The sequence below is a fragment of the Aminobacter ciceronei genome (genome assembly GCF_014138625.1).
GTDB classification, from domain to species: domain Bacteria; phylum Pseudomonadota; class Alphaproteobacteria; order Rhizobiales; family Rhizobiaceae; genus Aminobacter; species Aminobacter ciceronei.
Genome location: NZ_JACJHY010000021.1, coordinates 55865 through 111481, shown reverse-complemented (window position 1 = coordinate 111481; position 55617 = coordinate 55865). Strand labels below are relative to the sequence as shown.

At 64.0% G+C, this 55617-nt stretch carries 56 protein-coding genes, 1 other RNA gene and 1 pseudogene (2 of these 58 only partly in view); 26 read left to right on the top strand and 32 right to left on the bottom strand.

All coding sequences use genetic code 11. The features are described from left to right. Both HNQ95_RS20920 and HNQ95_RS20915 read right to left on the bottom strand, forming a co-directional pair. Window positions 1-1368, bottom strand: partial view of an MFS transporter gene (locus HNQ95_RS20920; protein ID WP_246340906.1) — the 5' portion only. The gene continues 129 nt to the left of window position 1, outside the view; the window shows 1368 of its 1497 coding nt (coding positions 1-1368); its start codon is at window positions 1366-1368; its stop codon lies beyond the left edge, outside the window. A gap of 385 nt (window positions 1369-1753) precedes the next feature. Further along, window positions 1754-2515, bottom strand: coding sequence for a GGDEF domain-containing protein (locus tag HNQ95_RS20915; protein WP_067967133.1), 762 nt, complete (start codon window positions 2513-2515; stop codon window positions 1754-1756). 177 nt (window positions 2516-2692) lie between these two features. Here HNQ95_RS20915 and HNQ95_RS20910 point away from each other — a divergent pair, with 177 nt between their 5' ends. Together HNQ95_RS20910 and HNQ95_RS20905 are read left to right on the top strand one after the other, a co-directional pair. Beyond that, window positions 2693-3403, top strand: a complete 711-nt coding sequence (locus HNQ95_RS20910; RefSeq protein WP_067965631.1) for a pyrimidine 5'-nucleotidase — start codon at window positions 2693-2695, stop codon at window positions 3401-3403. Continuing rightward, window positions 3400-4248: pseudogene (locus tag HNQ95_RS20905) on the top strand (DUF817 domain-containing protein); the annotation flags it as partial. The gene HNQ95_RS20910 and the pseudogene HNQ95_RS20905, both read left to right, overlap by 4 nt. Window positions 4249-4251: 3 nt before the next feature. Here the strand turns inward: HNQ95_RS20905 and HNQ95_RS33995 are convergent. Next, entirely contained in the window at window positions 4252-5091 is an 840-nt protein-coding gene (locus HNQ95_RS33995) for an LOG family protein (protein WP_154385914.1), read from the bottom strand. Window positions 5092-5234: 143 nt separating this feature from the next. On the opposite strand from HNQ95_RS33995, the gene dapD reads away from it, so the two are divergent. From dapD to HNQ95_RS20880, 4 genes are all read left to right on the top strand, one after another. Beyond that, window positions 5235-6089, top strand: a complete 855-nt coding sequence (gene dapD / locus HNQ95_RS20895; RefSeq protein WP_067965635.1) for a 2,3,4,5-tetrahydropyridine-2,6-dicarboxylate N-succinyltransferase — start codon at window positions 5235-5237, stop codon at window positions 6087-6089. 72 nt (window positions 6090-6161) lie between these two features. Next, window positions 6162-6515 (top strand): DUF805 domain-containing protein, encoded by a 354-nt coding sequence (locus HNQ95_RS20890; protein ID WP_067965636.1) that lies wholly within the window; start codon window positions 6162-6164, stop codon window positions 6513-6515. Beyond that, a complete protein-coding gene (locus HNQ95_RS20885) occupies window positions 6508-6879 on the top strand; it encodes a DUF805 domain-containing protein (RefSeq protein ID WP_067965639.1) in 372 nt (123 codons plus the stop codon). The genes HNQ95_RS20890 and HNQ95_RS20885 overlap by 8 nt, the downstream gene beginning before the upstream one ends. A 23-nt stretch (window positions 6880-6902) precedes the next feature. Further along, window positions 6903-7601: a hypothetical protein gene (locus tag HNQ95_RS20880; RefSeq protein ID WP_154385915.1), complete on the top strand. Its 699-nt coding sequence runs from the start codon at window positions 6903-6905 to the stop codon at window positions 7599-7601. Here the strand turns inward: HNQ95_RS20880 and HNQ95_RS20875 are convergent. Continuing rightward, on the bottom strand, window positions 7598-8617 hold the full coding sequence (locus tag HNQ95_RS20875) for a 2-dehydropantoate 2-reductase (protein WP_067965643.1): 1020 nt from the start codon (window positions 8615-8617) through the stop codon (window positions 7598-7600). The genes HNQ95_RS20880 and HNQ95_RS20875 overlap by 4 nt on opposite strands. A gap of 109 nt (window positions 8618-8726) precedes the next feature. Beyond that, entirely contained in the window at window positions 8727-10514 is a 1788-nt protein-coding gene (locus tag HNQ95_RS20870; protein WP_182575139.1) for a diguanylate cyclase, read from the bottom strand. 234 nt (window positions 10515-10748) lie between these two features. Between HNQ95_RS20870 and dapE the strand changes: the two genes are divergently transcribed. Further along, window positions 10749-11936 carry a succinyl-diaminopimelate desuccinylase gene (gene dapE / locus HNQ95_RS20865; protein ID WP_154385960.1) on the top strand — a complete coding sequence of 396 codons (1188 nt, stop codon included), beginning with the start codon at window positions 10749-10751 and terminating at the stop codon, window positions 11934-11936. A 12-nt stretch (window positions 11937-11948) separates the two neighbouring features. Further along, window positions 11949-12545 (top strand): transporter, encoded by a 597-nt coding sequence (locus HNQ95_RS20860; RefSeq protein WP_067967141.1) that lies wholly within the window; start codon window positions 11949-11951, stop codon window positions 12543-12545. Between the two features lie 18 nt (window positions 12546-12563). Here HNQ95_RS20860 and HNQ95_RS20855 read toward each other — a convergent pair whose 3' ends face one another. Beyond that, window positions 12564-13730 carry an MFS transporter gene (locus HNQ95_RS20855; protein ID WP_067965647.1) on the bottom strand — a complete coding sequence of 389 codons (1167 nt, stop codon included), beginning with the start codon at window positions 13728-13730 and terminating at the stop codon, window positions 12564-12566. Window positions 13731-13778: 48 nt separating this feature from the next. On the opposite strand from HNQ95_RS20855, the gene HNQ95_RS20850 reads away from it, so the two are divergent. Beyond that, window positions 13779-14318: an Lrp/AsnC family transcriptional regulator gene (locus HNQ95_RS20850; RefSeq protein WP_067965650.1), complete on the top strand. Its 540-nt coding sequence runs from the start codon at window positions 13779-13781 to the stop codon at window positions 14316-14318. Window positions 14319-14376: 58 nt separating this feature from the next. Here the strand turns inward: HNQ95_RS20850 and truA are convergent, their stop codons facing one another. The 4 genes from truA to def all read right to left on the bottom strand — a co-directional run bounded on the left by truA (window position 14377) and on the right by def (window position 17234). Then, on the bottom strand, window positions 14377-15120 hold the full coding sequence (truA, locus tag HNQ95_RS20845) for a tRNA pseudouridine(38-40) synthase TruA (RefSeq protein ID WP_067965652.1): 744 nt from the start codon (window positions 15118-15120) through the stop codon (window positions 14377-14379). A 23-nt stretch (window positions 15121-15143) separates the two neighbouring features. Then, on the bottom strand, window positions 15144-15653 hold the full coding sequence (locus HNQ95_RS20840; RefSeq protein WP_067965654.1) for a GNAT family N-acetyltransferase: 510 nt from the start codon (window positions 15651-15653) through the stop codon (window positions 15144-15146). Further along, complete coding sequence (fmt, locus tag HNQ95_RS20835; RefSeq protein ID WP_154385917.1) at window positions 15650-16585, bottom strand: methionyl-tRNA formyltransferase; 936 nt, start codon at window positions 16583-16585, stop codon at window positions 15650-15652. Before fmt ends, HNQ95_RS20840 begins: the two co-directional genes overlap by 4 nt. A gap of 118 nt (window positions 16586-16703) precedes the next feature. After that, entirely contained in the window at window positions 16704-17234 is a 531-nt protein-coding gene (gene def / locus HNQ95_RS20830; protein WP_067967142.1) for a peptide deformylase, read from the bottom strand. Between the two features lie 103 nt (window positions 17235-17337). Between def and HNQ95_RS20825 the strand changes: the two genes are divergently transcribed. Next, complete coding sequence (locus HNQ95_RS20825) at window positions 17338-18603, top strand: DNA recombination protein RmuC (RefSeq protein WP_067967144.1); 1266 nt, start codon at window positions 17338-17340, stop codon at window positions 18601-18603. A gap of 18 nt (window positions 18604-18621) precedes the next feature. Here the strand turns inward: HNQ95_RS20825 and HNQ95_RS20820 are convergent, their stop codons facing one another. Both HNQ95_RS20820 and HNQ95_RS20815 read right to left on the bottom strand, forming a co-directional pair. Beyond that, a complete protein-coding gene (locus HNQ95_RS20820) occupies window positions 18622-19026 on the bottom strand; it encodes a GFA family protein (RefSeq protein ID WP_067965660.1) in 405 nt (134 codons plus the stop codon). 42 nt (window positions 19027-19068) lie between these two features. After that, entirely contained in the window at window positions 19069-20046 is a 978-nt protein-coding gene (locus HNQ95_RS20815; RefSeq protein ID WP_154385918.1) for a cation diffusion facilitator family transporter, read from the bottom strand. A gap of 154 nt (window positions 20047-20200) precedes the next feature. On the opposite strand from HNQ95_RS20815, the gene HNQ95_RS33990 reads away from it, so the two are divergent. Further along, window positions 20201-20326 (top strand): hypothetical protein, encoded by a 126-nt coding sequence (locus HNQ95_RS33990; protein WP_018426265.1) that lies wholly within the window; start codon window positions 20201-20203, stop codon window positions 20324-20326. A gap of 154 nt (window positions 20327-20480) precedes the next feature. Further along, on the top strand, window positions 20481-20795 hold the full coding sequence (gene sugE, locus HNQ95_RS20810; RefSeq protein ID WP_067965664.1) for a quaternary ammonium compound efflux SMR transporter SugE: 315 nt from the start codon (window positions 20481-20483) through the stop codon (window positions 20793-20795). Window positions 20796-21038: 243 nt separating this feature from the next. On the opposite strand, the gene HNQ95_RS20805 is transcribed toward sugE, so the two are convergent. Next, a complete protein-coding gene (locus HNQ95_RS20805; protein ID WP_067965665.1) occupies window positions 21039-21467 on the bottom strand; it encodes a DUF6481 family protein in 429 nt (142 codons plus the stop codon). Window positions 21468-21686: 219 nt separating this feature from the next. Between HNQ95_RS20805 and HNQ95_RS20800 the strand changes: the two genes are divergently transcribed. Further along, complete coding sequence (locus HNQ95_RS20800) at window positions 21687-22739, top strand: LLM class flavin-dependent oxidoreductase (protein ID WP_067965667.1); 1053 nt, start codon at window positions 21687-21689, stop codon at window positions 22737-22739. Window positions 22740-22866: 127 nt separating this feature from the next. Beyond that, entirely contained in the window at window positions 22867-23868 is a 1002-nt protein-coding gene (locus HNQ95_RS20795) for an LLM class flavin-dependent oxidoreductase (protein ID WP_067965669.1), read from the top strand. 148 nt (window positions 23869-24016) lie between these two features. Here HNQ95_RS20795 and HNQ95_RS20790 read toward each other — a convergent pair whose 3' ends face one another. The 3 genes from HNQ95_RS20790 to HNQ95_RS20780 all read right to left on the bottom strand — a co-directional run bounded on the left by HNQ95_RS20790 (window position 24017) and on the right by HNQ95_RS20780 (window position 26864). After that, a complete protein-coding gene (locus tag HNQ95_RS20790) occupies window positions 24017-25282 on the bottom strand; it encodes a lytic murein transglycosylase (protein ID WP_154385919.1) in 1266 nt (421 codons plus the stop codon). Window positions 25283-25466: 184 nt separating this feature from the next. Next, window positions 25467-26072 carry a recombination mediator RecR gene (gene recR, locus HNQ95_RS20785; protein ID WP_067965671.1) on the bottom strand — a complete coding sequence of 202 codons (606 nt, stop codon included), beginning with the start codon at window positions 26070-26072 and terminating at the stop codon, window positions 25467-25469. Between the two features lie 102 nt (window positions 26073-26174). After that, complete coding sequence (locus tag HNQ95_RS20780) at window positions 26175-26864, bottom strand: cell wall hydrolase (protein ID WP_246340908.1); 690 nt, start codon at window positions 26862-26864, stop codon at window positions 26175-26177. Between the two features lie 213 nt (window positions 26865-27077). Between HNQ95_RS20780 and HNQ95_RS20775 the strand changes: the two genes are divergently transcribed. Continuing rightward, window positions 27078-28118 (top strand): zinc-dependent alcohol dehydrogenase family protein, encoded by a 1041-nt coding sequence (locus HNQ95_RS20775; RefSeq protein WP_154385921.1) that lies wholly within the window; start codon window positions 27078-27080, stop codon window positions 28116-28118. A gap of 82 nt (window positions 28119-28200) precedes the next feature. On the opposite strand, the gene HNQ95_RS20770 is transcribed toward HNQ95_RS20775, so the two are convergent. The 4 genes from HNQ95_RS20770 to HNQ95_RS20755 form a co-directional block, all read right to left on the bottom strand. Next, window positions 28201-28524 carry a YbaB/EbfC family nucleoid-associated protein gene (locus tag HNQ95_RS20770; protein ID WP_067965675.1) on the bottom strand — a complete coding sequence of 108 codons (324 nt, stop codon included), beginning with the start codon at window positions 28522-28524 and terminating at the stop codon, window positions 28201-28203. A 33-nt stretch (window positions 28525-28557) separates the two neighbouring features. Continuing rightward, a complete protein-coding gene (locus HNQ95_RS20765) occupies window positions 28558-30402 on the bottom strand; it encodes a DNA polymerase III subunit gamma/tau (protein ID WP_154385922.1) in 1845 nt (614 codons plus the stop codon). 117 nt (window positions 30403-30519) lie between these two features. Next, window positions 30520-30616, bottom strand: an RNA gene (ffs, locus tag HNQ95_RS20760) — signal recognition particle sRNA small type. A 65-nt stretch (window positions 30617-30681) separates the two neighbouring features. Further along, entirely contained in the window at window positions 30682-31122 is a 441-nt protein-coding gene (locus HNQ95_RS20755) for an anthrone oxygenase family protein (protein ID WP_067965685.1), read from the bottom strand. A gap of 149 nt (window positions 31123-31271) precedes the next feature. On the opposite strand from HNQ95_RS20755, the gene HNQ95_RS20750 reads away from it, so the two are divergent. Together HNQ95_RS20750 and nudC are read left to right on the top strand one after the other, a co-directional pair. Further along, window positions 31272-31691, top strand: coding sequence for an HIT domain-containing protein (locus HNQ95_RS20750; protein WP_067965687.1), 420 nt, complete (start codon window positions 31272-31274; stop codon window positions 31689-31691). A gap of 29 nt (window positions 31692-31720) precedes the next feature. Continuing rightward, window positions 31721-32662 (top strand): NAD(+) diphosphatase, encoded by a 942-nt coding sequence (nudC, locus tag HNQ95_RS20745; RefSeq protein WP_154385923.1) that lies wholly within the window; start codon window positions 31721-31723, stop codon window positions 32660-32662. Here the strand turns inward: nudC and HNQ95_RS20740 are convergent. Further along, entirely contained in the window at window positions 32659-33345 is a 687-nt protein-coding gene (locus HNQ95_RS20740) for a class I SAM-dependent methyltransferase (protein ID WP_169808367.1), read from the bottom strand. The two genes, nudC and HNQ95_RS20740, sit on opposite strands and share 4 nt — an antisense overlap. 160 nt (window positions 33346-33505) lie before the next feature. Between HNQ95_RS20740 and HNQ95_RS33985 the strand changes: the two genes are divergently transcribed. Further along, window positions 33506-33637: a hypothetical protein gene (locus tag HNQ95_RS33985; protein ID WP_281411271.1), complete on the top strand. Its 132-nt coding sequence runs from the start codon at window positions 33506-33508 to the stop codon at window positions 33635-33637. Window positions 33638-33646: 9 nt separating this feature from the next. Here the strand turns inward: HNQ95_RS33985 and HNQ95_RS20735 are convergent, their stop codons facing one another. After that, a complete protein-coding gene (locus HNQ95_RS20735) occupies window positions 33647-34510 on the bottom strand; it encodes a prephenate dehydratase (RefSeq protein ID WP_067965694.1) in 864 nt (287 codons plus the stop codon). A 16-nt stretch (window positions 34511-34526) separates the two neighbouring features. Beyond that, window positions 34527-35255, bottom strand: a complete 729-nt coding sequence (locus tag HNQ95_RS20730) for a 3-deoxy-manno-octulosonate cytidylyltransferase (RefSeq protein WP_067965697.1) — start codon at window positions 35253-35255, stop codon at window positions 34527-34529. A gap of 197 nt (window positions 35256-35452) precedes the next feature. Between HNQ95_RS20730 and HNQ95_RS20725 the strand changes: the two genes are divergently transcribed. The 7 genes from HNQ95_RS20725 to HNQ95_RS20695 all read left to right on the top strand — a co-directional run bounded on the left by HNQ95_RS20725 (window position 35453) and on the right by HNQ95_RS20695 (window position 44890). Continuing rightward, the gene (locus HNQ95_RS20725) at window positions 35453-36103 is read left to right on the top strand and encodes a c-type cytochrome (protein ID WP_067965700.1); all 651 of its coding nucleotides are present in this window, start codon (window positions 35453-35455) and stop codon (window positions 36101-36103) included. 153 nt (window positions 36104-36256) lie between these two features. Further along, a complete protein-coding gene (locus HNQ95_RS20720) occupies window positions 36257-38131 on the top strand; it encodes an extracellular solute-binding protein (protein ID WP_083948710.1) in 1875 nt (624 codons plus the stop codon). Next, window positions 38128-39999, top strand: coding sequence for an extracellular solute-binding protein (locus tag HNQ95_RS20715; RefSeq protein WP_246340909.1), 1872 nt, complete (start codon window positions 38128-38130; stop codon window positions 39997-39999). Before HNQ95_RS20720 ends, HNQ95_RS20715 begins: the two co-directional genes overlap by 4 nt. Before the next feature lie 45 nt (window positions 40000-40044). Next, window positions 40045-41151 carry a microcin C ABC transporter permease YejB gene (locus HNQ95_RS20710; RefSeq protein WP_154385926.1) on the top strand — a complete coding sequence of 369 codons (1107 nt, stop codon included), beginning with the start codon at window positions 40045-40047 and terminating at the stop codon, window positions 41149-41151. Next, complete coding sequence (locus HNQ95_RS20705) at window positions 41151-42293, top strand: ABC transporter permease (RefSeq protein WP_067965707.1); 1143 nt, start codon at window positions 41151-41153, stop codon at window positions 42291-42293. Before HNQ95_RS20710 ends, HNQ95_RS20705 begins: the two co-directional genes overlap by 1 nt. Continuing rightward, window positions 42290-43921 (top strand): ABC transporter ATP-binding protein, encoded by a 1632-nt coding sequence (locus tag HNQ95_RS20700; protein WP_067965709.1) that lies wholly within the window; start codon window positions 42290-42292, stop codon window positions 43919-43921. Before HNQ95_RS20705 ends, HNQ95_RS20700 begins: the two co-directional genes overlap by 4 nt. An 18-nt stretch (window positions 43922-43939) precedes the next feature. Then, window positions 43940-44890: a 2-hydroxyacid dehydrogenase gene (locus tag HNQ95_RS20695; RefSeq protein ID WP_067965711.1), complete on the top strand. Its 951-nt coding sequence runs from the start codon at window positions 43940-43942 to the stop codon at window positions 44888-44890. A gap of 294 nt (window positions 44891-45184) precedes the next feature. On the opposite strand, the gene HNQ95_RS20690 is transcribed toward HNQ95_RS20695, so the two are convergent. From HNQ95_RS20690 to HNQ95_RS20680, 3 genes are all read right to left on the bottom strand, one after another. After that, window positions 45185-46045 (bottom strand): C40 family peptidase, encoded by an 861-nt coding sequence (locus tag HNQ95_RS20690; protein WP_154385927.1) that lies wholly within the window; start codon window positions 46043-46045, stop codon window positions 45185-45187. Continuing rightward, window positions 46042-46392, bottom strand: a complete 351-nt coding sequence (locus HNQ95_RS20685) for a MarR family winged helix-turn-helix transcriptional regulator (protein WP_067967155.1) — start codon at window positions 46390-46392, stop codon at window positions 46042-46044. Before HNQ95_RS20685 ends, HNQ95_RS20690 begins: the two co-directional genes overlap by 4 nt. A 194-nt stretch (window positions 46393-46586) precedes the next feature. After that, window positions 46587-47951: a leucyl aminopeptidase family protein gene (locus tag HNQ95_RS20680; RefSeq protein WP_154385928.1), complete on the bottom strand. Its 1365-nt coding sequence runs from the start codon at window positions 47949-47951 to the stop codon at window positions 46587-46589. Between the two features lie 133 nt (window positions 47952-48084). Here HNQ95_RS20680 and HNQ95_RS20675 point away from each other — a divergent pair, with 133 nt between their 5' ends. Next, window positions 48085-48894 (top strand): tetratricopeptide repeat protein, encoded by an 810-nt coding sequence (locus HNQ95_RS20675; protein WP_154385929.1) that lies wholly within the window; start codon window positions 48085-48087, stop codon window positions 48892-48894. A gap of 73 nt (window positions 48895-48967) precedes the next feature. On the opposite strand, the gene HNQ95_RS20670 is transcribed toward HNQ95_RS20675, so the two are convergent. The 6 genes in view from HNQ95_RS20670 to HNQ95_RS20645 are tightly spaced (at most 29 nt apart) and all read right to left on the bottom strand, a layout consistent with a single transcriptional unit that may run on beyond the window. Beyond that, window positions 48968-49984 carry a type II secretion system F family protein gene (locus HNQ95_RS20670; protein WP_067965719.1) on the bottom strand — a complete coding sequence of 339 codons (1017 nt, stop codon included), beginning with the start codon at window positions 49982-49984 and terminating at the stop codon, window positions 48968-48970. Window positions 49985-49988: 4 nt separating this feature from the next. Beyond that, window positions 49989-51002 (bottom strand): type II secretion system F family protein, encoded by a 1014-nt coding sequence (locus tag HNQ95_RS20665; RefSeq protein WP_154385930.1) that lies wholly within the window; start codon window positions 51000-51002, stop codon window positions 49989-49991. Window positions 51003-51028: 26 nt separating this feature from the next. Next, window positions 51029-52534, bottom strand: a complete 1506-nt coding sequence (locus tag HNQ95_RS20660) for a TadA family conjugal transfer-associated ATPase (protein WP_182575140.1) — start codon at window positions 52532-52534, stop codon at window positions 51029-51031. A 29-nt stretch (window positions 52535-52563) separates the two neighbouring features. Continuing rightward, on the bottom strand, window positions 52564-53847 hold the full coding sequence (locus tag HNQ95_RS20655; RefSeq protein WP_154385932.1) for a CpaE/TadZ family protein: 1284 nt from the start codon (window positions 53845-53847) through the stop codon (window positions 52564-52566). Between the two features lie 22 nt (window positions 53848-53869). Next, window positions 53870-54580 (bottom strand): CpaD family pilus assembly protein, encoded by a 711-nt coding sequence (locus tag HNQ95_RS20650; protein ID WP_246340910.1) that lies wholly within the window; start codon window positions 54578-54580, stop codon window positions 53870-53872. A gap of 14 nt (window positions 54581-54594) precedes the next feature. Continuing rightward, window positions 54595-55617: the 3' portion of a type II and III secretion system protein family protein gene (locus tag HNQ95_RS20645; RefSeq protein WP_067965729.1), read on the bottom strand. 498 nt of this gene lie beyond the right edge of the window; only the last 1023 of its 1521 coding nucleotides appear in the window; the start codon falls outside the window, past its right edge; it ends in the stop codon at window positions 54595-54597.

The following is a 55617-nucleotide window of genomic DNA, read 5'->3' as shown; positions in this document are numbered from 1 at the left end:
GTGCTCCATGGCGGAGACGAAGGCGATGTGCGGAAGCTCGCTCGCCTTGACGGCCAGGGTCGAGAAGAAGATCTGTCCGGTAACGGCAATGCCAAGGGCTGCGCCGATCTGCTGGAAGGCCTGCACGGCGCCCGAGCCCGAACCTGCATCGCGCGGCGGCACGGTAGACAGCACCGTCTGGAACAGCGACGAGATGGCGATGCCCATGCCGAAGCCGCACATCAAAAGCGGCAGGACGAAGTTCCAATGGTCGACAGCGTCGCCGACATTGGCGACGACAAAACGCAGCCAGCCCATGCCGATGCCCATGACCAGCGCGCCGGCAACGATGCGCCGCTGCGGCCAGCGGCTGCCCAGCCGCCCCGAGATCAGCGACGCGATCAGCACGCCGATCGGAAACGGCACCGTCGTCAGCCCTGACTGCAGCGGCGTCAGGCCGAAACCGGTCTGCAGGAAGACGGCAAGGACCAGGAAGAAGCCCGCCACGCCGGAGAAGAAGGTCATGGTCATCACCGAGCCGAGCATGAAGTTGCCGTTGGTCATCAGGGCTACCGGAAGCAACTGGCTTTTCTCCCCCTTCGCCCGCGACTTCTGGTGCAGGAAGAAGCTGACCATTGCGCCGATCGACAGTGCGATCATCACGAAGGTCCACTGCGGCCAGTCATAGGCATGACCCTCGATGAGCGGAAACACCAGCAGGAAGACCGCGGCACTGGCGATCAGAATGCCGACCGGATCCTGCGTCAGCTCCGGCCGTCCAGGCATGTCCGGGATGAGCGCCCGGCCGGCAATCACCGCCATGATGCCTATCGGGATGTTGACCAGGAAGATCGGCCGCCAGTCGAGGCCAAAAATGTTGGCACTGATCAGCATGCCTCCGGCGAGAGGACCGGCGACGGAAGCAAGGCCCGCCGACAGGCCGAAGAGCGAGAAGGCAAAGCCACGTTCCTGCGGCGGAAAGATCACCTGGGTGATCGCCAGCACCTGCGGCATCATCATGGCGCCGGCCAGGCCCTGCAGCACGCGCGCAAGGATCAAGGTCGTCATCGTCGGCGCCAGGCCGCACAGCGCCGAAAACACGGTGAAGCTCGCGACGCCGATCAGGAACAGACGCTTGCGACCGACAACGTCGCCAAGCCGGCCAAACGGCAGCAGGCCGAGCGCGAAGGCCAGCACATAGGCCGCCACCACCCATTCGATCTGGCTGCTTGTCGCGCCAAGCCCGGATTGCAGGCGTGGCAAGGCAACATTGACGATTGTCACGTCGATCAGATTCATGAAGCCGGCCAGGAGCAGGATCGCCATCGCAATCCATCGCCTTGGATAGGCGTCCTCGGGCGTTGCCGGCGAGCTATGGGAAAATGTCATTTCCGGTTCCTTTGACTTCGAAAGCCGACAGTTGGACTGCCACTGCCCGTGAGGCCACCGAACGATTCCATGCAGGCATCTGCTTCGAGGTCGCATCATGCATGCGGACGTATGTCGTTCTGAACCGCCTGGTTTCGACAGATTCAGAGAAAACGTTGCGCCAGCGATGACGGTTGCGTCAGAGACCTACGCGGTCGATGTAGGGCGAATCGACGGGCTGTCTAAGCCCATGTTCATTTCTTGGCCTTCGGTCGGCTGGAATGTACCGCGATCTTCGCGAAGGATCTTCGCCGCAGCGAGTGGTAACGGGCGAGCTCAAAAGCAAAATGGGCGACGGCAAACGCCACCGCCCCTGTCGCAAACCGTGTGACTGTTTTGCACGCCGTTACGCCGCTTCCGGAACGCCCATGTCGAAGATGGCCCGGTTGCGGCCACGGCGCTTGGCCTCATAGAGGCGCTTGTCGGCGTTGCGCATGAGTTCGGAAACATTTGCTTCCGCTTCGCAGTCGGTGCCGCCAATGCTTACCGTCAGCGGCACGGCACGCTCGTCGCTTGGCTGGAAGCGTAGTGCCTCGACCTCGCTGCGAATGCGTTCAGCCACCAGCTTGGCTTCGTCAACCGTCGCGCCGACGAGGAAGGCGCCAAACTCCTCGCCGCCGATGCGGCCAAGGATGTCGCCGCCGCGCACGCCACGGGTGATGGCGGCAGCGATCTGCAGCAACGCCTGGTCGCCAGTCAGGTGGCCGAAACTGTCATTGATCTGCTTGAAGTGGTCGGCGTCGATGATCAGCAGCGCGCCGCGATCGCTCTTGCGCCTGCTGCCGTCGAGCGCGGCAAAGAAGTTCTCGCGGTTGAGCATGCCTGTCATCTCGTCGCGGCTCGCCTTTTCCGACAGGCGGCGATGGGCGGCGGCGAGTTGAGCGTGGGCCCGTGTCAGGTCTTCATGGGCAAGCTTGAGCTTCCTCTCCTGCATGAAGGTGAAGAAACCCAGCGGAGGCGCAATGAACAGTGGGCACAGCAAGCACATCAGCCAGGCGATGGCGCCAACTGTTCCTCCCAGCGCCGGCACGATCGTCAAGACCAGTGCAAGCGAACCCAAGATTGAAATCAAGGTCACAGCGGCTGTTTTAAGAACGACGATTTTCATTTCGACTCCCTGCCGGCTTTGGAATGCCAGCATCAACTGAAGGTCATCTTTCATCGGTAGTTAAAATTTGACCCACCATGTTGAATCTGGTGTCCAACGAATTTTGGCCATTGTCGAGAGCCAGACTGGCCTTATGCAGGTGCTTCCAAAATTCTCGAACCGTGGCATAAGGGCGGCATGACCGACACACCCGATCCCGCTCGCTTCGACCACGTCACCGACTGGGTCTTCGACCTCGACAACACGCTGTATCCGCACCACTCGAATCTGTTTTCGCAGATCGACGTGAAGATGACCGGCTATGTCGCGGAGCTTCTGACCTTGTCGCGCGAGGATGCGCGCAAGCTCCAGAAGGAGCTCTATCTGGAGTACGGCACGACGCTGAACGGGCTGATGCAGCGTCACGGCATCGACCCCGACGCGTTCCTCGAACACGTCCACGACATCGACTATTCCTGGCTTGTGCCGGACCCGGTGCTGGGTGCCGCCATCCGCCAATTGCCGGGCCGCAAGTTCATCTTCACCAACGGCAACCGCAGCCATGCCGAGCGCACCGCGCGCCAGCTCGGCATCCTCGACCATTTCGACGACATCTTCGACATCGTCGCCGCAGGGCTTACGCCCAAGCCGGCGCGCCAGCCCTACGAGACCTTCGCCGCCTTGCACAAGGTGACAGGCGCCAACGCTGTCATGTTCGAGGACCTGGCGCGTAACCTGTCGGTGCCGAAGTCGCTCGGCATGACCACGGTCTTGATCGTGCCGCGCAATTTCGAGCCGACCTTCTCCGAGATCTGGGAAAGCGATCCGACCCATGAGGACGACGTCGACTACGTCACCGACGATCTCGCAAGCTTCCTGACCACCATCGTCGAGGCCAACGCCGCTTGAGCCGTTTTACCTCCGTCGAGGCGCGGATCGATGCAGCGGCCCATGCCGTTCTCGACCGCCTGCCCGCCGGAGGCCTCTCTGGCGCGGTCGTCGAATTCCTCGTCTTCGGGCTGAAACAGGCCTGGGCCTGTCTGTTCGGCGGTGCCATGCTGGGGCTGATCATGGCAACCAAGCTGTGGTGGCCGGACGGCGGCGCCCTTGCCCGCTACGACTTCCTGTTCCTCTCGGCCGTCGCCATCCAGCTGGCGATGCTGGCGCTCAAGCTGGAAAAGCCGTCGGAAGCCAAGGTTATCCTGATCTTCCACATCGTCGGCACGGCCATGGAGGTATTCAAGACACAGGCAGGTTCCTGGGCCTACCCGGAAGACAGCCTGTTCCGCATCGGCGCGGTCCCGTTGTTTTCGGGCTTCATGTATGCGGCCGTCGGCTCCTACCTCGCCCGCGTCAGCCGCATCTTCGACATGCGCTACACGCATTATCCTCCGTTATGGGCAACGATGCTTCTGTGCGCGGCGATCTACGTCAACTTCTTCGCCCACCACTTCGTCATCGATATCCGCTACGGACTGTTTGCCGTCACAGCACTGCTCTATTTCCGCACCGTCGTGCACTACCGCGTCTTCCGCTTCCGCCACCGCATGCCGCTTTTGCTCGGCTTCCTGCTGGTTTCGCTGTTCATCTGGTTTGCCGAGAACATCGGCACTTGGTCGCGCGCCTGGATCTATCCCGGCCAGCACGATGGCTGGACGCCGGTCTCGATCCAGAAGCTCGGCGCCTGGTATCTGCTGATGATCATCTCCTTCGTGCTGGTGACGCTCGTCCACCGGCCGCTGCCGGTGGACGCCGGCTCAAAGGCTGTAGAATCTGGCGATGATGTCCCAGGCCTCGTCGGCGGTGTCGACAAAGTCGATGATGTCCTGGTCGCCGGGCGTGATCGTGCCCTGATCGGCGAGGAAATCGAGGTCGATCGCCCGCTCCCAGAATGACTTGCCGAACAGGATGACTGGCACCCGCTCCATACGCCCCGTCTGGATCAGCGTCAGCGTTTCGAAGAACTCGTCCATCGTGCCGAAGCCGCCGGGGAACACGGCGACCGCCTTGGCGCGCATGACGAAGTGCATCTTGCGGATGGCGAAATAGTGGAAATTGAAGCACAGCTCCGGCGTCACATAGGGGTTGGGCGCCTGCTCGTGCGGCAAGACGATGTTGAGGCCGATCGAGGGGGCTCCGACGTCGTCGGCACCGCGGTTGCCGGCTTCCATAACGCCCGGCCCGCCGCCGGTGACGACGACGAACTCGCGATAGTAGGACGCGGCCGAATGCTGCGAGCACAGGCGGGCAAACTTGCGCGCCTCGTCATAATATCTGCTGTTGGCCTCGAGGTTCTTGCGCTGCGTCTCGTTCTTGGCAGCCCAGGCCTCGCCGCCCGGCTCCGGAATGCGCGCACCACCAAACAGGATGACCGTCGAACGTATGCCGCGCTCGGCGAGGATCATCTCGGTCTTGAGCAGTTCGAGCTGCAGCCGCACCGGGCGCAGGTCGCGCTGGGTCATGAAGTCTTCATCATTCCAGGCAAGCCTGTATGTCGAGGCGCGCGTCTGCGGCGTGTCGGGCACACTCTTGGAACGCTCGAGATCCTCGTCGGAGTGCGGCAGCGGCGTCCAGCCAGCCTTGTCCATTGGATTCATTATATGCTCGACCTCAAATTTCGTTGCCCGCGACATTCCGCGGCGTCACCGCGATTGACCCCCAGATAAGCCTGAAATAGGGTCCGCGCGATTTTATGCCAGCTTAGAAGCCTTAACCTTAACGGCCCGTAACGGAGATGTTTATGTCGAAGCCCGATCTCGCCAGCCTGGAAAAGACAATTGATCGGGCGTTCGAGGAACGCGACGGCATTTCGACGTCGACCCGCGGCGAAATCCGCGACGCCATCGAGACCGCACTCGACCTTTTGGACAAGGGTACGGCCCGTGTCGCCCAGCGCCAGGACGACGGCAAGTGGCAGGTCAACCAGTGGCTCAAGAAGGCGGTGCTGCTGTCCTTCCGCCTCAACCCGATGGAGCTGATCTCGGGCGCGCCCGGCGGCGGCTCGTGGTGGGACAAGGTGCCGTCCAAGTTTGACGGCTGGGGTGCTGTCGACTTCGAAAAGGCCGGCTTCCGCGCCGTGCCTTCAGCCGTCGTGCGCAAGTCGGCCTTCGTCGCTCCGGGAGCCGTTTTGATGCCGTCCTTCGTCAATGTCGGCGCCTATGTCGACACCGGCACCATGGTCGACACCTGGGCCTCGGTCGGCTCCTGCGCCCAGATCGGCAAGAACGTGCACCTGTCCGGCGGCGTCGGCATCGGTGGCGTGCTCGAGCCGATGCAGGCCGGCCCGACCATCATCGAGGACAACTGCTTCATCGGCGCGCGCTCGGAGGTCGTCGAGGGCTGCATCGTGCGCGAAGGCTCGGTGCTCGGCATGGGCGTGTTCATCGGCCAGTCGACCAAGATCGTCGACCGCGCCACCGGCGAAGTGTTCTACGGCGAAGTGCCGGCCAATTCGGTCGTCGTCGCCGGCTCGCTGCCGGGCAAGCCGTTGCCGAACGGCGATGCCGGCCCAAGCCTCTACTGCGCCGTCATCGTCAAGCGCGTCGACGCCAAGACCCGGTCCAAGACCTCGATCAACGAACTGCTGCGCGATTGATCTTTCACTGAAACCGAAGCAACTTCGACCGGCGCACGAGAAATGTGCGCCGGTTGGCTTCGGAGGGGTGAAATGGACTGGAAGTATCTTCTGACCAGCTTCGATGGTCGTATCAACCGGGCCAAGTTCTGGGCCGGCATCGGCGTGATGATCGTCGTCAGCATCGTCGCCAACCTGCTCGACATGATGCTCGGCCTCGACATCGGCAACTCAGGCGCCGGCGTCATCTCCATCATCGTCACCATCGGCATGATCTATTTCGCACTGGCAATCTATGCCAAACGCTGGCATGACCGCGACAAGTCGGGCTGGTGGAGCCTGATCGCACTCGTGCCCGTCATCGGCGCCATCTGGATCCTGGTCGAACTCGGCATCCTCGAAGGCACCAGGGGCGCCAACCAATTCGGACCGGATCCGCTTGCCTAACAACGTCGATTTCTTCTGGTTGTTCTTTCGCTTTTCGGGCCGCGTCAACCGCGCGGCCTACCTGCTCGGCTTCCTGTTCATGCTGGTGGTGATGTCGTTCCCGCTCTACCAGTTCATGCGTGTGCACCCCGAAAGCGGTGCGGCGCAGGTCTGGTCGATGCTGTTCGGCGCAACCTTCCTGACCTTCCTGTGGGCGCATATCGCCTTCAGCGTCAAACGCCTGCATGACTTCGACAAACCCGGCCTGTTTGCGGTCGCGCTGTTCATCCCGGTGGTGTCGATCTTTGCCTTCATCGCGCTGTGCTTCTTCCCCGGCACGCCGGGCCCGAACCAGTTCGGTAACACCACCAACGCGCCGAAGTAACCGCGCAAAAAGGCCCGGGTTCGATGTCTTACAGAACGCTCGACCCGGCCAAGATCATCGCAACAGCCGAGACGTTGAGCCAGCGCGTGAGCGAACGGTTCCCCGATGCCGGCCTGTCCCGCGTCAGCCAGGAGCTTGTCCGCCTGGCACGCGACCTCGCCGCTTCGGCCAAGGCGCTGGAGCAGCCGATCTGGTGGCTGCGCATCCTGATCGGGCTTGCCATCGCGTCGGGCGCCGGCATCTTCCTGTTCATCGGCACGATCCTGTCCTTCGACCGCATCTCGACCGGCGCGTTCGATTTCGTGCAAGGCATCGAGGCCTCGCTCAACACGCTGATCCTCGCTGGGCTCGGTTTCCTCGCGCTGATCCGCGTCGAGGAACACATCAAGCGCAAGCGCACGTTCAGGCAACTGCACGGGCTGCGCTCGCTGATCCACGTCATCGACATGCACCAGCTGACCAAGGATCCGGCAACGCTGTCTGAAAGCTTCAGCCCGACCCCGCATTCGCCGGCACGCATCACCAAGTCGGCGGACCTTGCGCGTTATCTCGACTATTGCTCCGAAATGCTGTCGCTGACCGGCAAGCTGGCCGCCCTTTTCGCGCAATCGGTCAATGACGACGTCGTGCTGAAGGCGGTCAACGACATCGAGGAGCTCGGCTCGAACCTGTCGCGCAAGATCTGGCAGAAGATCACGATGATCGAAACAGCCCGGCGCTAGCTGCCGGCAACCTGCTCCGGCTTCAGCCTGGGCGACCCCTTGCCCCTGGCTTCCGCGTCGCGCACCAGGGCGACGATGCGCTCGGTCAGCGTGGCCGGGGTGCCGGCTTTTCGCGCGAGCCCGAGGATGGTGCCCTGAAGCGCATCGATCTCGGTCCCGCGCCGCCGTTGCAGGTCCTCCCACATCGACGAGCGCGCCGTCGGGTCGATGGCCAGCATGCGCCTGGCCAGGCGCAGGAACAGCCAGTCGGGCAGGCGCAGTACCGTCGGCAACAATGCGGGCGGCACTGCCGCTGCCTTTGCGGGAACGATGCCATTCGCCTTCATCGCCGCCAGCGCCTCGTCGATCTGCCCGGCGAGGATGCGGCGCCAGCTGGCGTCCGCCAGTTGTGCCGCCAGCGGCAATCCGGACAGCGCGACAAGCGCATTGTTGAGGTTCATCAAAAGCTTACCCCACTGGACGGCCGGCATGTCGGTGTGGGTGGCGACCGCAAAGCCCTCGACGTCGAGCAGCTCGCGCAGACGCTCGTCTCCGGCCTCGATCAGCACAGTCCCGGCACTGGCGCGGTGGACACGGAGCGGCAGCTCGCCTTCGGCCGACTGGACGACGTTGAACGGTACCATTCCGGCCACCACCCGGCGCCGGCCGAGCGCTGCGCGCAGCTTGGCTGCGTTGTCGATGCCGTTCTGCAAACTGACGACGACGGCACTTTCCGGCGCATGCCGGGCGACAAGCTCGGCCATGGCGGCTGTGTCGCCGCTCTTGACGGCAACCAGCACGACATCGGCGTGGGACAGCACCGAGGGGTCGATCGTGACTGCGATGGCGCCGGCGGCAAGCAGGCGGTCGAAGCCGTCGATGTCGCTGACCCGCAGGCCGCCGGCCTTGATCGCGGCAGTGACGCGAGGCCGCGCCAACAGGCTCACGTCGCGCCCGGCCAGCGCCAGGCACGCCCCGGCGTGGCAGCCGATGCTGCCGGCACCAGCGACGACGATCATCCGATGATCCTTGGCCATGCGCCCTCCCGAAGTCCACTATAAGCGACAGCAGACCCGGCGTGGCAATGCCTGCCAGACCGGGGAGCATGGCATCATGGCGGTCGCCGGCAGGGAGCCGACCTGCGCCTCAGGCCGATTTTCTGATGTTGCTTGCAGCAATCGTCCGGTTGCGGCCGCCGGCTTTCGCCTCCAGCAGGGCCGCGTCGGCACGCGTCACAAGTGTCTCGACCGAACCGCCCGCCGGGGACACCGCCACGCCGACGGAGACGGAGACGGCGCCGAGACGCTGGCCGGCATAAGAGAGTGCGAAGCCGCCGATCTTGTCGCGCAGCATGTCGGCAAGCACCATCGCGTCCGCCTCGCCGAAGGACGGCAGAAGGGCGGTGAATTCCTCGCCGCCGAAGCGGAAAGCATCGCCGGACGACGCACAGGCTTCGCGCAGCGACTGCCTGACGAATTGCATGACGAGGTCGCCGGCGTCATGGCCGAACTGATCGTTGAAGCGCTTGAAATGGTCGATGTCGATCATCAGGCAGGCGAGCGGCTCGTCCCGGTGGTCCCGGGCGTGCCGCCGCAGCGTCTCGTCGAGGAACCGACGATTGAACAGGCCGGTGAGCGGATCGCTCACCGCAAGTGCCGTCAGCTTTGCCTGCAATTGCAGATTGGCAATGGCAAGGCCGACATTCTCGGCAATGAGTTCGAGGTAAAGCCGCGGCCCTGCCGGCTCGAGCGCGCCATCGACGCGCTCTTCGAGATAGAGCAGCCCGATCATGTCGCCCTGGGCCGTCAGGGGCACGCAGAGCGTCGCGACGCCAGGCGGATCCACGTGCTGGCAGGGAACGTCGGCGCCGCTGCCGCCGCTGTGATGAGTACGGCCGCGCCGCAGACCCCAGCAGGCCGTGGCCGGGAACTCCGCCGCGGAGTGATCCGGATCGAGCCAGAGGCCGACACGTGCCAGCGCTGTCTTGCCTTCGTTGAGGACATAGAGGCCGCCGGCAAGGTCGGGGAAAATCTGTGGCGCGAAGCGCACGACCACGTCCGTCAGCTCCAACTGGTCACGGCATGCCTGCACGCGGTGCATCATCTGGAGGATGAGGTCTTTCATATGCTGGTCGGCACGCCGTTCGGCGTCGAGTTTTTCACGCTCGATCAGGTTCGTGCGGAAGCCCTCGATGGCATCGCTCATCTCGCCGATTTCGTCGGCCCGACGATTGACCGGAACCTCGACGCTGTAGTCCTGCTTGGCCAGCCGGCTGACGATCCCGGTCATGTGGCGCAACGGCGTCGCTACCCGGCGGCTGAGAACGAAATAGAGCACGGCCACGAACAGCGCCCCCGTGGTCGCCAGCATGACCTTGGCGACAAGGCTCCACCAGTTGCTGCGGTCGCGAGCCGCATCGAGTGCCGCAGTCGTGCGCGCTGCGGTCAGGTCGCGGAAATGGGTGACCGTCTGAAGCAGCGCATTCTGGACCCGTTCGTGTTCGGCGCCGAAAAGAGCTTCCTGCGCGGTCGTCTTGTCGCCGTTCTGATAGGCCGTTATGGCGGCTGCCTCGAGCTTGTCCAGCTCGTCCGCGTGAGCATTGATCGCACGCAGCGCCGCAGCTTCTGCCGGCGCGGGATCGCGGGCCGCCAGGTCCGACGCAACGGTCTCCAGCCGCCGTTCCGCAGCCTCTTGCACGCGAAACGCCTGGAGATGGCGCACCTCACCGCGCATCACGTAAAGCCTCGCTTCGTCGCTGCGCATTTCCGCACCAAGGGCAAGATCTTCGGCCAGCGTGTCGAGCGTGAGATGCTCCTCGGCCGCAGCGCGCTCCTGGAGGGCGCTGTTGGACGACAGGATGAACGAAACGCCGGAAAGCGCCGTCAGGACGACAGTGATGCCGTAGGCCCAGTGGGTGATCGTGGCAATTCTCATGCCGCGACAATGCCAGCAGCTGATTGCAGGAGACTTAAGGACCGACTTAAAAATCGTAGGTGACGTCGTCTCACCCGTTGCCGCGTTCAATCTCGACATCGACGCTTGCCCGTTGCGGCGCTCGTGACCAGGGCCGCGCCTGATCGCCCCACGCTTTTGCGAAGCTGGAGGCCGATGTCGCTGGTACAAACGACCGTCGTGACAGGAACCGGCGATTCGATTATCGCTGTCGCCATGAAACTGCCGACAGATCCCGCCGAAAACCTCGCCGCCCTCATCCGCTGCCCGTCGGTTACGCCGACCGAAGGCGGTGCGCTGTCCGCACTTGAGACCATGCTGAAGCCGCTCGGCTTCGCCGTCGACCGCCCGACCTTTTCCGAGGACGGCACGCCTGACGTCGAGAACCTCTATGCCCGCCGCTCGGGCAACGGGCCGCATCTGATGTTTGCCGGCCATACCGACGTGGTGCCGATCGGCGACGAGGCGGCGTGGAAGCATCCGCCGTTTTCGGCAGCCATCGACAATGGCGAAATGTATGGCCGCGGCGCCGTCGACATGAAGGGCGGCATCGCTTGCTTCATCGCCGCCGTCGCCCGCCACGTCGAAGCCCATGGCGGCCCGAAAGGTTCGATTTCGCTGCTGATCACCGGCGACGAGGAAGGCCCGTCGATCAACGGCACGGTCAAGCTGCTCGAATGGGCGGCCTCGCGCGGCGAAAAGTGGGACGCATCGCTGGTCGGCGAGCCGACCAACCCCGATGCGCTCGGCGACATGATCAAGATCGGCCGCCGGGGTTCGATCTCGGCCACCATCACCGTCAACGGCAGGCAAGGCCACGCCGCCTATCCGCATCTCGCCGACAACCCGGTGCGCGGGCTGATGACCCTGGTCGATGCGCTGCTCAACCCGGTCTTCGACAAGGGCACCAAGGATTTCCAGCCATCGAACCTGGAGGTCACCACCTTCGACGTCGGCAATCCGGCGACGAACGTCATTCCGGCCAAGGCTACCGCCAGCTTCAACATCCGCTTCAACGACAGCTGGACGGCCGAGACGCTGCAGGCCGAGATCCATAACCGGTTGGACAAGGCGAGCGGGCGCAAGAAGTACCGCAAGGGCCGCAAGGAGCCGGTCGAGTTCGAGCTCGTCTGGCGCGACCGGCCGAGCCACGTCTTCCTGACCCGCAACGACAAGCTGATCGATGCGCTTGCCGGCTCCATCAAGCGCGTCACCGGACGCAAGCCCAAACTATCGACGACGGGCGGCACCTCCGATGCACGCTTCATCAAGGACTACTGCCCGGTCGTCGAGTTCGGGCTCGTCGGCAAGACCATGCACATGGTCGACGAGCGCGTGCCGCTTGCCGAGCTCAAACAGCTGACACAGGTCTACCAGCAGTTCCTCGCAGACTGGTTCGGATGACGAATGGCCCTGATGCTGGCAAGCGATGAAATCGAGCAGAATCTGGCGGGCGCCTGGCGGCTGATGCTGGGCAAGGCCGACGGCCTGCGCCAGCTCGATCTCAGCGCCGACGGCTTCTGGAATTCGTTCTTCGCAATCCTGGTTGCCGTTCCCGCCCTCGTTGTCGGCTGGGCCGGGGTGTCCAATGACGTCGCGCTGGAGACGGCGACGTTCGCCAGCCGCTTCGGGATCGTCGTCCGACTGGCGATGGTCGACATCGGCGCCTGGGTCTTGCCGCTCATCGTGCTGGCACTGGTGGCGCCACGCGTCGGCATCGGCGACCGTTTCGTCCATTACGTCGTCGCCAGCAACTGGACGTCCGCGATCATCGCCTGGCTGATGCTGCCGGCAGCGCTCGCCCGCATGCTGTTTCCGGCGGCTGACAACGTTGTTTCGCTGCTGTCGTTGGCGGTGTTCGCACTCGCGATGGTGTTCACCTGGCGCATGACCAACGCCACCATCGGCAAGGGTGCGGCGATCGGGTCGGCCGTCTTCGCCGGCATGTTCTTCGTGTCGCTGCTGGTGCTGTTTGCGCTGCAGGCCCTGTTCGGCATCCAGTTGCCGGCCTGAACGCCCCGCGCCCGCAGCTCAACGCCAGGCAGCAGCGGCAGCACCTAGCATCAGTACGGCCGCAACGACTGCCGAAGCGGCAAAGCCGTAATTGGCGTAGAGCGGACCGAAGGCGGTGGTGCCGACCGACACGGCAAGATAGGTCACCGCGCTGTTCAGCCCCATGATGGTTCCACGCCTGCTAGGGTCGAGCGCGGACAGGCGCATGACCAGCACGTTCAAGCCGAAATGGTTGCCCAAGCCCCACAAGGCCATGGTGGCGATCAGGATGGTGAAAGTGCCGGCGACTGCCGCGATGAGCACATAGATTGCTGCCACGCCGAGATAGGCTATCGGCATGACGCGCCGGGCGCCGAGGCGGTCGACAATGCCGTCCAGCAGTGCGGCGGCACCGAAACCGATGCCGTAGGAAATGGCGGCGAGGCCATTGGCGCTGACCGGCCGGCCGAGCGCCTGATGCAGATGATCGCCGAGATAGCCATAGACGCCGTAAAACGCCGTCATGAAGGCGCCACAGGCGATCAACAACGGGACGATGCCGGGCGTCGCCAGCGCTCCCAGCGGCGCTGGAGCGACACCGCCGGCCGGCTTGTCGTCGGCCGACATCGCCGAAATCGCTGCCAGCGCAATGGCAGAAAGCAGCGCCACCGCGCCGAATACCGCGCGCCAGTGAACGAGGTCGGCGAGCACGGCAGACATCGACACGCCGGCGACCATCGACAGCGTCCAGCCGGTCAGCACGACGCCGATGGTTCCGCTTTCGCGGCCGGGTGGAGCAACGGCCGCGGCGCTGGCATAGATCGCCGGTAGGGCTATTCCGGCCGCGATGCCGGCCAGCAATTGCGCTGCGACCAGCACAATGACCTGGGGTGCCGCGGCACTGGCCAAAAGGGCTACGGCCAGCAACGCCAGCGCCCGCTGCAACATGCGCTTGGCGCCGAAGCGGTCGATGTAGCGGGCAAGGAAGAGGGCACTTGCCGCGGTGCCCAACCCGAAGGCTGAGGCCGCCGTCATGACCACCGGCACGGAACTGCCGAAGCCTGCCGCAACCTCGGGCGCGATCGGGCCGAGGACCAGCGAATTGGAACCGATGACGGCAATGCAGCCGGTCAATAGATAGGCAGCCCGGGGAATGCGGGCCACGGGTTCGGCAGCAGCGGGAAGTGTTTGATCAACGTTCGACATTGGCGCATATTCTCCGAATGATGTTCGGCTTCAACGGAGAATTTCCGGATGGATGAAGAAACAGACGGCATTCGGCAGAACCGCCTGCCGGAGCGCTCGATCGATACCGCCGACCGAAGGCTGTTAGGCGTGCTGGTCGAGGACGCGACGGTCTCCTACGCCGAACTGGGCGAAAAGGCAGGCCTGTCGGCGCCGGCGGCGCATGAGCGGGTCAAGCGCATGCGCCGGTCCGGTGCCATCCGCCAGACCGTGGCCATGGCCGATCCGAGGTCTGTCGGCAAGCCGCTGCTGGCCTTCGTCCATGTCGACACCAGGGGTTGGGGCAAGACGCCGGAACTGATGGCGGTCTCGTCGTTTCCGGAGGTCGAGGAAATCCACACGGTTGCCGGCGACGCCTGCATCCTGCTCAAGGTGCGGACCGAGGACACGCGCGCGCTGGAGGGGCTGCTCGCCCGCATCTACGACACGCCAGGCGTGACCTCGACGCGCAGCTATGTCGTGCTGTCGACCTATCTCGAACGGCCTGTACAGCCCGGGATCACCCAGGACTGGCCGGCGCCGAAGCTCGGAACCAATCCGATCTACTGAAGCAATTCAAGGACAAGTGCGCCGCGGCTTTCCGCCCCAAGCAGCGCAACTCTGGAGATCAATAATCGACGCCGCTGAGATAGAGCCCGTCGGGCGGCGCGACCTGGCCGCAGGCGGCGCGGTTGCGTGCGTCGAGGGCTGCCTTGAGGTCGTCGGCAGTCCAGCCGCCCTCGCCGACGCGTTTCAGGCTGCCGACCATCGAGCGGACCTGATTGTGAAGGAACGAGCGCGCCGACGTCCTGACTTCGATCATGTCGCCGCTGCGCGTCACGTCGAGTTGGGCAAGCGTCCTGAGCGGGCTGTTCGCCTGGCACTGCGTCGAGCGGAAGGTGGTGAAATCATGCCGGCCGAGCAGGAGCTTGGCGGCGTCCGCCATCGCCTCGTGGTCGAGGCGCTTGGGCACCCACCAGACCTTGCCACGCTCGAGCGCTGCCGGCGCGCGTCGGTTGAGAATACGGTAGATATAGTGCCGCCCGGTGGCGGAGAAGCGGGCATCGAACTCGTCAGGCACTTGCCGGGCGGCGATGATGGCGACGGTTTCGCCGGCCATCTGCAGATGCGCGTTGACGGCGTCGCGCACCTTGTCGTCGGCCCAGGCCTTGGTCAGGTCGGCATGAGCGACCTGAGCCGTGGCATGCACGCCCGCATCGGTGCGGCCGGCGCCGCGCAGCGAGATTTCGTCGCCCGAGAACTTCAGGATCGCCTGCTCGATCGCCGCCTGCACGGTGTGCAGGCCAGCCTGCCGCTGCCACCCGGCATAGGCGCGACCATCATATTCCAGATCAAGGCGATAGCGCGGCATGTGCAGTCAAAGCTCCGGCCGCTTTACGCGGCAAGAGCAGTACCGAAGGCCGAGGCATAGACCAGCTTGCCCGTCTCGGGCGCCTCGCCCCAGGCCAGGGCCTGCAGCGCGTCGCACTGGTAGTCGCTCTCGAACCCTGCTGCACGCTCGTGGCTGTAGCCGAAGCGGCCATAATAGGCCGGATCGCCAAGCACCACGGCGATCGTCTCGCCGGCATCCTTGAGCCGGATGTGGGCTTCGCGGACCAGCGCGCCACCGATGCCGGTGCCGTGGAAATCGGGCTCGACCGCCAGCGGGGCGAGCGCCACCGCCGGAACCGTCTTGCCGCCGTTCTGGATGTAAAGCCTGGAAAACAGGATGTGGCCAACCACATCGCCATCCTCTTCAGCCACCAGTTCGACGACCGCATCGCCTTCGGCAACCAGCGCATCGACGAGACCAGCCTCGGCCTGCTGCCCGAAGGCGTGTTCTTCTACGAGGCGGATCGCCTCGCGGTCGCGGGGCGTAGCTGCCCTAATCGACATCATGCTCATGACAACTTCATTCCTTTTTCGATCTTGGCACCGCGCAGGAATTCATCCGCGGTGACGGGTTTTCCTCCCGCCCTTTGTACCTCGACCAACCTCACGGCAGCGTCGCCGCAGGCAATCTCCAACCGGTCGTCGAGAACCGTTCCCGGCTCTCCTTGTCCAGCGGCGCGTTGCGAGCGCAGTATTTTCAAGCGCTCGGTTCGTCCGCCGATTTCGATTTCGCACCATGCGCCGGGGAATGGCGATAGGCCGCGGATATTGTTGTCGACCGCCGTCGCCGGCAAGGTCCAATCGATCCGCGTCTCCGCTTTATCGATTTTTTTGGCGTAGGTCACGCCTTCCGATGGCTGCGGCACCGTTTCCAGCTTGCCCGCTTCGAGCTCTGCGAGAGCGTCCACCATCAGCAAAGCGCCTGCCGCCATCAGGCGATCGTGCAGCTCACCGGCCGTCATGTCGGGTCCAATCGCGACTTTTTCAAGTCGAGCCACCGGTCCGGTGTCCAATCCCTCTTCCATCCGCATGACCATCATGCCGGTTTCCGCATCGCCCGCCATGATGGCGCGCTGGATCGGAGCCGCCCCGCGCCAGCGCGGCAGCAGCGAGGCATGGCCGTTGTAGCAGCCAAGCCGCGTGCCCTGAAGAATGGCCTTGGGTAGCAGCAAACCGTATGCAACGACCACTGCGACGTCGGCCTTAAGCTGGGCAAAGGCCGCCTGTTCGGCCTCCCCCTTCAGCGACAGCGGCGTGCGCACCTCGATGCCCAGCCGCTCGGCCTCGCGCTGCACCGGCGACGGCGTCAGCTCCAGCCCGCGGCGCCCTGCGGCGCGCGGCGGCTGCGAATAGACGGCAACGACCTCGTGGCCGGCTTCTGATATCGCACGCAGCGTCGGCACGGAAAAATCCGGCGTGCCCATGAAGATGACGCGAAGGCTCATTCTGTTCCGGCTATCCCGCACAGCCCCGGACGGCGCCGGCCGACCGTTCAGGCCATCGCTTCAAACGGGTTTACGAGCTTCAGGTCAAGCCCGTCGAAGTCTCCGGTCGGCCAGGCTCTCACCCCACCATGCGGCTCGGCGGACGGTCCTTGGCAAGCTTCTTGAACTTCTTCATCACCATGTCGCGCTTGAGCTTGGAGATGTAGTCGATGAACAGCACGCCATCGAGATGGTCGATCTCGTGCTGCAGGCAGGTGGCCAGCAGACCGTCGGCCTCGACTTCCTGCTCCTTGGCGTTCTCGTCGAGATATTTGACCCGCACCTTGGCCGGGCGCTCGACCTCGGCGTAATAGTCCGGGATCGAGAGGCAGCCTTCCTCATAGATCGAGCGATCGTCGCTACGCGAGACGATCTCGGGATTGATGACCGTCATCGGCGCCGGCTCTTCGCCTTCCTTGGCAAGGTCGATCACCAGCATGCGCAGCGGCTCGCCGACCTGGATGGCGGCAAGGCCGATGCCCGGCGCGTCATACATGGTGTCGAGCATGTCGCGCGCGAACTTGCGGGTGGCGTCGTCGATGCGCTCGACCGGCTTGGAAACCAGGCGCAGGAGCGGATCGGGCAGGATGATGAGCGGCTTGATGGTCATGCGCATCAACTAGGATGTCAGGCGAAAACCGTCAACAGGGCTCGATCCAGGATGTTCCCGTTTTGATCTGAACCTTTTGTGCGAATCGGCTATGGTGCGCGCCATGAACGAGCTTTCCAGCATCCTGTCCGCCCCCATCGCCCAGCTTGGCGCCTCCGTGCTCACGCTCGGGCAGGCGCTGCTGTTTGCAGCCGTGCTGTTCGTCGCACTTGTCGTCGTCCTGATGGTGGCGCTGTGGCGCTCGGCCAAGGCGCGCGCGGTTGCAGCCGCCGAGGCCGCCGACCACGCCCGCGATGCCGAGGCCCGCATGGCGGGTATCCTGCAGGCGCAGGCGGAGATGCAGGGCCGGCTCGGCACGGTGGCCGAAATCTTCGGCTCGCGCCAGGCGGAGCTGACCCAATCGCTGAGCCAACGTCTCGACGCCATGACCGGCCGCCTTGGCCAGACAATGACCGAGCAGACCAAATCGACGCATGAGAGCCTGGCCAAGCTGCAGGAGCGGCTGGCGGTCATCGATACCGCACAAGGCAACATCCAGTCGCTTGCCGGCCAGGTGGTGCAACTGCAGGCGATCCTCTCCAACAAGCAGACGCGCGGCGCCTTCGGCCAGTCGCGCATGGAGACGATCGTCGCCGACGGCCTGCCGCTCGGCGCCTACGAATTCCAGGCGACGCTGTCGAACAACAACCGGCCGGACTGTCTTGTCAGGATGCCGAACGGCGCGCCGTCACTTGTCATCGACGCCAAGTTTCCGCTCGAGGCGTGGAACGCCATTCGCGCGGCAGCCGATACCGAAGGCGCGGTTGAAGCGCAGAAATATGCCGCCCAGGCCTTCCGGCGCGATCTCGAAGTCCACATCAAGGCGATCGCCGACAAGTACCTGATCTCGGGCGAGACCCAGGACACCGCCTTCATGTTCGTGCCCTCGGAATCGATCTTCGCCGAAATCCACGAGAACTTCGAATCGCTGGTGCAGCGTGCCCACCGCGCCCGCGTCGTCATCGTGTCGCCGTCACTGCTGATGCTGTCGATCCAGGTCATCCAGGCGATCCTCAAGGACGCCCGCATGCGCGAACAAGCGCACCTGATCCAGGGCGAGGTCATCCGCCTGATGGAAGATGTCGGCCGCCTCGACGAACGCGTGCGTAAACTCAAGACGCATTTCGATCAGTCGAGCAAGGACATCGACGACATCCTCGTATCGTCGTCCAAGGTCACCAAACGCGGCGAAAAGATCGAGGCGCTGGAATTCGGCACGGGCCATGCCGGCGAGGCGGAAGTTACGGCCAAGCCCCAGCCTCCGGGCGCCCGGGCTGCCGATTCCAAGACTGGGCAGCTCAGGCTGCGCGTCGTCGAGGAAAGCGACTAGCGCAGCAAAGCACTGCCCTCAGGACTGTTTCTCCACCGTCTCCATGCCGTCGAACTCCGGCAGCCAGTGCAACGCCGATCGGTGCCAGACCTGTTTGCGGGGCACCAGTTGCTCGCGCTGGTCCGAAGTTCCGGTCCTCAACCCATAGACCTTGGGTCCGTCACCGACCGAAGTGGCGAACAGGTGCGAGCCACATTCGGGGCAGAAGCCCTGCGCGCGTTTGTTGCCGCTGTCGCCTGTCTTGACGTAAATCTTCGGCGCTCCCGAAAACGCGATCTTGTCCTCCGGCACCGGAACGGTGACGCGAAAGGCCGTTCCGGTCAGTTTCTGGCAATCGGTGCAATGGCAGATCGCCGTCTTCTCCGGGTCGACTTCGGCCTTGTAGGTAATGGCGCCACAATGGCACCCGCCTTCGATCTTCACTTCGAACTCCTCCTGTCCTGCAGTGCGTGATTCCCGGGCACACTAGCCGCCTTCGGGCATCGGCGTCCCTGCCTTCGGGTTCACGATCCGGTCATGACGCAGCTTCCATCGCTGCGACGTCTGCGGCTTGACGAACACCGACGTCACCTCGGGAACTTCGGCCTTGAGCTTCGCCTCCAGTCTTTCGACGCAGGCTTCGATCTTCGCCGCCGAGATGTGGTCGACGAAGTCGAGGCTGAGCCCGGCAACCACCTGCTCCGGCCCCAGATGCACTGTCAGCACGCCATTAGCTTGCTCGACAGCGGGATCGGCCTGGGCGATCGCCAGTATCGCCGCCTGCACGTCCGCCGAAGCCGGCTCGCCCATCAGCAAACCCTTGCTCTCACGCGCCAGGAACACCGCCGTGGCGCCAAGGATCAGGCTGATGCCGATCGAGGCGGCACCGTCGAGCCAGGGCTGCTCGAAATAATGCGCGGCAAAGATGCCGGCAAAGGCAATGACCAGGCCCAGCAAGGCGGCACTGTCTTCAAACAGCACCGTGTAGACGCTCGGGTCCTTGCTCCGTCGCACCGCCTGGATGTAGCCGAAACTGCCCTTGCTGCGGCGGAATTCTCTGAGCGCAACCAACCACGAGCCGCCCTCGAACACCATGCAGGCGCCAAGCACCACATAGTTGACGAGCGGATTCTCGATCGGCGCAGGGTGGAGAATGTGGACGATGCCTTCATAGAAGGCCACGCCGGCACCAAGCGCGAAGACCAGCAGGGCAACGATGAAGCTCCAGAAATAGAGCTCGCGGCCATGGCCGAGCGGGTGAGTGAGATCAGGCGGCCGGGCGGCGCGATGCAGCCCGTAGAGCAGCAAAAGTCCATTGCCGGTGTCGACGAGCGAATGCACGCCTTCCGACAGCATCGCCGAACTGCCGGTGAAGGCAGCGGCGACGAACTTGGTGACGGCAATCAGCAGATTGCCGGCAATAGCCGCAAAGATCACTAGCCTGGAGCCGGAGTGTCCTGCCATCGGTCCCTCACCGCAGCGACTTTAGCGAGCGTGAGGTCCCGCTCAAGTCATTTTCGCGGCCTTGGCGTCCGGCGCTCCCGGCGCTCAAGACCCCTCTTGCAAGCCGGACAACTTCGCGTTTCACTCCACTTCTCAGCAGCGGGAGAAACGAATCATGGCCAAGGGTGCGATGAAAGCCGGGAAAGAAGCCCGGAAACCCAAGAAAGACGCCAAGAAGCCAGCACCTGCGCCGGCTTTCAAGGCGCCTCCGGTGCAAGCGACCAAGCTTAAGGACAAGTAGTCCTCACGGGCACGACGCAGACCCCGCCCGGCTGTCGCGGCCGGGCGCGGGTTGAACTTCTCTCGCGAAAGTCCTATCTGAGCGGGCGCAGGGACGGCCCTGCGCTTCCCCTAAAAACCGGCCGGGACGACCCGCCATCCCATTGGAGCGTTCCATGGCTTGGACTTATCTGTTTTTCGCGGGAATTTTCGAAATCGGCTGGGCCATCGGCCTGAAATACACCGAAGGCTTTACCAAACCGATGCCGACGGTGCTCACTATCGCCTCGATGATCGTCAGTCTCGGCCTGCTCGGCCTGGCACTGAAGACGCTGCCGGTCGGCACGGCATACGCGATCTGGACCGGTATCGGCACAGTCGGCACCGCGATGCTTGGCATCTGGCTGCTCGGCGAGCCCGCCACAGCACTTCGCCTCGCCTGCATCGGCCTGATCGTCTCGGGCATCGTCGGCCTCAAGCTGGTCGCCTGATCCGCAGACTTGCGGCGGCCCGCCCGAAACGGGCGGGCTTCACCTTTCCCAATTTCTCATCTGGCACGCCCTGACATCCACAGGGGTCGACGCATTGTGCGTCGGACGCACAAAAGCGATCCGCGCCCGGGGCTTGGCAAGTCCCCGGTCGCGAATCGCTGACGATGTGAGTTTTGCGCTATCGAGCCCGACTAACGGGCCGATGCGTCATTCCGGCGAGTGCAGGCGAAGGTCGACCTGCGTTCAGCCGTAGTTGGCCGAAGGCGGCATGCGCTTGCCACGCGCCTTGCGCGCGGCGTAACGCGCGTCGCGCTTGGCCTTGCGCTCGGCTTCGTCGGCGAGCAGGCGGGCGATGCGATCGCCTTCCTCTGCCTCGCGCGCCTTTGCTTCAGCCTGTGCGGCCTCTTCGGCGGCGAGACGTTCTGCTTCAGCCTTGGCTTCGCGTTCGGCCTTTTCAACGGCTTCGCGGGCCAGGCGCTCTTGCCTTAGCTTTTCCTTCTCGGCTTCACGGATGGCGCGAGCCTCGAGGATTGCCTTGCGCTCGGCCTGACGGGCCAGAACGGCCGGATCGTCAGCTGCGGGGCGTGCCTTGTACTTTTCGAGGAGGGCTTTCTTTGCGTCATTGGCGGCGTTCCGCCGCTCAAAGGCGTCTTTTTCTCGGTAGATTGCCAATTTGATTTCCCTAGAGTCACTTCGCGCCGCTTACATACGCGCGCGAAGGCATAGTTCAAGCGCCAAAAAGGCATGTCTCCCATGAATTCGCGTGATGTTGCGGATAGGAAACGCTCTTTGACGCCAATCTCGATATGGATTGTTCACTAGATCGCGTCTGGCGACCTCGTGGAGCGATGGCTACCTCTAGCACAAACAATAGCGACAGGACCAGAGATCATGGAACTTGGCCTCTACACTTTTGCAGACGTTAGCCCAGAGCCGGGGCCTGGTGCCATCGGAGCCCACCAGCGGTTGCGCAATCTGATCGAGGAAATCGAGCTGGCCGACCAGGTCGGGCTCGACGTTTTCGGCCTGGGTGAGCACCACCGCCCCGACTATGCCGCCTCGGCACCCGTCATCGCACTTGCCGCCGCTGCCGAGCGCACCAAGCGCATCCGCTTGACCAGCGCCGTTACCGTGCTGTCTTCGGACGATCCGGTGCGTGTGTTCCAGCAGTTCGCCACCCTCGACCAGTTGTCGGGTGGCCGCGCCGAGATCATGGCCGGTCGCGGCTCGTTCATCGAATCGTTTCCGCTGTTCGGCTACAACCTCGAGGACTATGACGAGCTCTTCGCCGAGAAGCTCGATCTGCTCCTGGCATTGCGCGACAGCGAACGCGTGACCTGGCAAGGAACACACCGGGCGCCGATCAACGATCGCGGCGTCTATCCCCGCCCCTATCAGGAGCTTTTGCCGATCTGGATCGCCATTGGCGGCACGCCGCAGTCGGCGGCACGTGCCGGCGTGCTCGGCCTGCCGCTGGCGCTCGCCATCATCGGCGGCGAGCCGGCCCGTTTCGCGCCGCTCTTCGATCTCTACCGCGAGGCGGCGCGCCGCGCCGGCCAGGATCCGGCCAAGCTCGCCACCAGCATCAACGTGCATGGTTTCATCGGCGAGACCACCGAACATGCGGCCGACGACTTCTACCTGCCGCAGGCCGAGGTGATGAACCGCATCGGCCGCGAGCGTGGCTGGGGCCCAACGTCTCGGGCGCATTTCGACCAGTCGCGCGGCGCCAACGGCGCGCTGTTCGTCGGCAATCCGGAGCAGGTGGCAGAGAAGATCGTGGCCCAGCACAATGTCTTCAAGAATGACCGCTTCCTGCTGCAGATGGCGATCGGCATCATGCCGCACGACAAGATCATGAAGGCGATCGAGCTCTACGGCACCAAGGTGGCGCCGCTGGTGCGTAAGGAACTGGGCGTTTCCGCTATCGGCACGGCGGCGTGACGGAGCAGCCGAAGAGCACTCCAGAGCGCTTCAACCACTGGACCAAAACATACCTTCGGCGGGAAGGTTTGTTTGCGCAGGTGACGCTCCCTATATCCGGCGGGTCCTCACCCGCCGGAGCTGCCTCATGACCACCTTGTCCGTCCTCGACCTTTCGCCGGTCACCGAAGGCAGCACTGCCGCCCAATCGCTGAAGAACACGCTCGACCTCGCCCGCCACGCCGAGAAGCTCGGCTTCCACCGCTACTGGCTGGCCGAACACCACAACATGGCCGGCATCGCCAGTGCTGCGACCTCGGTCGTCATCGCCCATGTCGCGGCCGGCACCAGCACCATTCGCGTCGGCGCCGGCGGCATCATGCTGCCCAACCACGCGCCGCTGGTCATCGCTGAACAGTTCGGCACGCTTGCCGCCCTGCACCCCGGCCGCATCGACCTCGGCATCGGCCGGGCGCCCGGCACCGACATGCTGACCGCGCGCGCCCTGCGCCGCAATCTCGAGGCCGGCGTCGACAATTTCCCGCAGGATGTCGTCGAGCTGATGAGCTATTTCGATCCGGCAACGCCCGAACAGCGCATCCGCGCCGTGCCCGGCGAGGGCGAGCAGGTCGAAGTCTGGGTGCTGGGATCAAGTCTCTATGGCGCGCAGCTCGCCGCCATGCTTGGCCTGCCCTACGCCTTCGCTTCGCACTTCGCCCCTTCGGAGCTCGACCATGCGATCGAGATCTACCGCTCGCGCTTCCAGCCGTCGGAGCGATTGGCCAAACCCTATGTCATGGCCGGCATCAACATCGTCGCCGCCGACACCGACGCCGAGGCGAAGCTTCTGTTCAGTTCGGTACAGCAGGCCTTCGTCAACCTGCGCAGCGGCCGCCCCGGCCGCCTGCCCGCGCCGCTCGAGGGCTATGAGCGCGAGCTCGACCCCGTCGCGCGCCAGATGTTGTCCCAGACGCTTGCCTGCGCCGTCGTCGGCTCACGCGACACGGTCCGGCGCGGCGTCGAGGCATTCATCGCGCGTACCGGTGCCGACGAACTGATGGTCACCGCCCAGGTGTTCGACCATCAATCACGCAAGCGTTCGTATGAGATTCTTGCGGAAGTCGGTGCCAGATTGGCGAAGGCGGCGTAGCCGTTCCTTCGCCCCGTTTACGAGGAGAGGGAAGCCAAGCGAGCTTGCGAGCACAGCAGAGTGAGGGGCAGGGCTGAACTCGGAAGTTGGCACCGTCCCCTCATGCGGCCCTTCGGGCCACCTTCTCCCGTAAACGGTGCGAAGGAAATTACCGCATCGCCTCGAGGAGGCCCTTGTCGGGAAAACATGTCGCCGCACGGCCATTCTTCGCCTGCCAGTCGCCGATCGACCGGCGCGTCTTGAAGCCCGGCAGACCGTCGGCGCCGCCGACGTCGTAGCCGAGCTTTTCCAGGCCGCGCTGCATCGTGGCGACGTCAGAGCGGTAGAGCCCGTCGACCTTGCCCCAGTTGCCCACGAAACGTCGGTCGCCGGACGCGATCCGGTCGGCGCCGTGGCCGATGAACAGCGCGTAGACGTCGCTCTCGTTGTATTCCTTGAGCACATAAAAATTGGGCGTGACAATGAAGGCCGGGCCGTTGCGCCCCGCCGGCATCATCAGGAAACCCTCGGCCCGTGCCTCATTCTGAGGGAACGGCTTGCCGCCAACGCGGGTGATACCCATCGCGGCCCAGTCCGAGATCTTCTTGCCTTGGTCGGGGCCTTCCAGAGCACAGGTGACGCTCTCCGGCAGCGACACCTCGAAACCCCAGTCGCGGCCCTTTGCCCAGCCATAATGGACGAGATAGTTGGCGATGGAGGCCAGCGTGTCAGGCGTCGAGTTCCAGATGTCGGCGCGGCCGTCGCCGTCGAAATCCACGGCATGCTTCAGGAACGAGGTCGGCAGGAACTGCGGCTGGCCGAGTGCACCAGCCCAGGACGAGCGCATTGCCTTGCGACTGACCAGCCCGCGTTCGACCATCTCCAAACCGGCCAGCAACTCCTTGCGGAACATTTCCTTGCGGGTCGCCAGGAAGGCCTTGGTGCCGAGAACCTCGAAGGCATCGTACGGCATCTTGGCGGCACCGAAGCCCGACTCGCGCCCCCAGATCGCCAGCACCACGCCGCCTGGCACGCCGAAACGCTTTTCGATCGCAGCGAGTGTCTTCGCATTTGCGCCCGCCCGCGCGCGCCCGCCTGAGGTGACGGCACCGAGCGTCTTTTCGGAGAAGTAGTTGCCGGGCGAGCCGAACTCGGCCTGGTGCTGTTTCTTCGGTGTCTTCGGCTTTTCGCCGGGGAGCACGAGATCGGGCAGTTTGAGATTGGGCGACACGCCCTGGAACGCAGCGTCGAACGTCGCTTTGGAGATTCCCTTGGCCTTGGCTTCGGGCCAGAGGTCCTTGGCGAGCCAGGCCTGGAACTGGTCGTCGATCCTGGCGGCGGAAGCGGGGGCGGCGAAGGCGATTAGCGCGGCGGCAAGGGTAGCCAAGACGGAAACGGCGCGCCTCTTCGCACCCCCATCTGGCCTGCCGGCCATCTCCCCCGCAAGGGGGGAGATCGGCAGCTTCGGGCTCGCCGCTCTTTCTGCGATGTTGGTGAATGGCGGAGACGGTGGCGACAGCTGTTCTCCCACCTTGCGCGGGAGGCCGGCAGGCCAGAGGGTGCGAAGAGGCGAATACAATGCCGAAAGTCTCATCCAGCCTCCCTGCAAGCCAATTACGTCAAAACACAGTCCGCGACTTCAATGCGGCCGACAGCGTGCCCTCGTCGAGATAATCGAGCTCGCCGCCGACCGGCACACCATGCGCCAGCCTCGTCACCTTGACGTCGAAACCGGAGAGCTGGTCGGTCAGATAATGCGCGGTCGTCTGGCCCTCGACGGTGGCGTTGACGGCCAGGATCACCTCGCTGACCCCGCCCTCGGCGATGCGGGTGACCAGTTGCCTGATGGTCAGTTGGTCGGGGCCGACGCCGTCGAGCGGCGACAGCGTGCCGCCGAGCACATGGAATTTCGCATTCATCGCGCCGGCCCGCTCCAGCGCCCAGAGGTCGGACACGTCCTCGACGACGATGATGGTGGTGGGGTCGCGGCGTGGATCGGTGCAGATCATGCACGGATCGGAGGTGTCGACATTGCCGCAGGTCGAGCACACCCTGACCTTGTCGACCGCCTCGCCCATGGCGGCGGCCAACGGCGCCAGCAGTTGTTCTTTCTTCTTGATCAGGTGAAGGGCGGCGCGGCGGGCCGAACGCGGGCCGAGCCCCGGCACCTTGGCCAGAAGCTGGATCAGGCGTTCGATCTCGGGACCGGCGATTCGCTTGGACATGGAAGCGATATAAAACGACTAGGCAATGGTGAGTAGTGAATAGTGGGCCGAGGAGCGGCCGCCGCCTCTTTCCTCCACTCGCTACTGACTATTCGCTATCCCTCATTCCATCGGCCGTTCCTGGCTCGCAATGAGCGCGCCGATCGCGTCGGCGTTTTCCGGTGTCGCCTGAAACGACATCGCGCTGGCCAACGCCGCGTCGGAGCCGGCAGAAGCGACCGTGGTCGGCTGCTGCTCGACGACGCCCGGCAGCGTCGGCTGTGCGGCGGAAGCGACCATCGTGTCCGGCTCGGCCACGGGCAGCTTGCGCCGGCTACGCTTCTCGTAAAACGCATTGCCGCCGGCAACTGTGGTGTAGTGCATGTTCTTGTAGGGGAACTTCAGCCCGGCGGTATGGAAGAACATCACCTCTGGCTTCACCTTGGGGTGGCGCTCGCCCTTGAGCACGGATTCTGCTGCCGCCTGCACGTCGGGCAGTGCCTGCGAATTCATCGGCCGCGACAGCACGCCGGGCGCGAACTGGCCCTTCTGGCCGACGACGCCGCAGACAGTGTCACCATATTCGCCCGACTTGAGCCGGTTCATGACGACACTGCCGACGGCAACGAGGCCATCGCGGCTCGAGCGGTTGGATTCGAAGAACATCGCGCGCGCCAGGCATTCCTTGTCCTTCGCCGAATAGGCGTAGGAACCCGAACGGACCGAGCTCGTGGTGATCCCGTCAGCGAGCTTGCTGGTGGTGCACCCGGAAACGATGAACGGCGAGGCGACGACGCCGACCAAAATCGGCATCTTCCAATTTTTGGCGATCAAAAGCGCCCCTCTCGTAAGCCCGCCACGTCCCCAGATTGCAGCAAGAATGCGCCCGTTTCGGGCAAAATGATGGCCGAGCGGCAGACAGCGCCTCCTGGCCGGGCTCGCCTCTGCGACGGCCGGTCGTTATGGTCAGGTCAATGACAGGCAAAGGCACGCATCGTGGCGGCCGAAAATCAGTTGGAGGCGACCATGAAAGCCGTGCTGTTCGAACAATTTGGGCAACCGCCGAAGGTCCAGACTGTCGCCGAACCAGCGCCTGCACCCGGCGGCGTGGTGATCAAGGTCGAGGCCACCGGGCTCTGCCGCAGCGACTGGCATGGCTGGATGGGGCACGACGCCGACATCACCCTTCCGCATGTGCCGGGCCACGAACTCGCCGGCGTCGTTGTCGCCGCCGGCCGGCAGGTCACGCGCTGGAAGGCCGGCGACCGCGTCACCGTGCCCTTCGTCGGCGGCTGCGGACGCTGCTTTGAATGCACCTCGGGCAATCACCAGGTCTGCGAACACCAGTTCCAGCCGGGCTTCACCGCCTGGGGTTCGTTCGCCGAATATGTCGCTGTCGATTTCGCCGACACCAACCTGGTGCGGCTGCCCGACAGCATGGATTTCGTCACCGCAGCCAGCCTCGGCTGCCGCTTCATCACCTCGTTCCGCGCCGTCGTCGACCAGGGCCGTGTCAAGCCAGGCGAATGGGTGGCAGTGCACGGCTGCGGCGGTGTCGGCCTGTCGGCGATCATGATCGCGGCAGCGTCGGGCGCCAATGCAATCGCCATCGACCTCTCGGATGAGAAGCTCGACTTTGCCAGGAAAATGGGTGCGGTGGCGACGATCAATGCCTCACGCGAGACCGATGTCGTCGGCGCGGTGCGCGAGCTCACGGCGGGCGGTGCGCATCTGTCGCTCGACGCGCTCGGCCATCCCGCCACCTGCTACAACTCGATCGCCAACCTTCGCCGGCGTGGCCGCCACGTCCAGGTCGGGCTGATGCTCGGCGACCATGCTGATCCCAGGATCCCGATGGGCAAGGTGATCGCCCATGAACTCGAAATCCTCGGCAGCCACGGCATGCAGGCGTTCCGCTACGAGGCGATGATGCAGATGATCGAGGCAGGCAAGCTTGCCCCGCAATTGCTGGTCGGCAAGCACATCAGCCTCGACGACGCCCCGGCGGCGCTGATGGCCATGGACCGGTTCGAAGGACTGGGGATCAGCGTCGTGACCAGATTCTAGGAGAACAGTGAACAGATAGATCAGGAACGGCGCCTGAACCTCAAGCGCCGCACCGCCATTGGCTACTCGCTATTGCCTATTCTCAGAACGGCAGCTTCATGCCGGGCGGGATCGGCAGGCCGGCGGTCAGCGCCTTGGTCTTTTCCTGCATCGTCGCCTCGACCTTGGCCTTGGCATCGTTATGCGCGGCGACGATCAGGTCCTCGAGGATCTCGCCCTCGCCTTCCCTAAGCAGCGACGGATCGATCTTCAGCGCCTTCATTTCCGACTTGCCGGACAGGGTTACCGTCACGAGGCCGCCGCCGGACTGGCCGGTGGCTTCGAGCAGGGCAACTTCTTCCTGCATGGCCTGCAGCTTGGCCTGCATTTCCTTCGCCTTGCCCATCAGGCCGAGGAGATCCTTCATCGTCTTTGTCCTTTCGTCTCAGAACGGGTCGTCTCAGAACGGGTCGTCGTCGTCATTGTCGAGACCGATGCCCGGATCGGGCTGCAACTCGGTGTCGGTATCGATATCGGGCGCATCCGGTGTTGTCGGCAGCCGCACGTCGATGATCTTGGCGCCGGGAAAGCGCGCCAGGATCGCCGCCACCGTCGGGTCCGCCTTGGCGTCTGTCAGCGCGACTTCGCGCTTGGTCGCCTCGATCTCGGCAAGCGTCGGCCCGCCTTCTTCCTTGGACAGCGACACCATCCAGTGACGTCCGGTCCAGGCCTTCAGCTTCACCGTCAGATCGTTGAGGAAGGTACGCGGGGCGTCCGAAGTCAGGCTGCATTCGATATGGCCGGGCTCGATGCGCACCGGGCGCACGGCACGGCGGATCAGCACCTTGAAGGCCATTTCGCGATTGGCTTCGGCAAGGTTCGCGAGTTCGGCGATGGTGCGCACAGGCACGGCATCGACAACCGGTTCCGGCGCCGGCGTCGGCGCCGGCGTCGGCGTCGGCGCGACAAAGGCCGTAGGCGCTGGCGCGCTTTCAACCAGGCGCATCGCCTGGCCGCCGCCATTGCTGACCGGCATGCGCGCCTGCGACACGGCCGAAGCGCCTCCGCCATTGCCACCGCCAGCGGGCATGCCGCCATTGCGCGGTGCGCCGGAAGGCTGCGGCGGCGCGTCGCCGAGGGATTTCAATGCCTCGTCGAGAGTGGGCAGATCGGCGGCATGCGCCAGCCGGATCAACACCATCTCGGCGGCACTGACCGGACGATTGGACGACTGCACCTCGGGAATGCCCTTGAGCAGCATCTGCCAGGCACGCGACAGCACACGCACCGACAAGGCCTGGGCGAATTCCACGCCGCGCTTGCGCTCGTCCTCGGACAGCGAGGCGTCGTCGGCCGCCGACGGCACGAAGCGCAGGCGGGTGACCAGATGGGTGAATTCGGCAAGATCGTTGAGCACAGCCACCGGGTCGGCGCCGGTATCGTACTGGGCGCGCAGCTCGCCAAGGGCAGCGGCGATGTCGCCCTTCATGATGTTTTCGAACAGGTCGACCACCCGCGCCCGGTCGGCAAGGCCGAGCATGGCGCGTACAGCTTCCGTGGTCACCGTACCGCCGCCATGGGCAATGGCCTGGTCGAGGATGGACAAAGAATCGCGCGCCGAGCCCTCTGCCGCGCGCGCGACCATGGCAAGCGCGTCGTCCTCGACCGAAATGCCTTCCTGCCGGGCAATGTTGCGGAGATGCCCGACAAGCTTGCCGGCGTCGATACGGCGCAGGTCGAAGCGCTGGCAGCGCGACAGCACCGTGATCGGAACCTTGCGGATTTCAGTGGTGGCGAAGATGAACTTGACGTGGGGCGGCGGCTCTTCCAGCGTCTTCAGCAGGCCGTTGAAAGCCTGCGTCGAGAGCATGTGCACCTCGTCGATGATGTAGACCTTGTAGCGCGCCGACACGGGCGCATAGCGGACACGGTCGATGATATCCCTGATGTCGTCGATGCCGGTGTGGGACGCGGCGTCCATCTCGATGACGTCGACGTGGCGTCCTTCCATGATCGACTGGCAGTGCTCGCCGAGCACCGACAGGTCGACCGAGGGGCGGTCAATGTCAGCGGTCTTGTAGTTGAGCGCGCGCGCCAAGATGCGGGCGGTGGTGGTCTTGCCGACACCGCGGACGCCGGTCAGCATCCAGGCTTGGGCGATACGACCCGAGGAAAAGGCGTTGGTGAGCGTCTGGACCATCGGCTCCTGGCCGACGAGTGCGGTGAAATCCGCCGGACGGTACTTGCGTGCGAGAACGCGATAGGCGCCGTCCTTGGTCTTATCGGTCTGTCCGGCTTCGCTCATCCGCCCCGTTCGCCCGTTGGTATTGGCGCCCCTGCCACGGCCACGAGGGCCGATTCCGCGAAACGAGTTTCGCCCGCACGGCGCAACGCCGTCAATGACGCGGAGAAGGGCGAAGAGGCGGGAGGCTGGAACAATGACCCGTTCCGGGCTCGTTAGGGCTGCTTCCTTCCGGACCTGACCCGGTTGGCGAGTGGATCGTCCACCACCAACCTCCCAACCTCCATATCGGCAATTGCCACACCAATTGCAAGAGCCTTGGGCGACATGTTGATGCGGCGATCAGGCACCGCCGGAATTCAGCGCCCAGAGATAGGAAAGCGTTGCCGCGATGCCGAGGCCGGTGCGCAGCGCATGCAGCGTGCCCCAATGCACGATCAGCCTGCGGGATGCGACACCGCCCTCTTCGTTCGGTATAGCCTCGATGCGCTTGTTGGTCGGCATGATACCAAGCAGCGTATAGGGCCAATTGGCAAGCATCAGCGCGGCGCCCACCACCCAGCGCCAATCCGCGGTCAGCCAGGCGGTGAGAAGGCCGAGCATGCCGGAGGCGAATGCCAGGCTCGCCTGCATGGTGAAGCCGGCGGCATAGCTCGGCTTCCACTGGGCAAGCAGATTTTTGTCGTCGAGGCCAAGCCGTGCGGGCTGTTCGGCGAAATTGATGTAGAATGCCGCACCGGCAAAGGCGGCCGCGAGAACCAGAGCAAGCTGACCGGCAAACATTGCGCATCTCCGCTGACGTTCGACGCATAGCATATCGGTGCAACGCGCGGTGCGTCAGTGCGCCAACGTTTCAGGGCCAACCTTTTCAATGATTCGCTTGCAGCCGTGACAGCCACACTCTAGCCTTCGATCAAACAAGGGAAACGCCAATGATTTCGGGGCTCAAGGCCGGGTTTACGCTGGATTCGCGTCTCGACGCCGACAGCGAACCGCTGATGTGGCTCGGCCTTTGCGAATTGCGCGTCATGAACGACCAGCGCTGGCCTTGGCTGGTGCTGGTGCCGCAGCGCCCCGGCGTCGAGGAAATCCATGACCTGACCCCGCTCGACCAGGCGATGCTGACCTTCGAGAGCAACATGGTGGCGCATGCGCTGAAGCGTGCAACCGGCTGCGCCAAGATCAACAGCGGCGCGCTCGGCAACATCGTGCGGCAACTGCATTTTCACGTCGTCGCGCGCACCGAGGGCGATCCCGGCTGGCCCGGCCCGGTCTGGGGCCATGGCGTGCGCCAGCCCTATCGCCGCGACGATCTCCACCGGTTTGCCGAGAGCATCAAGTCGGCTCTATAACGCTGCCCTGACGCACACCAGAGTTCCAGATGCCTTTCAGCCTGTTCGACGCCCCCCAGCGTGAAGCCAGCCATTTCCTCGGCTTCTCCGGCAACATCATCGACCGCCAGTCGGAAAAGCGCAGCGACGATTCGGCTGTGAAGGCCCTCGCCGAACCCGGCGCGAGACTGATTCTGGTCGCGCAAGGGCGGTTGCTGCTCGATTTCAGCGGCGGGTCGGCCACCCCCTATTTCTCGCGCGCGGCAGCCGAGGCGCTGGGGGCTGGGACCGGCGAGGCGATCCTGCTCGGCCGCGCTGACGAAATCGCCATGCTGGCCCTGCCCGTCGCTGCGGAGCAGGAGGGCCTACCGGAGCACATCAAATCCATCGACTTCCGATCGATTCTGGCGCAACGCCTGACCGACGAAGCCGGTCTCGGCGCCCTGGCGCAGGGCGCGGCACTGCTTGCCTGGCATGCCAGCCACCGCTTCTGTGGCCGCTGTGGTGCTGCAACCGAAATGCGCGCCGGCGGCTACAAGCGCCACTGCACGGGATGCGGTACCGAGCATTTCCCGCGCACCGACCCCGTCGCCATCATGCTGACGGTGTCGGGCGACAAGTGCCTGATGGGGCGCGGCCGGCATTTCGCGCCGGGTGTCTATTCGGCGCTCGCCGGCTTCATCGAGCCGGGCGAAACCATCGAGGCGGCGGTGCGGCGCGAAACGCTCGAGGAAGCCGGCATCCGGCTCGGTCGCGTCGTCTACCATTCGAGCCAGCCCTGGCCGTTCCCCTACTCGCTGATGATCGGCTGCTATGGCGAGGCGCTGAACGACGACATTTCAAGGGACACCGACGAACTTGAGGACTGCCGCTGGTTCCCCCGGGCGGAGGTCCTGCAGATGCTCGCCGGCACCCATCCCGGCGAGCTCAGGGTGCCGCCGGGACATGCCATCGCGCACCAGCTCATCCGCACCTGGGCGGAGAGCGACTAGGGCGCTGGCCTCGCCTTCACCCAGCGAAACTGATTGGCAAGCGCGACCTGACCATCCGCGCGTACATAGGGCGCAATGGCATCGATCAGCGCGTCCCGAACTCTGTCGGCCCCCGAATGGCGTTCGGCGCGCGTGACAATCCCGGCCGAAGCGAAGGCTCGCAAGGCTATGTCCTTACCGGGGAAGACGATGGTGGCGTCAAGTTGCCCGTCATCGATCGGCTCAAGCCCGGCCCTGCTCATGAACGCCTCGATCACCCCGGGGTTCGAAAGCGGTGGCACAGCAGATGCGGGCGAAGGCGGCAGCAACGGCCCGAGCGCGCTCATCGCTGCCAGCTGCAACTGGCTCTTGTCGCGCTGGCCCCAAACCAGCATGAAAACAATGCCGCGGCCGTGGCAAACCCGAGCCGCCTCGCTGAGGGCGCGGACCATGTCGCCTGCGAACTGGAAAGCGTTGATGCCAGTCACGATGTCGAAGGCGCCGTCGACGAAGGGCAATTCCTCCATCTCGCCGACTTCGATGCTGGCGTCAGGCAAGCGCTGTCGTGCGATGGCCGCCAGCGCCCCCGACGCGTCGAGGCCTGCGACGGCCGCGCCACGCTCTCGCGCAAGACTTAGCAATCCACCGGCGCCGCAGCCGACATCGAGCAGCCTCTTACCTCGCCCGACGCCGACCAGCGTCATGACATTTTCGAACACCGGCCGCCATGCGGGTTCCTGGACTTCGGCCCAGTCGCGCGCCTTGGCGCCCCACAATTCCCCCTGGATGGCAGCCGTACCCATGGGCTTGTCCTAGCGCAGCCGATGCTGCGCCAGGTGTAGCGAACGCACAATTCAATCTGTGGTGAGACGAGACGATAGTGGCCTGGCGGAGGTCCTGCAGTTGCGCGCAGGCACCCATCCCGGCGAGCTCCGGGTGCCGCCGGGAAATACCATCGCCTACCAGCTCATCCACGCCTGGGCGGACGAGGGCTGACTGAAATGCTCAGTCGGCGACCTGCCACGCCTCGCGGGAATCGCTCGCCGGGTAGACGCCGAGGATGCGCACCTCGCGTGAGAAAAAGCGCAGCTCCTCCAGCGCGTGGGTGACACCCGGGTCCTCCGGATGGCCCTCGATGTCGGCGTAGAACAGCGTCGCAGTGAAGGCGCCGAGCTGGTAGCTCTCCAGCTTGGTCATGTTGACGCCGTTGGTGGCGAAGCCGCCCATCGCCTTGTACAGCGCCGCCGGTACGTTGCGGACGCGGAACATGAAGGTCGTCATCATCTTGGCATCCTGGCTCGGACGCTCGACCCACTGCTTGTTCTTGGTCAGGACGACGAAGCGCGTGACGTTGCTGTCGGTGTCCTCGACATTCTCTTCCAGTATGTCCAGGCCATAGAGCGAGGCGGCGAGACGCGGCGCGAGCGCCGCCATCGTCCGGTCCTTGACCTCGGACACCAGCTTGGCGGCACCCGCGGTGTCACCGGCGATCACCGGCTTCCAGCTGTTCTTGCGGATGTATTTGCGGCACTGGCCGAGCGCGTGGATGTGGCTGTGCACGGTCTTGATCTCGGAACGCTGAACGCCCGGCAGGACCATCAGCTGGAAATGGATCGGCAGGAAATACTCGCCGACGATGTGCAGCTTCGATTCAGGCAACAGGTGATGGATGTCGGCGACACGGCCGGCGATCGTGTTCTCGATCGGGATCATGGCGAGATCGGCCTTGCCGGTCTCCACCGCGTTGAAAGCATCTTCGAAGGTCGCGCAGGGCAGCGGCTCCATGTCGGGGAACATGTTGCGGCAGGCGGTGTCGGAATTGGCGCCCGGCTCGCCCTGGAAGGAAATCTTGTTGGTCGTCGTCGGCATGGTCGGCCTGTCTGTTCTAGTTCGAGAGAAGTTCGCGCGCGCGTTCGAGATGCTCCGGCGTGTCGACGCCCAGCGGCACCGTGTCGACGATTTCGACGTCGATGCGCATGCCGGCTTCCAGCGCGCGCAGCTGCTCGAGACGCTCGCGCTTTTCCAGCGGCGACGGGCCGAGCCCGACGAAGCGTTCGAGCGCTGCGCGGCGGTAAACATAGAGCCCGACATGATGATAGAGCGGGCCGTCGCCCCAGGGCGCCGTCGCACGGGTGAAGTAGAGTGCCCTCATCCGCCCGGCCGACAGTGGCGAACCGATGATCTTGGGAACGTTGGGATCGACCTTTTCCTCGTGGCGGGTGATTTCGACACCGAGCGTCGAGATGTCGACCGACTCGTCCTCCAGCGGCCGAAGTGCTGCCTGGATGATCGCGGGATCGATCGTCGGCAGGTCACCCTGGACATTGACGACGGTGTCGACCGTACCCTTCGGATCGAGCGTCGTCAGTGCCTCGAAGATGCGGTCCGAACCCGACTCATGGTCGGCGCGTGTCATGACCGCCTCGAAGCCGTGCGTCCGCACCGTTTCCGCGACCATGTCGCTGTCGGTCGCCACGACCACGCGGCCGAGCCCGCATTCGGACGCGCGGGCCGCTACGTGGACGATCATCGGCCGGCCGGCGATGTCGGCCAATGGCTTGCCGGGCAAGCGTGTCGAGGCCATGCGGGCGGGGATCAGGACAAGGGTGGACATGGCTTGGCGACTGTTTCTAATGGTGTTGGAAAGTGTCAAAAGGTCTCACTGGAAGGGCCCTTATAGGTGTTGCAACCGGCAAGCAAAAGACCTAGTTTCCGCGCGATTTGACCCGGCCAGCCGGGCGACAGACGATACCGACGAACGGCAGCGATCGCAGAGGATGGTGATCGGCCGGATAAGGGAGCCAGGGGCGTATGGACTCATTTGAAATGAACAAGGTGCTTGGCGGTCTGCTGGGTACTGCCTTTGTGGTGTTCTCCATCTCGCTGGTGTCGGACGCGATCTTCGCAGCCCCGGTTCCAGAGAAGCCCGGCTTTGCCATCGAAGCCGCTGAAGAAGGCGGCGCAGGTGCCGGCGGCGGCGAGGCTGCTCCGGCTGCCGTACCGATCGCCCAGCTCCTGGCCAGCGCCAACGCCGAGGCGGGTGCTGCCGTGTTCAAGAAGTGCACTGCCTGCCACTCGATCGAGAAGGGCGGCCCGAACAAGGTCGGTCCGGACCTGTGGGGCGTGGTCAACCGTCCGATCGCCTCGCATGAGGGCTTCGGCTATTCGGGCCCGATGAAGGAATTCTCGGAAGGCGGCAAGGTCGTCTGGGACTTCGAGCACCTCAACCACTTCCTGACGTCGCCCAAGGGCTACATCAAGGGCACCGCGATGGGCTTCGCCGGCATCAAGAAGGATGACGAGCGCGCAAACCTGATCGCCTACCTGAATTCGCAGTCGGACAGCCCGGCACCGCTGCCCGCGGCTGACGCTGCTCCGGCCGCCACGCCTGCCGCAGCTCCGGCTGAAGGCGCAGCCCCTGCGACTCCTGCAGAGGGCGCCGCTCCGGCCACCGCTCACTAAGCGATTTGTAATCTTCGCATCTTGAAAAAGCCGGGTTTAGCCCGGCTTTTTTGTTGCCTGGCGCAAACATAAGGCGACATTTGTCGAACGGCCGGTTTCCATGCGCCGGGAATGAATTAGAGTGTCGCGAAGCACCGGGCGAAGGGGATTTTGATGAAGGCTTGCCTGACCAGGTTTCTTGCGATTGCAGGTCTCGCCGTTGCGGCCCTGTCGACGGCACCTGCCAACGCCCAGGAATGGCAGACCTCGTCAACCCTGAACGGCGTTTCCAAATACGGTCAGGATTTCAAGCAGTACGATTTCGTCAATCCGAACGCGCCCAAGGGCGGCACGCTCAACTCGACGACGCCGGGCACCTTCGACAGCTTCAATCCCTACATCATCAAGGGCTTGCCGGCAGCCGGTTTCGTCGGCTTTGGCGGCGGACTGATCTATGAAACGCTGATGGAGCAGTCGATAGACGAGCCCAGCACCAGCCACCCGATGATCGCCGATGCCTACAAGTTTCCGGCCGACTACTCCTACGCGACCTATCGGCTCGACCCGCGCGCCAAATGGCATGACGGCCAGCCGATCACGACCGATGATGTCATCTGGTCTTTCAATGTCCTGAAGGCCAACAGCCCGCAATATGGCCAGTACTACGTCAACGTGACCGAGGCGGTGGCGACGGGCGAACGCGAGGTGACCTTCCGCTTCAACCAGAAAGGCAACCGGGAACTGCCCAAGATCATGGGCGACCTGGTGGTCTTGCCCAAGCACTGGTGGGAAGGAACCGACGCTGCGGGCAAGAAGCGCGACATCACCCGGCCGACGCTCGAGATTCCGTTGGGCTCGGGCGCCTACAAGGTCGAGAGCTTCAAACCGGGCACCGAGATCGTCTGGACACGCGTGCCCGACTATTGGGGCGCAAATGTCGGGGTCAATGTCGGGCGCAACAACTTCGACAAGCGCCGCTACGCTTACTTCCTCGACGACAACGCCGAATGGGAAGCCTTCAAGAAGGGCGGCCTGGAGGACATCAAGCCGGAGAACAGCTCGCGGCGCTGGTCGACGCAGTATAATTTCCCCGCCCTCCAGGCAGGTGACGTCATCAAGAAGGAATTCAAGACGACCTCGGGCGAGCCATTCCAAGGCTATGCGCTCAATTTACGCCGCCCGCAGTTCCAGGATCGCCGCGTCAGGCAGGCGCTGACGCTGGCTTACAATTTCGAATACATGAACCGCACCCTGTTCTTCGGGCTCAACACCCGCACGAACAGCTATTTCCAGGGCCAGGACCTGGCCTCGAGCGGCTTGCCCGCCGGCAAGGAACTGGAGCTGTTGACGCAGTACAAGGACAAGCTGCCGCCGGAGCTGTTCACCGAGGAGTTCAAGCTGCCGGTCTACGACACGCCGCAGGCCGAGCGGCAGTATCTCCGCCAGGCGATCGGCCTGTTCGCCGAGGCCGGCTGGCGCGCCAAGGGCGGCAAGCTGATGAACGACAAGGGCGAGCAGTTCAAGATCGAATTCCTCGGCAAGGACGCCACCGACGAGGTCATAGCGAGCCCCTTCATCGATAGCCTGCGCCGGCTCGGCATCGATGCGACGCTGCGCATGGTCGACACCAGCCAGTTCGTCAACCGGATCGACAATTACGATTTCGACGTGACGACGACGATCCTCAACCAGTCGTCGTCGCCGGGCAATGAGCAGCGCGATTTCTGGGGATCGAAGGCCGCAGCCAAGCCCGGTTCGCGCAATGTCATGGGCATCAACGACCCTATCGTCGATGCGCTGGTCGAGCGCGTCATCTTCGCCACCGACCGCGATGACCTCTTGGCCGCCACCCATGCGCTCGATCGCGTGCTGTTGTGGAACTATTACGCCGTGCCGCAATACCACCGCTCGGTGCTGTGGCTGGCCTACTGGAACAAGTTCGGCATTCCCGACAAGCAGCCGGGCTTCATCGGCGCTGATATCAATTCATGGTGGATCGACAAGGACAAGGAAGCGGCGCTGGCCGCCAAATACAAGGGCGTCAATTGAGCGCGCGCCTCCCCCGCAGGGACTTCCTCGCGCTCGGCGCAGCTGCAGCGGCCGCCCCCTTCATCCCGGGGCGCGCCTTCGCGGCGAGCCCGACCGGCACCGGACTGCACGGGCTGTCGGCCTTCGGCGACCTGAAATACGGCCCCGACTTCACCCATTTCGACTTCGTCAATCTCGACGCGCCCAAGGGCGGCACATTCAATTTTTTGCCGAACTACTGGTACTTCAACCAGAGCCCGCTGACCTTCAACACGCTCAACACCTTCGTCGCCAGGGGCGACGCGCCGCCGCGCATGGAGCTTTGCTACGATTCGCTGATGGTGCGGGCGATCGACGAGCCCGATGCAATCTACGGCCTGCTCGCCAGTTCGGTGACGATCTCCGACGACCGCAACAGCTTCGACTTCGCGCTGCGGCCCGAGGCGCGCTTCAACGACGGCACGCCGTTCACCGCCGACGACGCGGTATTTGCCTTCGACCTGTTCAAGAAGGACGGGCATCCCAACCTGCTTCTGCCGCTCAGCCATCTCAAGGAGGCGAAGGCGCTCGACCCGCATACGCTGCGGCTGACCTTCGACGGCAAGCAGTCGGACCGCACCATCCTTGATGTCGCGACCTACGCCATTCCGGCCAAAGCTTTCTTCGAGACCCACCCGTTCGACGCGTCGGAGCTCAAGGCGCCACTCGGTTCAGGCCCCTACAAGGTCGGCCGCGTGTCGCCCGGTCAGTCCATCGAATACGAGCGCGTCGCCGACTATTGGGGCCGCGACCTGCCGGTCAGCCGCGGCCTCTACAATTTCGACCGCATCCGCGTCGAATTCTACCAGGACCGGCAGGCAGCGTTTGAAGCCTTCAAGAAAGGCGACATCCATTTCCGCCAGGAAGCCACGGCGCGCATCTGGGCCACCGGCTACGATTTCCCCGCCTTCACGGCCGGCAAGGTGATCAAGCGCGAGTTTCCCAGCGAAAAGCGACCAACGATGCAGGCGATGGCGCTGAACCAGCGCCGCGCGCGTTTCCGCGATCCCCGCGTGCGCCAGGCAATTGCCCTGTGCTTCGATTTCGAATGGACGAAGCGCAACCTGTTCTATGGTTCCTACGAACGCTCGCAGTCGACATTCGAGAAATCGGCCTACAAGGCCGAGGGCCTGCCCTCCCCAGCCGAACTGGCGCTGCTCGAACCGTTCCGCGGCCGCATCCCCGACGAGACCTTCGGCGAAGCCGTGCTGCAGCCGCCTTCGGACGGTTCGGGCCGCGACCGCAAGCTGCTCGGCCAGGCGTCGAAGCTGCTTTCCGACGCCGGCTGGGTCCGCAAGGATGGCAGGCTGCGCAACGACAAGGGCGAGGCGCTGACGCTCGAAATCCTCGTCGACGACGACGCTTTCGTGCGTGTGTACTCGCCCTGGGCCGAAAACATGAAGGCGATCGGCATCGAAGCTACGCTGCGCCTGGTCGATTCGACCCAGTATCAGGCCCGGCAGACAAGCTTCGACTACGATGCCATTTCGGCGGCGGCCGGGTTTTCGGCGACGCCCAGCCGCGACGAGATCGACGGGCTGTTCCACTCGCGCTCGGCCAAGTTGCAGGGCTCGACCAATCTGCCCGGCACTGCCGATCCTGCCGTCGACGCGCTGATCGACGCCGTGGGTGCGGCCAAGGATCGCGAAACGCTGACGGTTGCCATGCGCGCGCTCGACCGGCTCTTGCGCGCCCGGCAAGACTGGATTCCAAATTGGTTTTCGGCGAATCACCGCGCCGCCTTCTGGGACATGTTCGGCTACAAGGAGCCGAAGCCGGACTTCGGCTTTCCCGTCGAGGCGATGTGGTGGTTCGACAAGGACAAGGCTGCACGTATTGGCAAGACCTGAGATTTCTAGGACTGAACCCACGCTCCGTTCGAGGGGCTTCGCCTGATGGGCGCCTATATCCTCCGCCGCATCCTTCTGATGATCCCGACCCTGTTCGGCATCATGGCGATCTCGTTTGCCGTCATCCAGTTCGCGCCGGGCGGGCCGGTCGAGCAGGTCATCGCCAAGCTGACCGGCCAGGGCGGCGACGCCGCCGACCGTCTGTCGGGCAGCAGCGGCGACCTCGGCGGTAACAACAACTTCGATCCAGCGGGTGGCGAAGGTTCGTCCAAGTACCGCGGCGCGCAAGGCCTCGATCCGGAGTTCATCGCCAAGCTTGAAAAGCAGTTCGGCTTCGACAAGCCGCCGCTCGAACGCTTCTTCATGATGCTGTGGAACTACATCCGCTTCGACTTCGGCGAGAGCTACTTCCGCGACGTCTCGGTGCTCGACCTGATCCTCGAGAAGATGCCGGTGTCGATCTCGCTCGGCATCTGGATCACGCTCCTGTCTTACATGATCTCGATCCCGCTCGGCATCCGCAAGGCGGTCAAGGATGGTTCGAGCTTCGACATCTGGACCAGCGGTATCATCATCATCGGCTACGCCATCCCGGCCTTCCTGTTCGCCATCCTTTTGATGGTGGTGTTTGCCGGCGGTTCGTTCTTCGACTGGTTCCCGCTGCGCGGCCTGACCTCGGAGAATTTCGACCAGCTCTCACTCGGCGGCAAAGTGCTCGATTATCTCTGGCATCTGGCGCTGCCGCTGACGGCGCTCGTGCTGTCAGCCTTCGCCACCACCACTTTGCTCACCAAGAACTCGTTTCTGGACGAGATCCGCAAGCAGTATGTCGTCACCGCACGCGCCAAGGGCCTGTCCGAACACCGGGTGCTCTACGGCCATGTCTTCCGCAATGCCATGCTGATCGTCATCGCCGGCTTCCCGGGTGCCTTCATCTCCGCCTTCTTCACCGGCTCGCTCTTGATCGAGAACATCTTCTCGCTCGACGGGCTCGGCCTGCTCGGCTTCCGTTCCGTGCTCGACCGCGACTACCCCGTGGTGTTCGCCAATCTCTACATCTTCTCGCTGATGGGGCTGTTCGTCGCCCTGATCTCCGACCTGCTCTACACCTGGATCGACCCGCGCATCGATTTCGAACGGAGGGACGTCTGATGTCGGCGGTCGACACCGTATCCGTGCCGGTCAAGCGGCCCTGGCTCTCGCCGATCAACAAGCGGCGCTGGCTGAGCTTCAAGGCCAACCGCCGCGGTTACTGGTCACTGTGGATCTTCCTCGTGCTGTTCGTGCTGTCGCTGTTCTCCGAACTGATCGCCAACGACCGGCCGCTTCTGATCCGCTTCAAGGGCGAGTTCTACTCGCCTGTTATCAGCGACTATGGCGAGGAGACCTTCCTCGGCGACGAGGGCTTCCTGCCTGTTACCGACTACCGCATCTCGTTGGTGCAGGAGGCGATCGCGGCCAATGGCTGGGCGATCTGGCCGCCGGTCCGCTATTCCTACCGCACCACCAACAACGAAATCCCCGAGGCGGCACCCGCCAAGCCGTCCTGGATGTATGCCAAGGACGTGCGGTGCCAACGCTATCCGCTTGGCGTCGACGATCCCAACTGCACTGTCGGCAACTGGAACTGGCTCGGCACCGACGACCAGGCCCGCGACGTGCTCGCCCGCGTCATCTACGGCTTCCGCATCTCGGTGCTGTTTGGCCTGATCCTGACCGCCGGCTCGGCGCTGATCGGCGTGACCGCAGGCGCCATGCAGGGCTATTTCGGCGGCTGGACTGACCTTCTGTTCCAGCGCTTCATCGAAATCTGGTCGGCGATCCCGGTGCTCTATCTGCTGCTGATCGTCGCGGCGATCCTGCCGCCGGGCTTCTTCATCCTGCTTGGGCTGATGCTGCTGTTTTCCTGGGTGGCGCTGGTCGGCGTGGTGCGGGCAGAGTTCCTGCGCGCCCGCAATTTCGAATACGTCAACGCCGCGCGAGCGCTCGGCGTGCCCAACCGCACCATCATCTTCCGCCACCTGCTGCCCAACGCCATGGTGGCGACGCTGACATTCCTGCCCTTCATCCTCAACAGCTCGATCTCGACGCTGACGTCGCTCGACTTCCTCGGCTTCGGCCTGCCGCCCGGCTCGGCCTCGCTCGGCGAACTGCTCAAGCAAGGCCAGCGCAATCTCAACGCGCCGTGGCTCGGTTTGTCCGGCTTCGTCGTCATCTCGGTGATGCTGTCGCTGCTGATCTTCATCGGCGAGGCGACCCGCGACGCCTTCGATCCAAGGAAGACGTTCAAGTGAGCGCCGCCCCTCTCCTCTCCGTCCAGGACCTCTCGGTCGCCTTCAGCCAGGGCGGCACAACGACAAAGGCCGTCGACCACATCTCCTTCGACATCGCCAAGGGCGAGACGGTGGCGCTGGTCGGCGAATCGGGTTCCGGCAAGTCGGTGTCGGCCCTGTCGGTGCTCAAGCTCCTGCCCTATCCGCCGGCAAGCCACCCGTCGGGCAAGATGATGTTTGGCGGCCAGGACCTGCTCTCCCTGAACGAGAACGCATTGCGCAAGGTGCGCGGCAACAAGATCACCATGATCTTCCAGGAGCCGATGACCTCGCTCAACCCGCTGCACACGATCGAGCAGCAGATCGTCGAGGTGCTGTCGCTGCACCAGGGCATGGGCGAGCGGCAGGCCAAGGCGCGCACGCTCGAACTGCTCGAGGAGGTCGGCATCCGCGACCCCAAGAAGCGCCTCGACGCCTATCCGCACCAGCTCTCCGGCGGCCAGCGTCAGCGCGTGATGATCGCCATGGCGCTAGCCAACGAACCGGAACTGCTGATCGCCGACGAGCCGACGACGGCGCTCGACGTCACGGTCCAGGCCCAGATTCTCGAGCTGCTCGCCAAACTGAAGGCCCGCAAGGGCATGTCGATGCTGTTCATCACCCATGACCTCGGCATCGTCCGGCGCATCGCCGACCGGGTCTGCGTCATGACCAAGGGCCAGATCGTCGAAAGCGGGCCGACGAAGGAGATTTTCGACAATCCGCAGCACAGCTACACGCGCCACCTGCTGGCTGCCGAGCCGAAGGGCAAGCCGCCGGTTGTCGACGTGTCGGCCAAGACGGTGATGCAGGGCTCGGACGTCAAGGTTTGGTTCCCGATCAAGCAAGGCTTTTTCCGCAAGACCGTCGACCACGTGAAGGCCGTCGACGGCATCGACGTTGCGGTGCGCGCCGGCCAGACCGTCGGCGTCGTCGGCGAATCCGGATCCGGCAAGACGACACTGGGGCTTGCCTTGACCCGCATGATCTCGTCGCAGGGCCGGATCGATTTCGAAGGCCGCGAGATCGACAAGTTCAGCTTCGGCGCCATGCGCCCGCTGCGCCGCGAGATGCAGATCGTGTTCCAGGACCCGTTCGGCTCGCTCAGCCCGCGCATGTCGGTGGCCGACATCATCGAGGAAGGGCTCAAGATCCACGAGCCCCGGCTGAAGGCAGCCGAGCGCGACCAGAAGGTCGTCGATGTGCTGCGCGAAGTCGGCCTCGATCCCGAAACGCGCTTCCGCTATCCGCATGAGTTTTCCGGCGGCCAGCGCCAGCGCATCGCCATTGCGCGCGCCATGGTGCTCAAGCCGCGCTTCGTCATGCTCGACGAGCCGACCTCGGCGCTCGACATGAGCGTGCAGGCACAGGTCGTCGACCTGCTGCGCAACCTGCAGGCCAGGCACGACCTTGCCTATCTGTTCATCAGCCACGACCTCAAGGTGGTGCGGGCGCTGGCCAACGAGGTTATCGTCATGCGCAATGGCAAGGTGGTTGAGGCGGGACCCTCCGAACAGATTTTCGAGCGCCCGCAAACCGACTACACTCGGGCGCTGATCTCGGCGGCATTCCGGATCGAGACGGCGCCGACAGGTGTGGTCAGCGAATAGCAGGCGCAAGGGAAGAGCATGTCGACCAAGGCCAAGGGCAAGATCCTTCTTTCGATCACCGGGTTCAACCCGCAGCGCTGGTATGAGCTGCTGTCGGCGGAGCGCGAGGTAGTGCTCGAACCCGATGGCGCTGCCGACCCTTCGATCGACTATGCGGTTGTGTGGAAGCAGAAGCCGGGCACGCTCGCCAAGCTGCCGAACCTCAAGGCGATCTTTTCGATCGGCGCCGGCGTCGACCACGTCTTTGCCGACCCCGGCCTGCCCGATGTGCCGATCGTGCGCGTGGTTGCCGACAATCTCAGCCAGCACATGAGCGAGTATGTGCTGTGGCGGGTGCTCGACCATCATCGCCAGGGCCAGCTCTACCGCGCCCAGCAGACCAAGAAAGCCTGGCACGAGCCGCCGCAGCGGCCAGCCGAGGACATCTCCGTCGGCATCATGGGCATGGGCAATCTCGGTCGCGCCGCAGCCGACGTGCTCAAGGCAGTCGGCTTCCGCATCAATGGCTGGAGTCGTCGGCCGCAGGAACTAGCCGGCATCAACACTTTTGCCGGCGATGCCGGGCTGGTGCCGTTCCTCAACGCGACCGACATCCTCGTCGTGCTGTTGCCGCTGACCGACACGACCAAGGGCATCATCAATTATGGCTTGCTCAAGGAACTGCGCCGGCGCAACGGCCTCGGCGGAGCCGTGCTGATCAATGCGGGGCGCGGCAAGCTGCAGCGCGACGCCGACATCCTGCGCGCGCTCGACGACGGCACGCTGAAGGAAGCCAGCCTCGACGTGTTCGAGGTCGAGCCCTTGCCCAAGACCAGCCCGCTGTGGAACCACCCCAAGGTGTTCGTCACCCCGCACGCGGCGGCGACCTCCGACCCCGCGCATCTGGTGGCGCCGATGCTTAGCCAGATGGAAGCCTTTGAACGCGGGGCTGCGCTGGAGAACGTGGTCGACCGCAACGCCGGCTATTGAGGGCGCCGTCACTTCTCCCCTTGTGGGCAAGCTAGTCGCGCCCGTCGTCCCAGGCGAGCGCAGTGAGACCCGGGAGCCGTTGATCGGCGCGGCCGGGGGTCTGGGTTCGCGGATGCATTCATGACGGTCGCTGGGACGAAGACCCGGCCGTGCTTGACGATGGTCCGGTTGCGCTCCGGTTTCCGGGATGACTGCGGCCCCGAAGCCCCATCAATTGCCAAAGCAAGAAAACGCAGGGCGCGGAGCGCTTCTCCACGATCACAAAGCCCGAAACCGCCCGAAGCTGATTGCCCCTCACGGTCGCCGGAAGCTGGTCGGACCGCCATAGAGGTAGCCGATGCGGTCGATGGCCTGGCGCAGGCCTTCACGGGCAACGGTCATGGTGTGGCCGTTGGCGTGGATCATGTTTTCGCCATCGGTCATGATTGCGACATGGCCCTTCCAGAAGACCAGGTCGCCGCGCCGCAGCTGGGAAAATTCGGCACCTGCATCGACCGGGGTGCCAAGCGACGCCTCCTGCATGTCGGAATCGCGCAGCACCTTGCGACCTGTCATGCGCATCGACAACTGAACGAGGCCCGAGCAATCGATGCCGAAGGCGCTGAAACCGCCCCAAAGATAAGGCGTGTCGATCAGCCTTTCGGCAACAGCGACGAAATCGTCTGATTTGGTGCCGAGCGGCGCCAGGTGCTGCAGCACCACGGCCTCGCCCGACGGCAGCAGCCCGTAGCGCGTGCCGCGCGTTTCGGCGAAGCCGGTAACGGTGACCTGCGAGCCGATGGAGAGCTGGCCATTGCGCGGAGACTTCATGTCTGGACCTGGATAGACGAAGCTGCGCAAGGCGGTGACAACATGGGTCGGTTCCGCGCCGCGTGGTGCAAGATCACCTGACGAGACATAACCGACATAACCGTCGCGCTCAGCCTGGAGCCAGGCAAAGCCTTCGGCTTCCTCGAAGACCACGACCTCGTCGCCGTAAAGCAGTTGGGTGTTGAGACCGGAATCGGGGCGCGGTGCCTTGCGGACGTCGGCGACCGATGCGGAAATGCGCGCCGGACGGCCGGCGACGAAGCGCTCGGCGGTGACCTCGCCTTGCAGGCGGGCGTCGGCGAGATCGGGTCGGAAGGCGTGAAGGCGGCTGTCGCGGGCGGTCAAATCGGAAGCTCCATGGCTTTGGCAATGATAGCATCGCCCAATCGCTCGACATAGAGCGCGCCTTCAACAGTGCGCCGGATGAGCACGTTGCGCTTGTCGCTCTCGTCGCGGTGGCGCGACACCAGCTTGAGCGCGCCCATGGTGTCGAGGGCGCGGGTGATAACGGGCTTGCTGACGCCAAGGCGAGCCGCCAACCCACGCACCGTGTGCGGCGGCGGGTCGAGATAAATGGTGAGCAGGATCGCCATCTGGCGCAAAGTCAGGTCGGGTGCGTCGTCGCGCACCTCGGACAGGGAAAACTGCTGCAGCAGTCTCAGCGACTGGCTCGGACGCAACGCGATCGGCATGACGCCAGCATCCATTAGATTTGTTTCGGTTCCGTTTCATTTAATGAGGAATTTGCGACGCGGGCAAGGCGGATATCTCGCACCACCCTTCATCCGCCTGCCAGCGCCTTCTCCCCGCAATACGGGGAGAAGGATAAGCGGCTACGCCGATGCCCCCTCCACCGTCACGGGTCAGGGTGAGGATGAGGGCAATTTCACCCAAACCGTGCCGAAATGACCTTTTCCAGCGCGCGGATGGCCTGGGCTTCGCCGCCGGTCGGACCGTGCGGACGATCGCTCGGGTTCCAGGCGAAGATGTCGAAATGCGCCCAGCCTGGCGTCTTCTCGACGAAGCGCTTGAGGAACAGGGCGGCGGTGATCGAGCCGGCGAAACCGTCCGTGGTGACGTTGTTCATGTCGGCGATCTTCGACGACAGCTTCGAATCATAAGGCTTCCACAGAGGCATGCGCCAGATCGGGTCCTCGACGGTGACCGATGCGGCGGCAAGATCGGCAGCGAGTGCTTCGTCGTCGGTGTAGAAAGGCGGCAGGTCGGGGCCGAGCGCCACCCGCGCGGCACCCGTCAGCGTTGCCATGTCGATCAGCATTTGCGGCTGCTCGTCATCGGCAAGGGCGAGCGCATCGGCCAGCACCAGCCGGCCCTCGGCGTCGGTGTTGCCGATCTCGACTGATATGCCCTTGCGGCTCTGCAGCACGTCGCCGGGTCGGAAGGCGTTGGCCGAGATCGCGTTCTCGACCGCCGGGATGAGCACGCGCAGCCGGACGTTGAGCCGGGCCGCCATGATCATCGAGGCGAGGCCGAGGACGTTGGCGGCGCCCCCCATGTCCTTCTTCATCAGAAGCATGCTGGATGCCGGCTTGATGTCGAGGCCGCCGGTGTCGAAGCAGACACCCTTGCCAACCAGCGTGACCTTGGGTGCATCCTGGGGACCCCAGCTCAGGTCGATCAGGCGCGGCGCATCGTCGGAGGCGCGGCCGACAGCATGGATCATCGGGAAGTTGTGCGTGAGAAGGTCGTCGCCGAGCGTCACCTTGACGTCGGCGCCATGGACGCCGGCGAGTTTGCGCACCGCGGCTTCGAGCGCCGACGGGCCCATGTCGTTGGTCGGCGTGTTGACCAGGTCGCGGACGAGGAACACCGCATCAACGATGCGGTGCAGCCGTGCCATGTCGACACCGGCGGGCAGTTCGAGGCCAAGCGCCCTGCCCGGCTTCTTGCCGTAGCGGGTAAAGACATAGCCCCCGAGGGAAGCACCCAATGTTGCCAGTTCAGGCTGCGCCGGCGCGCCCTGGAAGTGCCAGTTGCCTTCGGGCAGGTTGCGCGCAAGCGCGCCGAAGGCAAGCCCGCTGTCGCCATTGCCGATGCCGAACAGCGCTCCGGCAAGCCTGCCATCCGCGCCGGGGATTGCCAGCACCTTTCCAGCCTCGCCGGCGAAGCCGTTGGCATTGGCCCAGGCCAAGACGTCAGCAGCGAGCCCGGCATTTTCGAGACCGCCCTTGGCGACAAGGTGGATCGGCAGTGCGTCGGAGGGCTTTTGCTCGAACAGTTCGACCGGCATTTCGGCTTCCTTCAGTCTCGGATGGCTGTGCCGTCAGGCGTTCTTAACCATCCGTTAGGGTTAACAGAATATTTCTCCAAAGCGGGGAAATGGCCTGTGAACGGCCACGCGAACGAATGGAGACCCGTCGCCGATGTTGACCAATCGCTCGATGAACGCAACGGGAAAACGCCTCGCCCGAATGGCTTTGCTGACGCTGCTGATGGCAAGCGTCGCCGGCTGCGGCGCCTCCAGGATGACGACCGGCTCGATCGGACGCGGCAAAGCGGTCGACACAATGTCGACGGGTGCGATCGGCGGCTCCGTCGACCAGATCGGACGGACCTATGCCCGCGACCCCAACAACAAGCCGGTGGCACTGCAATATGCCTCGGCGTTGCAGATCAAGGGTCAGACCGACCAGTCGCTGGCGGTGATGCGCAAGCTCGCCATCGGCTATCCCAAGGATCGCGACGTGCTCGCAGCCTATGGCAAGGCGCTCGCCGCCTCGGGACAATTCCAGCCGGCGCTCGATGCCGTGCGGCGCGCCCAGACACCTGAATATCCCGACTGGAAGCTGGTGTCGGCGGAAGCCGCGATCCTCGACCAGCTTGGCCAGACCCAGGATGCGCGCGGTCTCTATCGCAAGGCGCTCGACCTCAAGCCGAACGAGCCGTCGGTGCTGTCCAATCTCGGCATGTCCTATGTGCTCGAAGGCGACCTGAAATCGGCCGAGACCTATCTCCGCTCGGCCGCTTCGCAGCCTGACGCCGACAGCCGCGTGCGCCAGAACCTGGCGCTTGCCGTCGGGCTCCAGGGCCGCTTCGACGAGGCCGAACAGATTGCCAGCCAGGAGCTTTCGCCCGAGCAGGCGCAGGCCAATGTCAGCTACCTCAGGGGCATGCTGGCCCAGCAGAATGCATGGAACCAGATCAAGGCGGACGACAAGTCGAAGAAGAACTGACGGAACCGTCTGAGCCAATGCAAGAAGCCGCGTCATGACGCGGCTTTTTTGTGCCTCGATGAAGGGTGCTGCCCTACTCGCTGCTTGACTGCTGCTTGTCGCCCATCAGGCCGCGCTCACTGATCTGCATGCCGGCTGGGCCGAGGATGACGGCAAACAACACCGGCAGGAAGAACAGGATCATCGGCACGGTGAGCTTGGGCGGCAGTGCGGCCGCCTTCTTCTCCGCAGCGTTCATGCGCATGTCGCGGCTTTCGGCCGCCAGGACGCGCAGCGCGTGCGCGACGGGCGTACCATAACGCTCGGCCTGGATCAGCGCCTGGGTGATGGACTTGACCGAATCAAGCCCTGTACGGCCGGCCAGGTTTTCATAGGCCTGACGGCGTTCGGTGAGGTAGGACAGCTCGGCATTGGTGAGCACGAACTCCTCGGCGAGATCGACAGACTGCGCGCCGATCTCGTCGGCAACCTTGCGGAGCGCCGATTCCACCGACATGCCCGATTCGACGCAGATCAACAGCAAATCCAGCGCATCCGGCCAGGCCGCCTGGATCGACTGCTTGCGTTTGGTGGCTCGGTTGTTGACGTAAAGCACCGGTGCGTAGAAGCCGGCATATGCCAGAACGATGCAGATGAAAACCTTCATCAGGAACGGCTTGTCGGGGAACGCGCCAAGCACAAAGATGTAGAGTATGCCCAGCATCAGGCCGACGAACGGCAGGACCAGACGGAAGAACAGGAAGCGCGTCAGCGGGTTCTGACCGCGGAAACCGGCGATCTTCAGCTTGTTGAGCGTCGCTTCGTCGACGAGTGCCCGGCGCAGGTCGAGCCGCTCGACGATGTTGCGCATACCGATCGACTGCTGCTCGCGCAGGCCCTTGTGGCGGCGGTCGGCTTCGGCGGCAAGGCGCATGCGTTGCTTGGCGCGCAGCTCGTCGCGCTCAAGGGCAACCGCCTTCATGCGCCCCTTGAGCGGATTTCCGCTCAACGACGGCAGGACGGTGAACACAGTCGCGAACACCGCGATCGCGACGAGCAGCGCGATGAGGAAGGACGGATCGGTAAGCGATTTAACAACCTGGTCCGTCATCGGCCTAGACCTCGAAGTTCATCATCTTGCGCATCACAAAGATGCCGATCGCCATCCACACGCCTGAAATGCCGAGGATGAGGTGGCCGGTGCTCGTGACAAACAACGGCATGATGTAGTTCGGGCTCGAGAAGAAGACGAGCACGGCGACAACGACCGGCAACGAACCGATGATCGCGGCCGAGGCCTTGGCTTCCATCGACAGCGCCTGAATCTTGGCCTTCATCTTCTTGCGGTCGCGCAGCACGCGCGACAGATTGCCCAGCGCTTCGGAGAGATTGCCGCCCGCCTGGCTCTGAATCTGGATGACGATGCCAAAGAAGCCGGCTTCGGGACATGGCATTGTCTCGGTCATGCGCAAGGCAGCGTCCGGGATGGAGATGCCCACCTGCTGCGCCTCGACCATGCGACGGAATTCGCCGCGAACGGGTTCGGGCGATTCCGAAGCGATGAGGCGGATGCCATCATTGAGCGGGAGACCTGACTTCACGGCGCGCACGATGATGTCGAGCGCATTGGGAAATTCCTCGAGGAACTGCTTGACGCGGCGGCCGCGACGGAAGGACACGAACCACCTGGGCAAGCCAATGCTGCCGGCAAGCAGCGCGCCAGGCAGCAGGATCAGCGGCGCGCCCGCCAGATAGACCAGCAACGTAACGACGAGACCGCAGATCGCCGAACAAACGTAGAAGCGCTCGATCGTGACCAACATGCCGGCCTGTCTGATCTGCACGCGCAGCGGCGGCTTCTTGATGTTGCGGTCCTTGGCCTTCTGCTTTTCCTCGAGCTCCTTGAGAGTATCCTGGACCGACTTGCGCCTTTTGGCGACTTCGGCGACCCGGTCGCGCGAGGCCTTGACCACCGACTTGTCCGACTCCGTCTGCCTGACCAAGGCCATGCGACGGTCGGTGTTGGCCTGGGTCTCGATCCTGTTGAACAGGAAGGCATAGGCGACCGCGCCGGCACTCAAGCCGGCCAGTACAACGAAGATCAGCATCATGGCGTCGAGGCCGAACATGGCGTCAGATCCTCATCCTATGCATGTCAATCCGAAGCCTTTTCCATGGCTTCGAGTGCGGTCGCCAGACGTGCTTCCTCACCGTAGTAGCGAGCACGATCCCAGAAGTGCGGCCGACCGATGCCCGTCGAGACGTGGCTGCCGATCAGCCTGCCGTTCTGGTCCTCGCCTTTGATGTTGTAGAGCACCAGATCCTGGGTGATGATGACGTCGCCTTCCATACCGATCACCTCGGTGATGTGGGTAATGCGGCGCGAACCGTCGCGCAGGCGGGCGGCCTGGATGATGATATCGACGGAGCCGACGACGATCTCGCGCACGGTCTTCTGCGGCAACGAATATCCGCCCATGGCGATCATCGCCTCGATACGGTTGAGGCATTCGCGTGGGCTGTTGGAGTGAATGGTGCCCATCGAGCCGTCATGGCCGGTGTTCATCGCCTGCAAAAGGTCGAACACCTCCGGTCCGCGCACTTCGCCGACGATGATGCGCTCGGGCCGCATGCGCAGGCAGTTCTTGACCAGGTCGCGCATCGTCACCTCGCCCTCGCCTTCCAGGTTGGGCGGGCGCGTTTCGAGGCGCACGACATGCGGCTGCTGCAGTTGCAGTTCCGCCGAGTCCTCGCAGGTGATGACGCGTTCGTCGCGGTCGATGTAGTTGGTCAGACAGTTGAGCAACGTCGTCTTGCCGGAGCCCGTACCGCCCGAGATGATGATGTTGCAGCGGACGCGGCCGATGATCTTCAGCACTTCGGCGCCGTGTGGCGAGATCGCGCCGAACTTGACCAGCTGATCGAGCGTCAGCTTGTCTTTCTTGAACTTGCGGATGGTGAGGGCGGCGCCGTCGATCGACAATGGCGGCGCAATGACGTTGACGCGCGAGCCGTCGGGCAGGCGCGCATCGCAGATGGGGGAGGATTCGTCGACGCGGCGGCCGACCTGGCTGACGATACGCTGGCAGATGTTGAGCAACTGCTGATTGTCGCGGAAGCGGATCGAGGTCTGCTCGACCTTGCCGTTGACTTCGATGTAGACGTTCTTGGCCCCGTTGACCATGATGTCGGCGATTTCGTCGCGCGCCAGCAGCGGTTCGAGGGGGCCGTAGCCGAGCACGTCGTTGCAGATGTCCTCAAGCAGCTCTTCCTGCTCGGAGATCGACATCGCGAAGTTCTTGATCGCGATGATGTCGTTGACGATGTCGCGGATTTCTTCACGCGCGCTTTCAGGATCGAGCTTGGCAAGCTGCGACAGATCGATGGTGTCGATCAGCGCCGAGAACACCTGGCTCTTGGTGTCGTAATAGCTTTCGCTGCGCTCGCGCTGCGCCTTGCGCGGCTCTGGCGCATAGGAGGGCGTCGGCTCGAAATTACGCCGCGGCGCGGCTGCCGGTGCAGCCGGCGCAGGCGCCGCGGGGCGTGGAGCAACCAGCGTGTCGGCGGCCTGTGGCGATGCCGCGGGGGGCGGCGTCGTTGCGAGCGGACGGAACCCCGGCGTGGGGCGATTACCGTCGTCGTTGCCTCTCCTGCCAAACATGATCGACTAACACCTCCGCCGCACTGGCATCACTTCTTGCGGGCTTTCAGCCGACTGAGAATTCCACCGAGTGCGGACGCCTTCTTGGCCTTGGCCTCGGACCGGCCGGTGAGAACATGGGCGATCTCGTTGATCGTCTGGACGACCGCGTTCTTGGCATCCATCTCGCCCAGCATGCGTCCATTGTTGGCGGCATTGCCGAACAGCAGCGGGTCGAAAGGGATGACCGCCAACGGCGAGATGCCAAGCGGCTCGGCGAAATCCTTGGCGGTGATCTCAGGGCGTTTCGGCACCCCGGCCTGGTTGAGAATCAACCTGGGCGGCGGATCGTTGGGCCGCAGCCGCTTCAGCATATCGACCATGTTCTTGGTGTTGCGCAGATTGGCCAGCTCGGGCGTCGCCGTGATGACCACCTCATCGGCGCGAAGCAGTGTGTTCTTGCTCCAGCCGCTCCAGATATGGGGTACGTCGAGCACAAGCATCGGCGAGCTGCGCTGGGCCGTGTCGATGATCGATGTGAAGGCCTCGGCGTCGAAATCATAGACGCGCTCAAGCGTCGAGGGTGCTGCAAGCAGCGACAGATGCTCGGCGCACTGGGCCAGCAGGCGGTCGAGATAGACCTCGTCGACACGTTCCGGCGCAAACACCGCCTCGGCGATGCCCTGGGCCGGGTCCTGGTCGAAGTTGATGTTGGCGGTGCCAAAGGCCAGGTCGAGATCGGCGACGACCACCTCGGACTTGAACAGGCTCGACATCGCCCAGGCGATGTTGTGGGCAATGGTGGAGGAACCCACGCCGCCCTTGGCACCGACGAACGCAATCGAGCGTCCGATCGGCTCTGCGTCGGGGTCGACGAAGATCGAGGAGATGACGCTGACGACATCCGCGGTGGAGACAGGCGCCACGACATATTCCGAGATGCCCGAGCGGATCAGCTCGCGATAGAGCGCGACGTCGTTGTAATGGCCGATGACCACCACCTTGGAACTCGGGTCGCAATATTCCGACAGCCGATGCAACGCCTCAAGCAAGCTCTTGGGTTCGCTGCGCGACTCCAGGATGATCAGATTCGGGGTCGGTGCGCCGCTGTAGACCTCGATGGCGGTTTCGATACCGCCCATATGGACCTGGAGATGGGCCTTGGCCATCCGACGGTCCTCGCCGGCGCGGCCAATCGGCCCGGCGACGCTGTCTGTCTCGCAGAAGGCCTGGATCGAAATGCGCGGCACGGGCCTCAAGGTCTGCATGACGTCAAGATCATGCTGCGACAGCTCGGCCCCATCGGATGGGGAATCGTAGGCGAGATTGCTCATGTCTGACTGCCCCCAAATCCCATCAATAGAATGTTTCCGGATCCCAGGGAGCCGGCGGCTTTCGATACTGGTCGATCACCACGTTGCGGTTTTCGGCATCGATCTCGGATTGCTTGCGTGGCCCGAGCAGGTCTGCCGGGTTGGCGATCTGCGCCGCGAGATTGTTCTGATAGGAACAGCCGAAATTGGCGTGGAGTTTGTTCTCGGTCGTGTCGGCGATATCCGCCGGCCAGGTGCCGCAACGGCCCGTCTGCGCCCTCATCGCCGCGTAAACAACGCGGATGGGTGACGATGCTTCGGGGTACTCGCTCTGGTAGCGGGTGATGGCGATCCGGTTTCTGGGAACGCCGGCCTTCATCGCGACGTTCATCAAGCCACGGGCAGTCCTCGAAGCTGCAGCGTCGTTGGCCCCGCCCGCAGGGGTCATGATCGTCAGCGTCGGGGCCGCATTGCGATCATAATGCTGCAGGTATCCTTCGAAAGTAATCCTCTGCCCTCTGGTAATGCCGGTATCACCAGCACCCACCGGAATGTCGAGGGTCTGGTTCTTCTCGGCAATGACGATGGGATGATTGGTGCGGTAGTCGTCGGGGATCGAGCCGACGACGACGCTGTCACGATTGGCGCAGCCTGCCAGCAATGCCACCGCGGCAGCTGCAAGCAGTGAACCAAGGAAGCGCGCATTGACCGGTCTGTCGCGGTCGGCGGTACGTGTGAAGATTGCCTGAGACATGCCCCTATCCCCGCTCATTTGTAAATGAAGCCGACGACGCCGTGATAGCGGCCCATGGGCTTGTCGGTTTTCATGGTGCCGTAGACCCGGTTGACGCGGCCGAGGAAAATACCGGCGCCATCGCTGGCAACGCTGAAATTGTCGTCAGGCTTGGCGAGTTCATTGCGTGCAACCGGGCGCGCCAGATATGGGGTCACGATGATGACCAATTCGGATTCATTGCGGATAAAGTCGCGACTGCGAAACAACGTGCCAAGGATCGGCACTTTCGAAAGACCGGGCACCCCGCCCATGATCTGTTTGACGTCGTCGCGAACGAGACCGGCAATCATCATCGAGCCGCCAGACGGAAGTTCAACTGTCGTATCGGCAAGACGCTTGCGCAACGACGGCAGCATCGGATTGGAACCACTGGCGCCCGGTGATTCATTTGTCGGTTCGGAGACCGCCGTCCGAACCTTCAGGCTGATGCGCCCAGGCGAGAGCACGACAGGCTTGAACTCAAGGCTGATGCCATATTCCATCGTCTCGTAGCGGAGGCCGCCGGGGTCGGTGACGACGCCCTGGTCGTTCATCTTTGGCGCCGAAACCTCTCGCAACATGTTGTACTCGCCGCCAACGCGGAAAGTCGCCTGCTCGCCCGACACTGCCGTCAAGGTCGGCTCGGCAAGGGTTTTCAGGACACCTGCCTGATCCATGGCGTTGATCGAGGCTTCAAGGCCATTCTTGCCAATCAATGAGAAGTTTTTGCCCGATAACGGCGCGCCCAGACCGCCTGTCGCGGCGTTTGCTATGCCCCAACTAATGCCGTCTGCGCCGCCATTCGCCAGCATGTTGACGCCAAGCTGCTTCATGATGTTGCGGCTGACTTCGGCGACGGTGACCTTCAGCATCACCTGATCGTCGCCGACGATCTGGAGCAGGTTGACGATCTTGCTCTTCTGGCGCGTCTGGTCGGGGTTATCGATATCGACGCCGCCGTTCTGGGATCCGCCGGAGGCAGTCTGCGAATACTGACCAGTCGTCGCCTCACCGCC

Bases quoted from the DNA above. Each gene is read 5' to 3' on its own strand.
- HNQ95_RS20915 (WP_067967133.1), bottom strand. From the start codon at position 2,515: ATGAAAATCGTCGTTCTTAAAACAGCCGCTGTGACCTTGATTTCAATC.
- HNQ95_RS20910 (WP_067965631.1), top strand. From the start codon at position 2,693: ATGACCGACACACCCGATCCCGCTCGCTTCGACCACGTCACCGACTGG.
- HNQ95_RS33995 (WP_154385914.1), bottom strand. From the start codon at position 5,091: ATGAATCCAATGGACAAGGCTGGCTGGACGCCGCTGCCGCACTCCGAC.
- dapD (WP_067965635.1), top strand. From the start codon at position 5,235: ATGTCGAAGCCCGATCTCGCCAGCCTGGAAAAGACAATTGATCGGGCG.
- HNQ95_RS20890 (WP_067965636.1), top strand. From the start codon at position 6,162: ATGGACTGGAAGTATCTTCTGACCAGCTTCGATGGTCGTATCAACCGG.
- HNQ95_RS20880 (WP_154385915.1), top strand. From the start codon at position 6,903: ATGTCTTACAGAACGCTCGACCCGGCCAAGATCATCGCAACAGCCGAG.
- HNQ95_RS20875 (WP_067965643.1), bottom strand. From the start codon at position 8,617: ATGGCCAAGGATCATCGGATGATCGTCGTCGCTGGTGCCGGCAGCATC.
- HNQ95_RS20870 (WP_182575139.1), bottom strand. From the start codon at position 10,514: ATGAGAATTGCCACGATCACCCACTGGGCCTACGGCATCACTGTCGTC.
- dapE (WP_154385960.1), top strand. From the start codon at position 10,749: ATGAAACTGCCGACAGATCCCGCCGAAAACCTCGCCGCCCTCATCCGC.
- HNQ95_RS20860 (WP_067967141.1), top strand. From the start codon at position 11,949: ATGCTGGCAAGCGATGAAATCGAGCAGAATCTGGCGGGCGCCTGGCGG.
- HNQ95_RS20855 (WP_067965647.1), bottom strand. From the start codon at position 13,730: ATGTCGAACGTTGATCAAACACTTCCCGCTGCTGCCGAACCCGTGGCC.
- HNQ95_RS20850 (WP_067965650.1), top strand. From the start codon at position 13,779: ATGGATGAAGAAACAGACGGCATTCGGCAGAACCGCCTGCCGGAGCGC.
- truA (WP_067965652.1), bottom strand. From the start codon at position 15,120: ATGCCGCGCTATCGCCTTGATCTGGAATATGATGGTCGCGCCTATGCC.
- HNQ95_RS20840 (WP_067965654.1), bottom strand. From the start codon at position 15,653: ATGAGCATGATGTCGATTAGGGCAGCTACGCCCCGCGACCGCGAGGCG.
- fmt (WP_154385917.1), bottom strand. From the start codon at position 16,585: ATGAGCCTTCGCGTCATCTTCATGGGCACGCCGGATTTTTCCGTGCCG.
- def (WP_067967142.1), bottom strand. From the start codon at position 17,234: ATGACCATCAAGCCGCTCATCATCCTGCCCGATCCGCTCCTGCGCCTG.
- HNQ95_RS20825 (WP_067967144.1), top strand. From the start codon at position 17,338: ATGAACGAGCTTTCCAGCATCCTGTCCGCCCCCATCGCCCAGCTTGGC.
- HNQ95_RS20815 (WP_154385918.1), bottom strand. From the start codon at position 20,046: ATGGCAGGACACTCCGGCTCCAGGCTAGTGATCTTTGCGGCTATTGCC.
- HNQ95_RS33990 (WP_018426265.1), top strand. From the start codon at position 20,201: ATGGCCAAGGGTGCGATGAAAGCCGGGAAAGAAGCCCGGAAACCCAAG.
- sugE (WP_067965664.1), top strand. From the start codon at position 20,481: ATGGCTTGGACTTATCTGTTTTTCGCGGGAATTTTCGAAATCGGCTGG.
- HNQ95_RS20800 (WP_067965667.1), top strand. From the start codon at position 21,687: ATGGAACTTGGCCTCTACACTTTTGCAGACGTTAGCCCAGAGCCGGGG.
- HNQ95_RS20795 (WP_067965669.1), top strand. From the start codon at position 22,867: ATGACCACCTTGTCCGTCCTCGACCTTTCGCCGGTCACCGAAGGCAGC.
- HNQ95_RS20790 (WP_154385919.1), bottom strand. From the start codon at position 25,282: ATGGCCGGCAGGCCAGATGGGGGTGCGAAGAGGCGCGCCGTTTCCGTC.
- recR (WP_067965671.1), bottom strand. From the start codon at position 26,072: ATGTCCAAGCGAATCGCCGGTCCCGAGATCGAACGCCTGATCCAGCTT.
- HNQ95_RS20780 (WP_246340908.1), bottom strand. From the start codon at position 26,864: ATGCCGATTTTGGTCGGCGTCGTCGCCTCGCCGTTCATCGTTTCCGGG.
- HNQ95_RS20775 (WP_154385921.1), top strand. From the start codon at position 27,078: ATGAAAGCCGTGCTGTTCGAACAATTTGGGCAACCGCCGAAGGTCCAG.
- HNQ95_RS20770 (WP_067965675.1), bottom strand. From the start codon at position 28,524: ATGAAGGATCTCCTCGGCCTGATGGGCAAGGCGAAGGAAATGCAGGCC.
- HNQ95_RS20765 (WP_154385922.1), bottom strand. From the start codon at position 30,402: ATGAGCGAAGCCGGACAGACCGATAAGACCAAGGACGGCGCCTATCGC.
- HNQ95_RS20755 (WP_067965685.1), bottom strand. From the start codon at position 31,122: ATGTTTGCCGGTCAGCTTGCTCTGGTTCTCGCGGCCGCCTTTGCCGGT.
- HNQ95_RS20750 (WP_067965687.1), top strand. From the start codon at position 31,272: ATGATTTCGGGGCTCAAGGCCGGGTTTACGCTGGATTCGCGTCTCGAC.
- nudC (WP_154385923.1), top strand. From the start codon at position 31,721: ATGCCTTTCAGCCTGTTCGACGCCCCCCAGCGTGAAGCCAGCCATTTC.
- HNQ95_RS20740 (WP_169808367.1), bottom strand. From the start codon at position 33,345: ATGACGCTGGTCGGCGTCGGGCGAGGTAAGAGGCTGCTCGATGTCGGC.
- HNQ95_RS20735 (WP_067965694.1), bottom strand. From the start codon at position 34,510: ATGCCGACGACGACCAACAAGATTTCCTTCCAGGGCGAGCCGGGCGCC.
- HNQ95_RS20730 (WP_067965697.1), bottom strand. From the start codon at position 35,255: ATGTCCACCCTTGTCCTGATCCCCGCCCGCATGGCCTCGACACGCTTG.
- HNQ95_RS20725 (WP_067965700.1), top strand. From the start codon at position 35,453: ATGGACTCATTTGAAATGAACAAGGTGCTTGGCGGTCTGCTGGGTACT.
- HNQ95_RS20720 (WP_083948710.1), top strand. From the start codon at position 36,257: ATGAAGGCTTGCCTGACCAGGTTTCTTGCGATTGCAGGTCTCGCCGTT.
- HNQ95_RS20710 (WP_154385926.1), top strand. From the start codon at position 40,045: ATGGGCGCCTATATCCTCCGCCGCATCCTTCTGATGATCCCGACCCTG.
- HNQ95_RS20705 (WP_067965707.1), top strand. From the start codon at position 41,151: ATGTCGGCGGTCGACACCGTATCCGTGCCGGTCAAGCGGCCCTGGCTC.
- HNQ95_RS20695 (WP_067965711.1), top strand. From the start codon at position 43,940: ATGTCGACCAAGGCCAAGGGCAAGATCCTTCTTTCGATCACCGGGTTC.
- HNQ95_RS20685 (WP_067967155.1), bottom strand. From the start codon at position 46,392: ATGCCGATCGCGTTGCGTCCGAGCCAGTCGCTGAGACTGCTGCAGCAG.
- HNQ95_RS20680 (WP_154385928.1), bottom strand. From the start codon at position 47,951: ATGCCGGTCGAACTGTTCGAGCAAAAGCCCTCCGACGCACTGCCGATC.
- HNQ95_RS20675 (WP_154385929.1), top strand. From the start codon at position 48,085: ATGTTGACCAATCGCTCGATGAACGCAACGGGAAAACGCCTCGCCCGA.
- HNQ95_RS20670 (WP_067965719.1), bottom strand. From the start codon at position 49,984: ATGACGGACCAGGTTGTTAAATCGCTTACCGATCCGTCCTTCCTCATC.
- HNQ95_RS20665 (WP_154385930.1), bottom strand. From the start codon at position 51,002: ATGTTCGGCCTCGACGCCATGATGCTGATCTTCGTTGTACTGGCCGGC.
- HNQ95_RS20660 (WP_182575140.1), bottom strand. From the start codon at position 52,534: ATGTTTGGCAGGAGAGGCAACGACGACGGTAATCGCCCCACGCCGGGG.
- HNQ95_RS20655 (WP_154385932.1), bottom strand. From the start codon at position 53,847: ATGAGCAATCTCGCCTACGATTCCCCATCCGATGGGGCCGAGCTGTCG.
- HNQ95_RS20650 (WP_246340910.1), bottom strand. From the start codon at position 54,580: ATGTCTCAGGCAATCTTCACACGTACCGCCGACCGCGACAGACCGGTC.